At 65.9% G+C, this 57671-nt stretch carries 49 protein-coding genes, 1 pseudogene and 1 riboswitch (1 of these 51 running past the window's edge); of the genes and pseudogenes, 27 read left to right on the forward strand and 23 right to left on the reverse strand.

Translation table 11 applies throughout. From position 1 onward, the window contains the following. Positions 1-335, reverse strand: a pseudogene (locus BST12_RS31995) (DUF4185 domain-containing protein); the annotation flags it as partial. Positions 336-1085: 750 nt separating this feature from the next. Between BST12_RS31995 and BST12_RS13515 the strand changes: the two are divergent. After that, positions 1086-1424, forward strand: coding sequence for a Tox-REase-5 domain-containing protein (locus BST12_RS13515; protein WP_083113639.1), 339 nt, complete (start codon positions 1086-1088; stop codon positions 1422-1424). After that, positions 1421-2380, forward strand: a complete 960-nt coding sequence (locus BST12_RS30860; RefSeq protein WP_139801661.1) for an Imm52 family immunity protein — start codon at positions 1421-1423, stop codon at positions 2378-2380. Before BST12_RS13515 ends, BST12_RS30860 begins: the two co-directional genes overlap by 4 nt. Before the next feature lie 395 nt (positions 2381-2775). On the opposite strand, the gene BST12_RS34245 is transcribed toward BST12_RS30860, so the two are convergent. Beyond that, complete coding sequence (locus BST12_RS34245; RefSeq protein ID WP_264062682.1) at positions 2776-2907, reverse strand: hypothetical protein; 132 nt, start codon at positions 2905-2907, stop codon at positions 2776-2778. Positions 2908-3294: 387 nt separating this feature from the next. On the opposite strand from BST12_RS34245, the gene BST12_RS13520 reads away from it, so the two are divergent. Together BST12_RS13520 and BST12_RS13525 are read left to right on the forward strand one after the other, a co-directional pair. Beyond that, positions 3295-4188 (forward strand): SDR family NAD(P)-dependent oxidoreductase, encoded by an 894-nt coding sequence (locus BST12_RS13520; protein ID WP_083113640.1) that lies wholly within the window; start codon positions 3295-3297, stop codon positions 4186-4188. Then, positions 4185-5747: an AMP-binding protein gene (locus tag BST12_RS13525; RefSeq protein WP_083113641.1), complete on the forward strand. Its 1563-nt coding sequence runs from the start codon at positions 4185-4187 to the stop codon at positions 5745-5747. Before BST12_RS13520 ends, BST12_RS13525 begins: the two co-directional genes overlap by 4 nt. Here BST12_RS13525 and BST12_RS13530 read toward each other — a convergent pair. Continuing rightward, positions 5744-10594 carry a cation-translocating P-type ATPase gene (locus BST12_RS13530; protein ID WP_083113705.1) on the reverse strand — a complete coding sequence of 1617 codons (4851 nt, stop codon included), beginning with the start codon at positions 10592-10594 and terminating at the stop codon, positions 5744-5746. The genes BST12_RS13525 and BST12_RS13530 overlap by 4 nt on opposite strands. 211 nt (positions 10595-10805) lie before the next feature. On the opposite strand from BST12_RS13530, the gene BST12_RS13535 reads away from it, so the two are divergent. Next, complete coding sequence (locus tag BST12_RS13535; RefSeq protein ID WP_083113706.1) at positions 10806-11540, forward strand: DUF899 domain-containing protein; 735 nt, start codon at positions 10806-10808, stop codon at positions 11538-11540. 57 nt (positions 11541-11597) lie between these two features. Here the strand turns inward: BST12_RS13535 and BST12_RS13540 are convergent, their stop codons facing one another. Beyond that, positions 11598-11822 (reverse strand): hypothetical protein, encoded by a 225-nt coding sequence (locus BST12_RS13540; protein WP_083113642.1) that lies wholly within the window; start codon positions 11820-11822, stop codon positions 11598-11600. A gap of 272 nt (positions 11823-12094) precedes the next feature. Between BST12_RS13540 and BST12_RS34250 the strand changes: the two genes are divergently transcribed. After that, complete coding sequence (locus BST12_RS34250; RefSeq protein ID WP_139801662.1) at positions 12095-12580, forward strand: PE family protein; 486 nt, start codon at positions 12095-12097, stop codon at positions 12578-12580. Here the strand turns inward: BST12_RS34250 and BST12_RS13550 are convergent. Next, a complete protein-coding gene (locus BST12_RS13550; protein ID WP_083113643.1) occupies positions 12577-12939 on the reverse strand; it encodes a nuclear transport factor 2 family protein in 363 nt (120 codons plus the stop codon). The genes BST12_RS34250 and BST12_RS13550 overlap by 4 nt on opposite strands. 47 nt (positions 12940-12986) lie before the next feature. On the opposite strand from BST12_RS13550, the gene BST12_RS13555 reads away from it, so the two are divergent. Both BST12_RS13555 and BST12_RS13560 read left to right on the forward strand, forming a co-directional pair. Continuing rightward, positions 12987-13847 carry a rhomboid family intramembrane serine protease gene (locus tag BST12_RS13555; RefSeq protein WP_083113644.1) on the forward strand — a complete coding sequence of 287 codons (861 nt, stop codon included), beginning with the start codon at positions 12987-12989 and terminating at the stop codon, positions 13845-13847. Then, positions 13802-14305, forward strand: coding sequence for an SRPBCC family protein (locus BST12_RS13560; protein ID WP_372511057.1), 504 nt, complete (start codon positions 13802-13804; stop codon positions 14303-14305). Before BST12_RS13555 ends, BST12_RS13560 begins: the two co-directional genes overlap by 46 nt. Here BST12_RS13560 and BST12_RS13565 read toward each other — a convergent pair. The 4 genes from BST12_RS13565 to BST12_RS13580 form a co-directional block, all read right to left on the reverse strand. Further along, a complete protein-coding gene (locus tag BST12_RS13565) occupies positions 14287-15072 on the reverse strand; it encodes an SDR family NAD(P)-dependent oxidoreductase (protein ID WP_083113646.1) in 786 nt (261 codons plus the stop codon). The two genes, BST12_RS13560 and BST12_RS13565, sit on opposite strands and share 19 nt — an antisense overlap. A gap of 1 nt (position 15073) precedes the next feature. Further along, on the reverse strand, positions 15074-16669 hold the full coding sequence (locus BST12_RS13570) for an AMP-binding protein (protein WP_083113647.1): 1596 nt from the start codon (positions 16667-16669) through the stop codon (positions 15074-15076). Between the two features lie 107 nt (positions 16670-16776). Beyond that, positions 16777-17526, reverse strand: a complete 750-nt coding sequence (locus BST12_RS13575; protein ID WP_083113648.1) for a GntR family transcriptional regulator — start codon at positions 17524-17526, stop codon at positions 16777-16779. 11 nt (positions 17527-17537) lie between these two features. Next, positions 17538-19106 carry an SMP-30/gluconolactonase/LRE family protein gene (locus tag BST12_RS13580; RefSeq protein ID WP_083113649.1) on the reverse strand — a complete coding sequence of 523 codons (1569 nt, stop codon included), beginning with the start codon at positions 19104-19106 and terminating at the stop codon, positions 17538-17540. 142 nt (positions 19107-19248) lie between these two features. On the opposite strand from BST12_RS13580, the gene BST12_RS13585 reads away from it, so the two are divergent. The 8 genes from BST12_RS13585 to BST12_RS13620 all read left to right on the forward strand — a co-directional run bounded on the left by BST12_RS13585 (position 19249) and on the right by BST12_RS13620 (position 29137). Continuing rightward, positions 19249-20106, forward strand: a complete 858-nt coding sequence (locus BST12_RS13585; protein WP_083113650.1) for an SDR family NAD(P)-dependent oxidoreductase — start codon at positions 19249-19251, stop codon at positions 20104-20106. Positions 20107-20109: 3 nt separating this feature from the next. Next, positions 20110-21471 (forward strand): aromatic ring-hydroxylating oxygenase subunit alpha, encoded by a 1362-nt coding sequence (locus tag BST12_RS13590; protein ID WP_083113651.1) that lies wholly within the window; start codon positions 20110-20112, stop codon positions 21469-21471. Beyond that, positions 21468-22640, forward strand: coding sequence for an LLM class flavin-dependent oxidoreductase (locus tag BST12_RS13595; RefSeq protein WP_083113652.1), 1173 nt, complete (start codon positions 21468-21470; stop codon positions 22638-22640). The genes BST12_RS13590 and BST12_RS13595 overlap by 4 nt, the downstream gene beginning before the upstream one ends. Beyond that, positions 22637-24493, forward strand: a complete 1857-nt coding sequence (locus BST12_RS13600) for a flavin-containing monooxygenase (RefSeq protein WP_083113653.1) — start codon at positions 22637-22639, stop codon at positions 24491-24493. The genes BST12_RS13595 and BST12_RS13600 overlap by 4 nt, the downstream gene beginning before the upstream one ends. After that, entirely contained in the window at positions 24493-25428 is a 936-nt protein-coding gene (locus BST12_RS13605; RefSeq protein ID WP_083113654.1) for an SDR family NAD(P)-dependent oxidoreductase, read from the forward strand. The genes BST12_RS13600 and BST12_RS13605 overlap by 1 nt, the downstream gene beginning before the upstream one ends. Beyond that, positions 25421-26602 carry a CaiB/BaiF CoA transferase family protein gene (locus BST12_RS13610; protein ID WP_083113655.1) on the forward strand — a complete coding sequence of 394 codons (1182 nt, stop codon included), beginning with the start codon at positions 25421-25423 and terminating at the stop codon, positions 26600-26602. The genes BST12_RS13605 and BST12_RS13610 overlap by 8 nt, the downstream gene beginning before the upstream one ends. Positions 26603-26655: 53 nt before the next feature. After that, complete coding sequence (locus BST12_RS13615) at positions 26656-26907, forward strand: hypothetical protein (protein WP_139801664.1); 252 nt, start codon at positions 26656-26658, stop codon at positions 26905-26907. Between the two features lie 223 nt (positions 26908-27130). Beyond that, a complete protein-coding gene (locus tag BST12_RS13620) occupies positions 27131-29137 on the forward strand; it encodes an acyltransferase family protein (RefSeq protein WP_083113707.1) in 2007 nt (668 codons plus the stop codon). Here BST12_RS13620 and BST12_RS13625 read toward each other — a convergent pair whose 3' ends face one another. Further along, positions 29138-29806 (reverse strand): O-methyltransferase, encoded by a 669-nt coding sequence (locus BST12_RS13625; RefSeq protein ID WP_083113657.1) that lies wholly within the window; start codon positions 29804-29806, stop codon positions 29138-29140. 61 nt (positions 29807-29867) lie between these two features. Continuing rightward, positions 29868-30041: riboswitch (M-box (ykoK) riboswitch) on the forward strand. 297 nt (positions 30042-30338) lie between these two features. Between BST12_RS13625 and BST12_RS13630 the strand changes: the two genes are divergently transcribed. The 3 genes from BST12_RS13630 to BST12_RS34255 all read left to right on the forward strand — a co-directional run bounded on the left by BST12_RS13630 (position 30339) and on the right by BST12_RS34255 (position 33593). Next, a complete protein-coding gene (locus tag BST12_RS13630) occupies positions 30339-30554 on the forward strand; it encodes a hypothetical protein (protein ID WP_083113658.1) in 216 nt (71 codons plus the stop codon). 104 nt (positions 30555-30658) lie between these two features. Beyond that, positions 30659-32314, forward strand: coding sequence for an NRAMP family divalent metal transporter (locus tag BST12_RS13635; RefSeq protein WP_083113659.1), 1656 nt, complete (start codon positions 30659-30661; stop codon positions 32312-32314). 160 nt (positions 32315-32474) lie between these two features. Next, a complete protein-coding gene (locus BST12_RS34255; RefSeq protein WP_083113660.1) occupies positions 32475-33593 on the forward strand; it encodes a PE family protein in 1119 nt (372 codons plus the stop codon). 4 nt (positions 33594-33597) lie between these two features. Here BST12_RS34255 and car read toward each other — a convergent pair whose 3' ends face one another. Together car and BST12_RS13650 are read right to left on the reverse strand one after the other, a co-directional pair. Continuing rightward, positions 33598-37080: a carboxylic acid reductase gene (gene car, locus BST12_RS13645; RefSeq protein WP_083113661.1), complete on the reverse strand. Its 3483-nt coding sequence runs from the start codon at positions 37078-37080 to the stop codon at positions 33598-33600. 109 nt (positions 37081-37189) lie between these two features. Beyond that, on the reverse strand, positions 37190-37945 hold the full coding sequence (locus BST12_RS13650; RefSeq protein ID WP_083113662.1) for a L,D-transpeptidase: 756 nt from the start codon (positions 37943-37945) through the stop codon (positions 37190-37192). A 208-nt stretch (positions 37946-38153) separates the two neighbouring features. Between BST12_RS13650 and BST12_RS13655 the strand changes: the two genes are divergently transcribed. Continuing rightward, on the forward strand, positions 38154-39095 hold the full coding sequence (locus tag BST12_RS13655; RefSeq protein ID WP_083113663.1) for a LysR family transcriptional regulator: 942 nt from the start codon (positions 38154-38156) through the stop codon (positions 39093-39095). Here the strand turns inward: BST12_RS13655 and oxc are convergent. Further along, positions 39092-40798 (reverse strand): oxalyl-CoA decarboxylase, encoded by a 1707-nt coding sequence (gene oxc, locus BST12_RS13660; protein ID WP_083113664.1) that lies wholly within the window; start codon positions 40796-40798, stop codon positions 39092-39094. The genes BST12_RS13655 and oxc overlap by 4 nt on opposite strands. Positions 40799-41009: 211 nt before the next feature. Here oxc and BST12_RS13665 point away from each other — a divergent pair, with 211 nt between their 5' ends. After that, a complete protein-coding gene (locus tag BST12_RS13665; RefSeq protein WP_083113665.1) occupies positions 41010-42602 on the forward strand; it encodes a FadD7 family fatty acid--CoA ligase in 1593 nt (530 codons plus the stop codon). Between the two features lie 3 nt (positions 42603-42605). Here the strand turns inward: BST12_RS13665 and BST12_RS13670 are convergent, their stop codons facing one another. The 3 genes from BST12_RS13670 to BST12_RS13680 form a co-directional block, all read right to left on the reverse strand. Next, positions 42606-43070 carry a DUF2231 domain-containing protein gene (locus tag BST12_RS13670; protein WP_083113666.1) on the reverse strand — a complete coding sequence of 155 codons (465 nt, stop codon included), beginning with the start codon at positions 43068-43070 and terminating at the stop codon, positions 42606-42608. 6 nt (positions 43071-43076) lie between these two features. After that, positions 43077-45230: an elongation factor G-like protein EF-G2 gene (locus BST12_RS13675; RefSeq protein ID WP_083113667.1), complete on the reverse strand. Its 2154-nt coding sequence runs from the start codon at positions 45228-45230 to the stop codon at positions 43077-43079. Positions 45231-45319: 89 nt separating this feature from the next. Beyond that, entirely contained in the window at positions 45320-45736 is a 417-nt protein-coding gene (locus BST12_RS13680) for a TIGR03668 family PPOX class F420-dependent oxidoreductase (protein ID WP_083113668.1), read from the reverse strand. Positions 45737-45753: 17 nt separating this feature from the next. Between BST12_RS13680 and BST12_RS13685 the strand changes: the two genes are divergently transcribed. From BST12_RS13685 to BST12_RS13705, 5 genes are all read left to right on the forward strand, one after another. After that, a complete protein-coding gene (locus tag BST12_RS13685; protein ID WP_083113669.1) occupies positions 45754-46209 on the forward strand; it encodes a nuclear transport factor 2 family protein in 456 nt (151 codons plus the stop codon). A 95-nt stretch (positions 46210-46304) separates the two neighbouring features. After that, positions 46305-47369, forward strand: coding sequence for a S1C family serine protease (locus tag BST12_RS13690; RefSeq protein ID WP_083113670.1), 1065 nt, complete (start codon positions 46305-46307; stop codon positions 47367-47369). Between the two features lie 120 nt (positions 47370-47489). Further along, on the forward strand, positions 47490-49286 hold the full coding sequence (gene treS / locus BST12_RS13695) for a maltose alpha-D-glucosyltransferase (RefSeq protein ID WP_083113708.1): 1797 nt from the start codon (positions 47490-47492) through the stop codon (positions 49284-49286). Next, positions 49283-50629, forward strand: coding sequence for a maltokinase N-terminal cap-like domain-containing protein (locus tag BST12_RS13700; RefSeq protein WP_083113671.1), 1347 nt, complete (start codon positions 49283-49285; stop codon positions 50627-50629). The genes treS and BST12_RS13700 overlap by 4 nt, the downstream gene beginning before the upstream one ends. Positions 50630-50666: 37 nt before the next feature. Further along, positions 50667-51347: a YoaK family protein gene (locus BST12_RS13705; protein WP_083113672.1), complete on the forward strand. Its 681-nt coding sequence runs from the start codon at positions 50667-50669 to the stop codon at positions 51345-51347. Between the two features lie 82 nt (positions 51348-51429). Here the strand turns inward: BST12_RS13705 and ag85C are convergent, their stop codons facing one another. The 5 genes from ag85C to BST12_RS13730 all read right to left on the reverse strand — a co-directional run bounded on the left by ag85C (position 51430) and on the right by BST12_RS13730 (position 55319). Next, a complete protein-coding gene (gene ag85C / locus BST12_RS13710; RefSeq protein WP_083113673.1) occupies positions 51430-52494 on the reverse strand; it encodes a diacylglycerol acyltransferase/mycolyltransferase Ag85C in 1065 nt (354 codons plus the stop codon). 175 nt (positions 52495-52669) lie between these two features. Next, positions 52670-53497 (reverse strand): ABC transporter permease, encoded by an 828-nt coding sequence (locus BST12_RS13715; protein ID WP_083113674.1) that lies wholly within the window; start codon positions 53495-53497, stop codon positions 52670-52672. After that, complete coding sequence (locus BST12_RS13720) at positions 53487-54305, reverse strand: ATP-binding cassette domain-containing protein (protein ID WP_083113675.1); 819 nt, start codon at positions 54303-54305, stop codon at positions 53487-53489. The genes BST12_RS13715 and BST12_RS13720 overlap by 11 nt, the downstream gene beginning before the upstream one ends. Further along, entirely contained in the window at positions 54302-54763 is a 462-nt protein-coding gene (locus BST12_RS13725) for a MarR family winged helix-turn-helix transcriptional regulator (protein WP_083113676.1), read from the reverse strand. The genes BST12_RS13720 and BST12_RS13725 overlap by 4 nt, the downstream gene beginning before the upstream one ends. A 58-nt stretch (positions 54764-54821) precedes the next feature. Then, positions 54822-55319, reverse strand: coding sequence for a metallophosphoesterase family protein (locus tag BST12_RS13730; RefSeq protein ID WP_083113677.1), 498 nt, complete (start codon positions 55317-55319; stop codon positions 54822-54824). Positions 55320-55415: 96 nt separating this feature from the next. On the opposite strand from BST12_RS13730, the gene BST12_RS13735 reads away from it, so the two are divergent. After that, entirely contained in the window at positions 55416-55871 is a 456-nt protein-coding gene (locus BST12_RS13735) for a MaoC family dehydratase (RefSeq protein ID WP_083113678.1), read from the forward strand. A gap of 90 nt (positions 55872-55961) precedes the next feature. On the opposite strand, the gene BST12_RS13740 is transcribed toward BST12_RS13735, so the two are convergent. Together BST12_RS13740 and BST12_RS13745 are read right to left on the reverse strand one after the other, a co-directional pair. Further along, on the reverse strand, positions 55962-57257 hold the full coding sequence (locus BST12_RS13740; RefSeq protein WP_083113679.1) for an acyl-CoA dehydrogenase family protein: 1296 nt from the start codon (positions 57255-57257) through the stop codon (positions 55962-55964). 82 nt (positions 57258-57339) lie between these two features. Further along, a protein-coding gene (locus tag BST12_RS13745) for a GAF and ANTAR domain-containing protein (RefSeq protein WP_083113680.1) crosses the window boundary here: on the reverse strand, positions 57340-57671 show its 3' portion. Its footprint extends 370 nt past the window's final position; only the last 332 of its 702 coding nucleotides appear in the window; its start codon lies beyond the right edge, outside the window — the gene reads right to left on this strand; the stop codon is at positions 57340-57342.

The following is a 57671-nucleotide window of genomic DNA, read 5'->3' on the forward strand; positions in this document are numbered from 1 at the left end:
GGCGGGGTGGGCGGCCCGGGATTGGCCCCCGGTATTGCGGCTTGTTGTTGCAGCGGCGCGGAATAGCGCTGGCCCGGAGCGAGTCGCTGCAGCGGGCCCAATCGGGGCAGCGGGGCGCCGTCATTCGCGCCCCGCGGGCGGGGTCCGCGGTTAAGCGGGCGCAGCGTGGTGCCACCGGGGTTGGTCACGATCGCCCCGGCCGGCGGCGGCGCGTTGGCCGCATCTCCACTGCACGGCACCGCATTTGCCGGTGGCGCAAGGCTTATCGGGATGAGAAGTCCCAGTGCGGCCGCCGACGCCAGCGATACCGACACGATCCGAGGAATCGCCGACATGTCACACCTCTCCGGGGGCCAGGGCGCCATATTTGACGTCCGGTGCTGGCTGATGTGACGATAGTGATCACTGAGACATTTGTGATCAGTGATTCTTCGATAGGTATGCGTCCGTGACCGTGTCGCAACGCATCCGTTCCGCGCCGGGCGGTCGGAGGAACTGGTTTGCCGAAGGCCGTATGGCGGGCCGGGGCATTAAGTATGTGGCCTGGCATGAGCATTTCTTCGGCAGTCGATACCGTTCTCGGACGCGGCGTTGTATTGGTTCAGCGAATGCGGCCACTTCTCGCACTGGGACCAGCCGGCCGAGACCGTCCGCTTGATCCTCGCCGCCACCAGCCCGTCGGTGTGCTCGGTGTCGGCTAGGGGCTGCGGTGAATCGCCTGCATAGCCAGTGATTCAATGCCAACCGCCAGTTGGGATTCGAGCCACCTGGATGAGACAAGAGGCGCCCTCTGAGTCGGGCCGGCTCGGCGGTGCGCTGCTCCACCGAGCCGCCACTAGACTTCCCGAGAATGGAGCCAGGTCAACTGCGCATCGACGTCCATCGGCTGAAAGCCACGGCCGGTCAGTGGCAGGGCGCTTAACGCCAGAAAGGCCGCCCTCGAGGCGAAATTGGGCATCGCGGAGACCGCGCCTGCGCGGCTATCGCGGCTGGTGCCCGACTGGGCACAGCCATGGCAACCGCCAGCACACCCACCCACACCGCTCCCGCATGCTCCCGGTGCCTGGCAACCCGTTACCGAATCGATGTCTGACCGCGCAGCCCAGTACCAAATGCAGATCACCGGACATCCCGTCACCGAGGGCTACATCGTCAGCGGTGTGAAATTCGATACTTATGCGAACGGCGTGCTCATTGACGCAAAAGGTTACTATTCACAATTTATCGAAAACGGTCAATGGCGATCATGGTTCAACGGGGAATCTAGTATAATCGATCAGGCTGTGAATCAAGTACGCGTTGCGCACGGCACTCCGATACGATGGGTCTTCGCGGAGCCGGAGACTGCCGCGCTGGTGAAACGGACTTTTGCGGGAATTGATGAATTGTCGACTATCGAGATAGTAGTGGTGCCCCCGAAATGAAGGACGGGTTGATGTCGAAATCTTTTGTCGGCGCGTATTGGGGTCCCCGCGCAGAGTCTGTGGATGAGTCTGCTGATCGGCTGTCGCGACTGGTATCGGCGCTGGCCATGCTCGAACCAACATTGAGAGATTGGCGCAATAAGGGTGGCTCGAAACGACAGGCTCTGGCCCAACCTTTAGTCACCGCCCACCACGCCGACTTAGTACAGCGTCTCCTAGCAGGGCAGCACCGCACCAACCTGGGCCAAGAAATCATAGACGACGTGGGTTACTCGGTGCATTGGTGGAATGGCGTGGACAATAGCCGAGACGGCGCAACCCTGTCGCTTCATATCGCGTCGACGACGCTGTCTAACAGTCTTGTGATCAAATTGCCTGGGCAGGATGCAGCGCCTGGTTTGTACAAACGGATGACTGCGCAGACCCTTCTGGAAAGAATTGTACAGATTCTTTGTCCTGATAGAGCAGTCTTTTCGAGTGATAGCCTTCTCGATAAGCAAAGCGAGCCGGACCGTCATCTAGAGGACGGCGGATTCATACTCGGCAAATTGGTCGGGCATCCGGCGGGGTGGGCAAATTTCCTCGGCGATTCCGATTCGACGAAATTCGACCCGACCCTCTTGCCAAGCGCCGCAACAGTGGAACGTCTCGGTCATGGAACGCTGGTCACACTCCGCACCGACCCGGCCAACCCGTCGCTTTCCGATGTTCTTCAGGTGCGCAGGGCAATGGGTTACCCGGTGTCTACCCAGCAGGCAGAACCGTCTGACGACATGGGCGCTGCCACGGCTGGCCCACCAATAACCGCTGTCGCGCCGGAACGCCTCGTGGAACCTGCCGAAGAGAGGCAAACCGATCCTCGACGTGGGAACCAAACACACAGTGTTCCCCACCCGGCACGCGGCACGGATAGTCAGAGCCGCGATACTCGGCGCGGTACACCACACAACAAGTGATGCTTCGCCAACATGTAATCACTTATCAGACAATGTGATTCCGCTAGCCAGCCCAGTCTCGAAAGTCCGCGAGTCCCTTCGGATACGTGTGGTGTGAGCTGTATTGACCGGCGTTGGGCGGGGGGCGTTCCGGCGGCGCACTCTGGCCCGCGCGTCCGCGAGCGGCAGTAGGCTGGCTGAGTCTCATTATCGACTTCCGCACTCGCGCTTGTGGAAGTGACGGCTTTCCCTGCCGCTGGTTTTTCTTAATTTTGGTGTACGGTCAGTGGTCGACGCGTCTCGCCCCGCCTCCGGTATCGCCCGATATCCTTATCCCCGCGCCCCGGTGACGCCAAGGCCCCTGCCGGCCGGTCTGGGATCGCTGCGGGCCGCCATACCCACCCGACGCATATGTATCACCGCTGCTCCTCGTTCTTGCGGTCGGCCTCAAGCGCGTTGACCCGGCGGTGAAGTCGCCGGATCGCGATCACCCCGAACATCGTGGTCGCCAGCAGGCAGTACACCAGTCCTTCGGTTATCGCGCTCATGACCCATCTCCATTCCAGCCAGATGCGCCCAGGTAGGTGCCCTCGGCTGATCCGAACGGCTGCACAGGTTCAAACGGCGACCCCGGTGGCAGCTGCGTCACGCACGGCGGCCGATACACGACAGGCACAGCGTGGGTCCTTCTTTGCAGACTTGCAGGTTGCGTGGTGGAACCTCGTCCGTCGCGCCAGTTTGCACCGGAAGTCAGCCACGACCAAAGGCTGGCGGACGAAGCGATAGTAATAATCGCCCCGAGCCACTCTTAAACCCGCCGTACGCGTCCGTTCCGCGCCAAACTAGTGCCAACTGCTGACGGGTCAGCCCTCGACTGCAAGAGTGGGAAGCACAGACCACACTCAAGTCGATAGGCAATCGAGGGACGTAATTCAATGAATCTGGCAGCAGAGGCGTTCAATCAGCTCACTGACAGATTGGCCAATCCGGCGCGGATATCCGATCCCGACAGGTTGCGCCGTGCCGTTTCCGGCAAGACCGTGCTGGTGACCGGCGCTTCGTACGGAATCGGCGAGGCGACCGCGCGCACACTGGCCGCGGCCGGGGCAACGGTACTGGTGGTGGCCCGATCGGCGGAACGGCTCGACGACCTGGCCGCCTCCATCAACGCCGGGGGTGGCCACGCGGTCGCCTACCCGGCCGATCTGACCGACGAAGCCGGCGTCAGTGTGCTGACCAAACAGATCACCGAGAATCACGGCGCGCTGGACATCGTGGTGAGCAATGCGGGCAAGTCGCTGCGGCGCTCGCTGCACCATCAGTACGACCGGCCGCATGACTTTCAGCGCACCATCGACATCAACTACCTGGGGCCGATCTGGCTGCTGCTGGGCTTGCTTCCGGCGATGCGCGAAAGCGGAGGCGGGCACATCGTGAACGTGTCGAGTGTGGGCGTGCGAGTCGTTCCCGGCCCACAGTGGGGCGCCTACCAGGCATCCAAGGGCGCCTTTGATCGCTGGCTGCGCAGCGTGGCGCCGGAGTTGCACGGCGACGGCGTGGCGGTGACGACGGTTTACTTCGCCCTGGTGCGCACCCGGATGATCGCCCCCACGCCGATGCTGGGCAGGCTGCCGGGCCTGCACCCCGACGAGGCCGCCGGCACCATCGTCAAGGCGATCCTCGAGCGGCCCCGCACCATCGAGCCGCCCTGGATGTGGCCGGCTGAGCTAGCCTCAGTGCTGCTCGCCGGGCCGGCCGATCGCGCAGCAAGACTGTGGCACCGCCGGTTCTTCGCCGAGTCCGAGAACGCGCAAAGGGATCCTCGATGACGAACAGTTTGATCGCCACCGCGGCGCGCGCGGTGCTGTCCTCGGGGCTGCTGGGTCCGCCCGGCCCGGTCGCTGCACTGCGGCTCGTCCGCGAGATCTCGAGGGGTGGGACGAACCTCTACACCCTGCTCGCCATCGCGGCGGCGCGTTGGCCGGACCGCACCGCGATCATCGACGACGACGGTGCGCTCAGCTACGCCGAATTGCGGTCGATGACCGAATCGCTGGCCGACGAACTCGTCGGCTCGGGTATGGGGACCGGCCACGCGGTGGGCGTCATGTGCCGAAACGGGCGCAACTTCGTCGCCGCGGTATTCGCGACCAGCCTGGTCGGCGCCGACGTCGTCATGGTCAACACCGAATTTCGCACCGACGCGCTGGCCGGTGCGCTGGGCGCGCATCAAATCCGGATCATGTTCTGCGACAACGAATTCGCCGAACAGATACGCGAAACCGGGGAGAACATAACGGTTATCGACCCGCAGACAGTGCAGTCCCAGCAAGTCGAATCGCGGCCCAGGGTGGCACCGGCGGGTCGCATCGTGCTGCTCACCTCCGGCACCACCGGGATACCCAAGGGGGTGCCGCGCACGCCTCGGGTGAGTTCGGGCCTCGGCGTCAGTGTGACGATTCTGGACCGCACCCGGCTTCAGGTCGGATCGCGAGTCGCCTTGGCGGTACCCATGTTTCACGGGCTGGGCTTCGGCATACTGATGCTGGCCATCGGTCTGGGCGGGACGGTGTTGACCCGCCGGCGGTTCGACGCCGAGGCCACTCTCGCTCAGGCATCATTGCATCGCGCCGACGCGCTGAGCGCGGTGCCCATCATGCTGGCCCGCATTCTGGACCTGCCGCAGCGGGTGCGGGCGCGAAACCCGTTGCCGTCGTTGCGGGTAGTGATCTCCAGCGGCGACCGGCTCGATCCCAGCTTGGCGCGCCGGTTCATGGATGCCTATGGGGATGTGCTCTACAACCTTTACGGCTCCACCGAAGTCGGCATCGGCGCGCTGGCGACGCCGCTCGAACTGCGGCGGTTCCCGGAAACGGTGGGTAAACCCGTCGCGGGCTGCCCGGTGCGGATCTACAACAAGAACGGCCGGCCCGTCGGGCCGCGGGTCACCGGACGCATCTTCGTCGGCGGCGAACTGACCTCGGACGGCTACACCGGGGGCGGCGGCAAAACCGTCATCGATCGCATGACCAGCACCGGGGACATGGGTTATCTCGACGAAGCCGGGCGGCTGTACATCGTTGGGCGAGAAGACGACATGATCGTTTCCGGCGGCGAGAACGTCTATCCGCGCGCGCTGGAAAACGCTCTCTCCCGTCATCCGGGCATCGCCGAGAATGCGGTCGTCGGCGTTCCCGACGAGCAGTTCGGGCGCAGACTGGCCGCCTACGTCGTCCCGCGGGCCGGCGGCGATGTCGATGAGCCGACGCTGCGAGAGTACTTGAAGGGCAAGGTTTCTCGCTTCGAGCAACCCCGCGACATCAACATCGTCGAGAGCATTCCCCGCAATCCGGCCGGCAAGGTGGTCCGCAGGGAGTTGTCGGGCTAGCTGGGCTCCTGCTCGGGTGTCTGGTCATCCGGTATCACGGACTCGACCGTCTTGGCCAGCCACTTGGGGGCAAGCACGGACACGGCGGTGGCGCCCGCGGTGGCGCTGACCACGCCTGTCCAGGCCACCGGCCCCAGCGGTGTGCAGCCGAAAAACTGACTCAGCACCGGGGTTTGGATGATCCCCACCAGCACACCCGCACTGCCCAGCGCCGTCGCCACCACGAGTGGGCTGTGGCTGCGTGTCAACAGCGTCTGGGCCAGCTGGGTGGTCACCAGCGCCGTCAATCCCATTGTGGACGTGCGCCTTTCGGTGCCGGGCGTCCAGCGCCCGATGGCCCAGGCGGCCGTTGCGCCCGCGGCGGTGACCACGCCGCGGTTGACGATCTGGCGCATCAGCGGCTCGTCGAGGGAAGGCTTGGGCGCGGTCAGCACCTCGCGCAAGCGCATCCGTCGTGCCGCGGCCACCTCCTCGTCGCTCAGGTCCGCGTCCTCCTCCGGATCGTCATATTGCGACGTGACGGCGACGGCAAGGGCGGGGAACATGTCGGTGAGCAGGTTCACCAGTAGCAGCTGGCGGGTTCCGACCGGCGCCCGCCCGGCGCCGAATGCGGTCCCGATGATGGTGAACAGCACTTCGCCGACGTTGCCGCCGACCAGGATCGTCACCGCATCCCGAACACCGGCCCACATGCTGCGGCCCTCGACCAGCGCGTCGAGCAACACGCTGAGGTCGTCGTCGGTCAACACGATGTCGGCGGCCCCGCGTGCGGCCGAGGAACCGCGGCCGCTGACGCCGATGCCTACGTCGGCCATCCGGATGGCCGCGGCGTCGTTGGCACCGTCACCGACCATCGCGGTCACCCGCCCGCAGCGCTGCAGCGCCGCCACGATCTGGACCTTCTGTTCCGGGCTGACCCGGGCGAAGACCTGTACGTCGGCGGCGACCTTGGCGCAGGCGTCTTCGTCGAGGCCGGCGAGTTCGGCACCGGTCACCACCCGCACGTCCGATTGCAGGCCCAGTTGGCGGGCGATGGCCCGCGCGGTGACGGGGTGGTCGCCGGTGATCAGCACCACGTGGCGCTCGGCGTCCACCAGCTCTTCGATCAGCGGGCGCGACGACGCTCGCGCGGTGTCCGCCAAGCCGACATAGCCGAGCAATTCCAGGTCATAGGCGGCGGCGTCGACGGCGTCGGCGTCGGTCTCCTCGTCGTCGGCGGTCCCGTTCTGCCAGGGGCACTGCGCCACCGCGAGCACCCGCAGGCCCTGCGCGGCCAGGTCGTGCACCAAGGACTCGGCATGCTCCTGATCGGCTTCGGGGTCGGCGAAGCGGCAGCGCGGCAATACCGTCTCGGGGGCACCTTTGAGCATCAACATCGGGCTGGCGTCCTGGGCCGCAATGCCGATCGAGGCGGCGTAGCCGCGACTCGACTCGAACGGCACCTCGGCCAGAATCGTCCACTCCGAATTGCCTTGGCTGTCAAGGGAACTCGCCGCGGTGAGGATTGCCTCGTCGGTGGCGTGCGCGTGCCCTTCGCCGTTGTGGGGTTGGGTGGAGGCGCGGGATGCGGCCCGTAGCACATCGATGGAGCCCGGGTCGGTGATCTTCGGCAGCGAATCCTGCGGCACGGCCGTGCTGGGCAGGGCGCACACGACGCGCAGCTTGTTCTCGGTCAGCGTGCCGGTCTTGTCGAAGCAGATGGTGTCGACGCGGCCCAGCGCCTCGATGGTGCGTGGCGAGCGCACCAGCACGCCGTGTGCGGTCAACCGCTGCGCGGCGGCAAGCTGGGACAGGGTGGCCACCAGTGGCAGACCCTCGGGCACCGCGGCCACCGCGATCGCGACGCCGTCGGCAACGGCCTGGCGTAGCGGCGCCCGCCGCAACAGCGCCAAACCGGTCACCGCCGCGCCGCCGGCCAGCGTCAGCGGCAGGACCTTACTGGTGAGTTCGCGCAACCGGGCCTGCACGCCGGCCGAGGTTTCCACGTCGGCGACCGCCGAGATGGCGCGGTGCGCCGCGGTTCCGGCGCCGGTTGCCACCACGATCGCCCGGGCCCGGCCCGCGACGATCGTGCTGCCCTCGAACAGCATGCTGGCCCGGTCCGGGTCGGCGACGGCAACAGGGTCCACCTGCTTGTCCACCGGCAGCGACTCACCGGTGAGGAAGGACTCGTCGACCTCGAGGTCCTCGGCCACCAGCAGCCTGGCGTCCGCCGGAACCACCTCCGGGGCCGCCAGGTCGATGACGTCGCCGGGCCGCAGCTTCTTGGCCGACACCGTGGCGGTGCGGGTGGCGTGCTGGGCGGCCTCGAGCCGGCGTCGCGTGGTGGCGACGGCCGGGACCACCACGCGGCGCACCAGCTGGTCCTGCTCGGCGAACAGTTCGGCGGCCGCCGCCTCGGCGCGCAGCCGCTGCACCCCGCCGGTAACCGCATTGACGGCCATGACGCCCGCGACCAGCAGCGCGTCCACATTGCTGCCGACGATCGCCGACGCAGCCGCCCCCACCGCCAGGATGGGGGTCAGCGGGTCGGAGAGCTCGTGGCGGGTCGCCACCGCCAGTCGCCCCAGCGCTTGCGCCGGGCCGCGCAGCGGCGCGGCCACCGGCTCGTAGGACAGGTCGCTGAGCCGGCGCCGCCACGTCGGGGTTCCGGACTCCACAGCGAGCGGCCGCGCCCCGCCGGCCAGCCGCGAGTACACGATCTCGGGGTCCAGCGCATGCCAGGCGGTGAGCGGCTGCGGCGTGGGATCGGGCAGCCGCAGCACCTTGCTGGCCGACCACGTTCCCGACACCAACGCCGTTGCCGCGGCCGCGTTGACGGGATTGAGCCAGCGGCGGAAGCTGGCCGGATTCGTCGATCGGTCCTGTTCGCCGGTGACCAGCAGCAGCCCGGCCAGCGTGGTGCCGCCCTGGGCCAGGTGCACGGCCGACTCGCTGGTCGAGCGGGCCGCGGGAATCGCCGACAGGATCCGCACCGCCGCCGCGAGGTCGGTGCCGGTAATGATGTCGGCGGTCCACGGGGTGGCCGCGCGAGGATCGTCGAGGGCCACACCGACGTCGGCGATGGCCAGCGCGGCCAGGGTGTCGGTCGATGCGAAATCCCGGTGCAGTGCGGTGATCAGCAACACCGGTCCGCGGTCCACGCGCAGCTCGCGGACCAGTTTGAGCAGCGGGGTGCCGGGCGGATGGGTCGAGCCCACGCTGGCCGACAGGTCCTCGGTGCCGGCCACATGGCGCAACACCACCCGGGCGCCGGTTCGGTTAGCGGTCTGCAGCAGCGGGATCGCGTACGGGTCGACTTCCCAGCCGACGTCGACGCTGCCCACGGCTTGGCCGTCGCAAACCAGGTTGGCATGTTCGAGTCCCTGTGCGGGCGCCGCAGACGGGCCTTGCGACCGAACCCAGCGCAGCCGCGCACCGGTGGCCGGCAGTTCGTCGGGATCCGGCTCGGGCGCCTCTTCGCCGTGCAGCAATGCGTCGGCCACCTCATAGACCCGGTCGTCGTCCCAGCCGGGTTCGTCGCCCAGCGCATGCAGGACGGCGCGGTGATCACCGCGCAGCGCAGCGCCGTCGATGACAACCACCTTGACCCGATCCAGCCGGCGCAGCGCACCCGGGTCGAGGACCAGCAGCCCGGCGTTCGCGAGTCCGCGGCCCAGCGTGGCGGCGAATGCCTGCCGGCCCAGGTGTGCGGCTTTCGGGACGCCGGCCAGGATCGCCTCGGCGGCGTCCGCGGCACCGCCGCCGGCGAACAGTGCCCCGGCCGCGGCGATCACCGAGCCGTTGGCGGCTTGGTTCACGTAATCCTCCACCGGGCCGGCCATGGAGCCCTTGGCGGTGTCGATCGCGGAGTCGATGGCGCCGTCGACGACGACGTGGGAAGCCTCGCCAGCCGCCGCGGCGGCCCAGTTGTGCCGCGGCGCCTGCGTTTCGGCCCCCGCCGACGAGAGGACCGGCACCACCGGCGCCTGCGGTCGGTCGGGTGAAGCGAGGTCGGGCTCTCGAGACCGCCACCGCTGTCGATGGGCCGCCGCCTCAGACAGCTGCAGACTGCGTTGCGTGAGATCCAGCAGCGGGGTGCCCACCGACTGGCTCAGTCCATACGCCAGGGCAGTCGACCCACTGAGCGCGATGTCCGTGCCCACTCGGCCCAGCCTGGATTCCAGCACCGACACCACCCGCGGCTGGTAGTTCAGCAGCGCCGCCGCGGCTCGCGCGCTGCGCGGGGCCACCGGCAGCCGGGTGAACCAGCCGGTGACGGCGGCACCGACCGCCACCACGTCCATGGCCGCGGCGGTCAACGGCACCAGAATGGCCAGCGGGTTGCCCGGGTCGGCGAACGGTGCGGCACTGGGCGCCGACGTCGAATCGGTCACGGATATGTCGGCGGCCACGCAGGCGACCGTGTCCCGCACCTCGTCCAGCACAGCGTCGTCGTCGGCGTCGGCGTCGAGTTCGACGACCAGCCGGCCCAACGAGCCCTCGACGTGGGCCTTGGCCACCCCGGAAATCCTGCGCACGGGTTCCTCGATCACCGCGGCATGCTCGTGCCAGCGGGGAAAGGGCAGCAACGGGTCGAGGTCGAAATGCACCCGGCGTCCGCTCTGCCAACGCACTGGCGGCTCGACGCGCTCGGCGGAGCCGTTCGACGCGTTGCCCGTTCCCAGCATCCGGCCGGTCGACTGGGCCGCTGACTGGACCACCGGGCCTACCAGTTCCACCACCGGGCTGGCCAGCGTCTGGACCGCGCCCGCAGCACCAGCCGCGGTCTGCACACTGGCTCGCAACGCGAGCGCGGCGCCGCCGGTGATACCACCGACGAGATCGCCGACACCCGGAATCTTCAATCCGTCACCTCGCGTCACCTCTCAATTGGGTCCCCAGCGCCCAATACTCCCGGCGTCTGAGGGGCCTGTCCACATGGACCTCACAGAACCGGGCTAACAGCTTGCCATTGCGGGGTGAACAAAATCGCTTGGCAGCGACGAATTTCGATGGCGCGCCGTGTCTGTATTGGTGCGGACGTCAAGCTACTCGACCTCAGAAGGTGACATGCCCATGGATATACCCCCGATCGTGTCGGCGCCCGAATGGGCGGCCGCACACCAGGAGCTGCTGGTGAAGGAGAAAGAGCTGACCCGGGCCCGCGACGCGCTGGCGGCCGCGCGCCGGCGCATGCCGTGGCTGGCCGTGGACAAGGCGTACGAGTTCATTGGGCCGAACGGCCCGGTGGATCTGGCGGGTCTGTTCGACGGGCGGCGCCAGCTGATCGTCTACCGCGCCTTCTACGCACCCGAGGTGCACGGCTGGCCCGATCACGCCTGCCGCGGTTGCTCCATGGTCGCCGACAACGTCGGTCACCTGGCACATCTGCATGCCCGCGACACCACGCTGGTATTCGCCTCCCGCGCGCCTCAGCCGGACATCGAACGCCTGAAGGCCCGGATGGGCTGGCAGATGCCGTGGTACACGATTACCGATTCTTGGGACGCCGACTTCGGAGTGGACGAATGGCACGGGACCAACGCATTCATCCGTGACGGCGACCGGGTATTCCGCAGCTACTTCATCAACAACCGTGGCGACGAGGCGCTGGGCACCACCTGGAGCTTCTTGGACATGACGGCGCTCGGGCGCCAGGAGCTGTGGGAAGACTCCCCGCCGGGCTACCCGCAGACCGCCCCGTACGAGTGGTGGGACTGGCACGACGAATATGGCCGGCACGAAGCGGCGCGCTGGTTTGGCGAGCCCGACCCGGACGATCCCAACGATCCGCGTCCGCCGCGGGCGTGAATCAGCGGCAGCCCGGGTGACGGGCTACCTGCCGCGATATTCGGGCTGTGAATCGCCTTACAGAATTCGGTGGTTTGCCTTACCGACGTGGTACCCGGTCGGGAACGACTTCTCGATGACCTGCAGTTGGTGGTCGACTCTGGACTCGAGTTCGAGGACCACGCAGCTGTCGCCGACGGCCTTCGATTCGAGAACTATGTAACGCTGACCGCCATCTGTGATCGGGTCGCCTGAGTGCAATGTTTCGACGGGCACCAATTCGGGCGTTCCGTGTGACTCCACGCGATTCACAGTAAGGCAATTCCACGGACCTGGGAACACCCCGGGCTGCTACAAAACGTGTCGTATTGGCGGTGGTGGCCGGCGGGCCTCTGTAACCGCGTGCGGCGCTGTCGATTTCAATATCTCGGGCGTGGGAATGAGGTATTTGCGGGCTGGTCAAAATTCGTGCACGGACCACCTCTGCGGCCTAGTTACGATTTATTTCTGCCGATCTTTTCCAATGGCGACCGTGAGAATCCGATTGGTCATCGGGCCTGGCGAAAGGTGTCCAAATGTCGTTCGTGAACGCATACCCGGAGCTGGTCGCGGCCGCGGCAGCCGATCTCGCGGTCATCCGTTCCACGATCGCCTCGGCCAATTCGGCCGCGGCCATCCCGACTACCGGAGTGCTGGCGCCGGGGGCGGATGCGGTCTCGGCAGGTATCGCGGCGCTACTCGGCATGCATGCCCAGGCCTATCAGACGCTGAGCGCGCAGGCGGTGGCCTTTCACGACGAGATCGTTCAAACGCTGCACGCCGGGGCCAATTCCTATGCCGCCGCCGAGGCCACGAATGCGTCCCCGCTACAGGTTGTCCAGGCCGCGCGGCCTGACCTGCTGGCCGGCGCCGCGGTCTCGCCGGGGCGGGTGTCGACGGCCCCTCGGCCGGCCCTGTCACCGGCGGCCCCTCGGCCGACCCTGTCACCGGCACCTGCGCGGCCCGCGGCACCGGCACCTGTGCGGCCCGCGGCACCGGCGCGGCCCGCTGCCGCGCGCTAGCCGCGCTGCTTGAAGAACACGCTGACGCGTGAGATCAGCGCGTCGTCGCTCTGTTCGAAGATCAGGCATTCGGGCCAGGTTTTGCGGACGCCGTCGATCTCGAACGCCTCGGTCAACTCCACGTATGAGACACGGTCATCGACGTGCGAGATGCGGGTGACCTCCAACCGGTGGCCCGTCAGGTTGGTCAGAACTTTGCGCAGGTAAGCGAGGTAGTGGTCCTTGCCCTCGATCAGGTCGCAGAACGGGCCCTCCCGGGTCAGGCCGTCGTCGGCGATGGTGTCGGCCAGGCCGTCCCAGTCATGAGCGGCCAGGCAGGTCAGATAACGCTCAACTACCCCGGTCGTGCCCTGGCTCACAGAAGCACAGTAGGTCAGCGCCGGCGGTCACAGGCAACAATGGTGCGATGACTGGGTCGAGCACGCCGGAGTCGCCAGCCTGTTACCGCCATTCCGGGCGGCGGACCTATGTCCGCTGCACCCGATGCGATCGGTATATCTGCGGGGAGTGCATGCGGGTCAGTCCCGTCGGCCACCAGTGCCCCGAGTGTGTGCGCGCCGGCGCCCAAACGGTTCGGCAGCCCCGCTCGCAGTTCGGTGCACCGCAGCGCTCCGGCAATCCGCTGGTCACCTATGTGCTGATCGCGGCGAACGTGGCGATGTTCGCGCTGCAGGTGACCGCGGGCGATCTGGAACGCCAACTCGCGTTGTGGCCACCGGCCGTCGCCGAGGGTGAGCTGTACCGGCTGGTGACCGCGGCGTTCCTGCACTACGGCGCCATGCATCTGCTGTTCAACATGTGGGCGTTGTATGTGGTGGGCCCGCCGCTGGAAATGTTGTTGGGGCACTTGCGGTTCGGCGCGCTGTATGCGCTCAGCGCGTTGGGCGGCTCGGTGCTGGTGTACCTGGTCTCGCCCCTCAACACGGCGACAGCGGGGGCGTCCGGGGCGGTGTTCGGACTTTTCGCCGCCACCTTCGTGGTGGCCAAGCGGCTCAATCTTGACGTCCGCTGGGTGGTCGCGGTCATCGTGGTCAACTTGGCGTTCACCTTCGTCGCACCGCTGCTCAGCTCCCAATCGATCAGCTGGCAGGCACACGTCGGTGGGCTGATCACGGGCGCGCTGGTTACCGCGGGCTATGTCTACGCGCCTCGAGAGCGCCGCAACACGATCCAGGCGGCGGTAACGGTCGTGGTGTTGACGGCCTTCGTCGTACTGATCTCCTGGCGCACCACCGATCTGCTCGAGATGTTCGGTGGCGTCAGGTGAGCTGGTGGATCGCACACGCCGAGCGGACCCTCAGCGAAGATGTGCCCGCGCCGCCGGATGCCGTCCGCGACTTCTATGTCGACCTGGACAACATCAAACTGGTGCACCCGCTGATCGTCTCCGTGGAAGTGCTGTCGCGCACCGAGACCGAGACCGGCTGTCTGCAGAGCTACCGGGTGGTCGATCGAATCCCATTGGGACCGTTCACTATCCAGACGGCCTATCGGGCGCGAATCCAGGTTGAGCCGGCCGGTGAGGTGCAGACCGAGGCAGAGCAATCGCCGGGGGTGCGTCTTCGCGGAACCGTGACCTTCGCGCCGATCGACGGCGGCACCCGCGTCACCGAACAAATTCGCATCGCCGCGCCCCGGCCGCTGGCGGGGTTCACCGTCCGCGCGGCGGTCAAAGCGCACATCGCCATGCTGGCCGGTATCCGGCGTCACTTCGAATCGGGCTGAGCCGTCCATGTTGCGGCCAGCGCGGCCTCGGAGAGGTATTTGGTCGAACTCCAGCCGCCGTCCACGACGATGGTCTGACCATTGATGAACTCGCCTGCGGGAGAACACAAGAACGCCACGGTATTGGCGACATCGTCGACCGTGCCCAGCCGTTGATGCGGTGTCATCTCTATGTTCATGCGGCGAAACCGCTCGTCTCGCAGGCGATCCTCGGTCATCGGTGTCTGAACGACGCCGGGAGCCACTGCGTTGCAGCGTATCCCGCGCGACCCGTATTGGCAGGCGATGTGGGTGGTAAGCGCCGTGAGCCCGCCTTTGGCCGCTGAGTAGGCGCCGCCGCGCAGGCCGCCCACGACGGCGAAGGTCGAGGTGATGTTGATAATGGCCGAGCCCGGCGGCATGTGCGGCAGCACTTCGCGCGCCAGCCGAAACGGCGCGCGCAGCATCAGATTCAGAAAGTAGTCCAGGGATTGGTCGTCGGTTTCGTGTAACGGTTTGGGACTGCCCACACCGGCGACGTTGACCAGAAAGTCGATATGACCCCAGCGATCCACCGCGGCGGCCACGATCTGTTCGGGGGCGTCGTCGTCGGTGAGATCGACCGCGTGGGTGGCCACCCGATCGGAGTCGTTGATCGTGCGCGCGAGTGCGGCCAGCTTGCCCTCGTCGCGTCCAGTCGCCAGCACCGCAATGCCCGTCTCGGCAAGTTTTGTGGCGCAACCGAAGCCGATGCCGCCGGTGGCTCCGGTGACGATCGCTACCTGCATGTCATCGTTCCGCCTTCATCAGCTCCGCCTTGATCTGGTGCTTGAGGACCTTGCCCGCGTCGTTCTTCGGGAGTTCATCCCAGATAACCACCTGTTCGGGCACTTTGAAGCGCGCAACGCCCGCGGCTTCGAGGAAGCCGCGCAGGCTGGTGAGGTCCGGTCCGGTGTCGCCGGCGGGGACGACGACGGCGCATGCCCGTTCCCCGGTGCGATCGTCGGGCAGTCCGACGACGGCGATCTCGGCGATCGCGGGATGACCGGCCAGCAGGTCTTCGATCTCCTTGGGCGAGATGTTCTCGCCGTTGCGGATGATGATGTCCTTGGCGCGGCCGGTGACCACGAGGTACTCGTCGTCGATCCAGTGGCCGAGATCCCCGGTGCGGAAGTAGCCGTCGGCATCGAAGCAGTCGGCCTCGTCTTCGGGGTGTTGATAGCCGACCAGCATCTGCGGTCCGCGCACCCGGATTTCGCCGGCGACGAGTCTGACCTCGGCTATGCCGGGGCGGCCGTCTGTTTCGGCCGCGTGGCGGCGCGATTCCGGCGAGCCGACGGTGGTCACCGGTACTTCGGTCGATCCGTATACCCGGGTGACCGTGGCGGGCTCGAAATATGTTGCGGCCCTGCGGATCAAGTCTGGCGACACGGACGCCCCGCCACACACGAACAGCTTCAGCTCGGGCAGCCTGGTCCCGTTGTGCTGCGCGGCGGCAAGCAGCTGCTCGAGAAACGGCGTCGCGCCCGCGATGTGTGTGCACCGTTCGGCACTCATCAGCCGCACCGCGTCCTGGGCGTTCCAGCGATCCATCAATACCGCCGTGGTGCCGAGCAGCAACGGGCACTCGAACGCGTAGATGGAACCGCCGATGTGCGCGATCGGTGAGGCGACCAGAAATGTGTCGCCCTGTTCGACGCGCCAGTGCTCGCCGATTTGGCGGATCAGCGCATGCATCGAATTGTGGGTGTGCAGTACGCCTTTGGGGCGACCGGTGGTGCCCGAGGTGTAGAGGATCATGCGCACCGCGTCGGGGTTGAGGGTGGGAAGTTCGGCGTTGCCGGGGTGCGCCAGCAATGACTGGAATGGCATCTGGTCGCCAGCGGGATCCCCGCGCACCACAACGACTTTCGGTGGCGACTCCAGCTGGGCGGTAACCCGATCCAGCATCGCGGGGTAGTCGTGCTGCCCGAAGAGTCCCGGCACGAAGATCGTCCGGGAGTCGGAGTCTTCGAGAATGAAACGCAGCTCGCGGTCGCGCAGGGAGGGCAGGATCGGGTTGGCCACCATGCCGGCCAGCGTCGTGGCCAGGTAGATCACCGCGGCTTCGTGCCAATTGGGCAGCATGAACGACACCACGCTGGTCGGCGGGATGCGGGCGTGCAGGGCCTGCGCCAGCGTCGTCGCCTGTTGGTGCAGGGTCCGGCAGTCCAGCCGGTGCCGCGCGTCGATCAGCGCGACCCGCTGCGGTGTTTCCAGCGCGGCCTCGCGCAGCGCATCGGCCAGCGTGTCACCGACCCACCAGCCGTGCGCATAGGCGTCGGCGGCGCGCTCGGCGTCCCAGCGAACCCGACGTCCGTTGATCGACTTGGTACCTAAGCCCATCCCGCTACTGGCCTTCGACCGATCGCCGAGCCTGCGTTTTTGCAGCGAAAGTTCGAGAAGGGGCCTGCAAAACTGCAGGCTCGGTGTTCGTCAGCGCGGGCAACACCTCAGCCACGTATCCGTCGCATCGTCATCGAATGCCGGAACCGGGAAGCCGGGTGGGTATTGACCGTGACCTGGGCGACCTGCCCGTCCGACGTGGTGTAGGTGCGTTGCACCTGCAGTGCGGGAGTTCCCGTTTCGACATCGAGGCCCTTAGCCAATACCGGTGAAATGAGTACCGCGGTGATTTCTTGTTGCACCTCAACGATACTCAGCCCGAAAAGGTCTTCGATCAGCGGAAAGATGGGCCCCTCGTGGCGCTGCAGCAGCCGGCCGACGGCCGCGAAGGCGCGGTTGATGTAGTACTCCGTGCGGCACAGCGCGGGCCCGCCGGGCTCGGTGTCGTCGGCTTGCCGAAATCCGCGCACGGTCAGCCACTGTTCACCGATGGCCAGGCCGGTTCGGGCCGCCGCCTCATCGTCGATGGCGACCATGGCGACGGATTCGATCGCGAATCGGGTGCCGGTCGCGAACGCCAGCAGATCGTTGATCGACATCACGTGCTGAACGTAGGAGTCCGACGACGTCCGGGGAACCACCAGGGTTCCGGTTCGGGGTTTGGACGACACCAGGTTGTCGTCGCGCAGGCGCCGCAGCGCTTCCCGAATTGTGTAGCGGCTGACGGCAAACCGTTCACATAGCTCGTGTTCGGTCGGCAGTTGCGATCCCACCGGATATACCCCGTCCACGATCTCCTTGCGCAGCGTGCGCGCGACCTGCAGATAGCGGTGATCGATCACTTTCTGTTCGGACATGTTGGGGCCCTTCAGGTATCCCGGCGCAATGCCAGCACGCTGCCGTCGCCGTCGGCCGAGACGTACAACGTGCCGTCGGCCCCGGCGGCGATGCCGGCAAACGGCCCCTGCGGCCCCGAGAACGGCGGCATACCGCGCAGCGGCTTGGGGATGACGCCGGGCGGTGCGCCCACCGGCAGGTCGGCGGCGATGGTGCGCCGGACACCGGTCTGCAAATCGACCGCGACGAGTTCCTTGGCGCCGGCGTCGACGACGTAGATGGTGTCGTCGAGCACGAGAATGCCTTGCGGGCGCTGCAAGTCGTCGATCAACGGGCCGGTGTCCAGCTTGCGCACCCGCCCGGCTTCGGAAACCAGGCAGGTTCCGTCATCGGTCAGTGCCACGCCGACGGGATCGTCGAGGCCCGAAGCCAGGACCTCGACAACGCCGTGCCGGATGGACAGCACCCGTCCGGTACCGAGTTCGGCCGTCACTATGGTGCCGTCCGGTGCCACCGCAACTCCGTAAAGCTGGTCGAAACCTTCTGCAACCACTTCGCTTTCGTGAAGTCCCGGCCGGTAGCGCGCCACCTGCCCATTGGAGGTGGTCACCACGAACTCGCCGGCACCGGTTGCCGCGAGCCCGCGCAGAAACCCCGGATACCCTGGCGAGAACAACATTCCGGCGGTCTGTAGCAGGCCGCCTCCCAGGGCATAGAAGTACGTTCCGTCGGCGATATACAGGTTTCCGTCGCCGCCCACCGCCAGGTCCAGCGGCCAGTTCAACCCGCCCGCAAGAACAGTGCGCGATTGTCCATCGCTGAGGATTTCGGTGATCTCGCCGGTGAAATTGGAGACGAACAGCCGGTCGCCGACAAACGTCAGGTTGTCCAGACCGGGATTCAGGCTTGCCAGGATGGTGCGCTCGCCAGTGCGGGGATCGATGCGCAGCACCTGGCCGCTGTGCACCTGTGTGGAGACGATGAAACCCGCGGAGTCGAACTTCACCGCATCCGGGACACCCAGGTCACCCGCGACGCGTTCCGGAAGGCCCCCCTCGGGGTCGATGCGCCAGATCTCGTTGGCGCCCATAACCGGGAAGTACAACAAGCCGTCCGGGCCGACCTCCATGGCGTTGGGCGACGGAACGTTTTCCAGCAACACCCGTGGCGCACCACCACCGCGGTCGAGCTCCAGCAGGCGCCCGCCCTCCCGGCATTCACCGATGAACAACCTGCCCTGGTGCACCGTGATGCCATTGGCCGACGGGACGTCGTCACGAATCACCCGGGTGACACCCGCGCGGTCGCGCACGCTCACCCGTCCGTCCATGACCTCGGTCGCGTACAGATTTCCGTCCGGATCGAAGGCGACGTCGTCGGGTGCGACGATCTCGCCACCCTTGGCACTGATCGTCTCCAGCCGGCCCGACTCGACGTCGAGTGCGCTGATCTGGCTGCCCGTGACCTGTGCGATGTAGATCCGGCCGTCCGGTCCGGTGCGTAAGCCGTTCGCGCCGAACAACCGGCTGGGTCCAACCGGGCGCGTCAGGCTCCAGCCTTCGGCGACGTTCGGCGGCCGCACCGGCGAGTAACGGGCCATCACGGCTCGGACGATAGCAATCACCTGCTGGTCCAGACAATACTCAGCTGATGAAACCGCCCCGGCCTTGACGGGCCGGCCACCGTAGGAGAATCATGCTCTCTAATGAGTGCACGTCATTGCCTTGTCCGGACAAATTAGAATGACTCGCGATCTGTTGGCCCTGGACGGGCGCATCGTGGTGGTCGCCGGCGCGGCCGGCGGCGGCATTGGCACCACTGTGACGCGGATGCTTGCCCAGGCCGGAGCCACCGTGGTGGGGGTGAGCCGCGGTAAGGGCAATCTGGACGAGCATCTCGGCCCGCTGATAGCCGACGGCCTGTCGGTACTGCCCGTTGCGGCCGATGTGTCGACCGACGACGGCGTACGCACCACCTTGGACGCCGTCCGCTGTGCCGACGGCGAACTGCATGGTCTGGTCAACGTCGCCGGCGGGGCCGACCCGTCCACGTGGATGCCGTCGACCCGGGTGGCGCGAGACGACTGGCGTGACCTGTTCACCCGAAATCTGGAGAGCGTCTTCTTCATGAGCCAGGCCGTGGCCGCCGAACTGAGATGCCGCAACAGTCCCGGCTCGATCGTCTCCGTCTCCTCGATCAGCGGGATGAACACCGCGCCGTTCCACATCGCCTACGGCACGGCCAAGGCCGCGATCGTCGCCATGACCCGCACGATGGCAGTTGAACTGGCGCAAGCCGACATTCGGGTCAACGCGGTTGCGCCCGGGGTGATCGAGACACCGGCGTCGCGCACCTACACCGACGAAGACCCCGAACGCGACCGGCGTGCCATCGCAATGGCACGGCGCGGCCGTCCCGAAGAAGTGGCCGGCGCCATCCTGTTCCTGCTCTCGGACCTGTCGAGCTATGTCACCGGACAGACGCTGTTGGTCGACGGCGGCCTGAACCTCAAGTGGGGGCATCTGGGTGCGGACAACACCTCGTTGTTCCTCAAGGACGAGGACTTCCGGGCGGCCATCAAGCAGTGGGAAGGAGGATGAAATATGGAAGCAGCTGACGAGCTGACCGCTCCGGTCACCATCGGAGTCGAGGCCTACCTCTCCGAGGATTACGCCCGCGCCGAACGAGACAAGCTGTGGCGCAAGGTGTGGCAGCAGGTGGGGCGCGTCGAAGATCTGCCCAAGGTAGGCAGCTACCTCACCTACGACATTCTCGACGACTCGATCGTGGTGGTGCGCACCGCCGACGACGCGTTCACGGCCCACCACAATGTCTGCATGCATCGAGGCCGACGGCTGGTGGATGTTCCGGACGGGGCCAAAAGCGCTTGCGGACACAAGAAGTCGTTCGTGTGCGGGTTTCACGGCTGGACCTACGACCAGTACGGCGCCTGCATTCACATTCCCGAACAGCCCGACTGGCAAGGCGCGCTGACGCCGGAGAACACCCATCTGGCACCGGTGCAGGTGGATACCTGGGGCGGCTGGATATGGATCAACATGGATCCCGCCGCCGAACCGTTGCGCGACTACCTCGAGCCCGCCGCCACCATGCTGGACCCCTTCCGGCTACAGGACATGCGGTGCAAATGGCGAAAGTGGCTGCATTTCCAGTGCAATTGGAAGGTCGCGATGGAGGCCTTCAACGAGACCTACCACGTCGCGACCACGCATCCGCAGTTCAACCAGTTCGGCAACTTTCGGGGCTGGGCGCACGCGCACGGGAAACACAGCAACATCGGCTACGACGCGCCCAAGGACCTCGCAGAGACCAAGTCCAAGATCCGGTTGGGCACCGGCGCCGACCCTCGGGTCTCGACCGCCGAAATGCAGCTCTACACGCTGGAGGAAACCAACGCAACCACCACCGGGACCCTGGTGGAAGCGGCGCGCCGACTGGTCGACGAACTTCCCGAAGACGCGCCCGCCGACAAGGTGCTCGAACACTGGCTGACGTCGGCGCGCCGCGACGACGCCGCCCGCGGCGTCGTGTGGCCCACGATCGATCCCGAACATCTGGCCAACAGCGGTACCGCGTGGCAGATCTTCCCCAACTTCCAGATCGGTCAGGGCCTGACCACCGCGCTGTGCTACAGCGCCCGCCCGCACGGCTACGACCCCGACCGGTGCATCTTCGAAGCCGCCTGCTACGAGCTGTACCCGAAAGGTGAAGAGCCGCAAACCGAATGGGAGTACGCGCCGCCCGACGACCCAAACTGGCGCAGCGTGCTGCCGCAGGACTTCTCCAACATGGCCGCCGTTCAGCAGGGCATGAAGTCACTCGGCTTTCCGGGTCCCAAACCCAACCCCTACATGGAACGCAGCACCGCCAACCTGCACCGCAACCTCGCCAAGTACATGGGGACCGGGGCGCCCCGCCAACTAGCAACGGAGTTAGAACGATGAAGGTCAACCTTGGGTTCGGAGCACACAATTCCCACGACTGGGACCGCGTGCTGGCCGGGGATTTCAGCCAGCCGCCCGCCACCCCCGACTGGGAGTGCGTGCAGGCCACGCTCGCGATCGCCGATCTGGCCGAACCGCTCGGATTCGACGGCATCTGGATGCCCGAGCACTGCGGTACCCCGTATGGCATGACGCCCAATCCGATTCAGGCGCTGAGCTATTTCGCCGGCCGGACCGAGCGCGTCAGCCTGGGTACCTTCGTGGTCGTCGCGCCGTGGTGGCATCCCGTCCGGCTAGCGCACCAGATCGCCTACCTCGACATCCTGTCGAATGGCCGCTACACGACGATCGGCATCGGGCGTGGCGTATCGAAGGGCGAATTCGACGCCGTCGGCGTACCGCGCGAGGAAAGCCGGCAGCGGTTCAACGAAACCCTGGACATCCTGCAGCTGGCGTTGTCCGGAGAACGGTTCGCCTACGAGGGCGAGATCTTCACGGTTCCCGAGATGTCGCTTCGCCCGGAACCCCAGAGCAAGGACCTGTTTTCGCGCATCTACAGCTCCTCGTCGACCGCCGAGTCACTGGAGATCCTGGCGCGCCGCGGCTTGGTGCCACTCTTCGTGGGCAACAAGCCGATCGAGGACGCCGGACGAGAAGTGCAGAAGGTGAACACCTTCCGCAAGGAGGAACGCCTGCCGCCCTGTCAGCCGAAGAACGTCATGTTCATGTACTGCACCACCGGTGACCCCGGTAGGTCCGAGGAGTGGATCTGGACCGCCAACCGGGACGTGACGGTGCACTACGGATTTGCCGACGCGTCGAACTTCAAGGGCGTCAAGGGTTATGAAGCCTATGCCGCCCGCGAGGCCACCGCGACGGCGGTGCTGGCCTCATCGGTGACGGGCGACACCAAAGGACCGTCAAAGACGCCGGGCTATCACGCGTCCAACCTGCTGATCGGAACGCCGGAGGAGATCTTCAACCGGATCACGGCGGCCCAGGAAGCGTGCTCGTTCTGCGAGCTGACGATCGTCCCGCAGTTCGGCACCATGCCGTACGAGGACGCGATGGCGAGCACCCAGCTGTTCGCCAAGGAGGTGCTGCCCGCCGTCCAGAAAATGTCGGCACCACTGCACCCCGCGGCGTTGCCGGAAAACGCGCTGGCATGACGGGCAGTCCTGATTGTCCGCCGACGCAGACTCCGGACGACATAGACCTCGAAGCGCTGCGCGAAAAGTACCGGCAGGAGCGCGAAAAGCGGCTTCGGTCAGAGGGTTCCAAGCAGTACATCGAACTCGTCGACGACTTCGCGGGCTATTACGAGACCGACCCGCACTCACCGCCGCTGGTCCGCGACCCGATCTCCGACGACGTCGACGTCGTCGTGCTGGGCGGGGGCTTCGGCGGACTGTTGTGCGGCGCGCATCTCAAGAAGGCCGGCGTCGACGACGTCCGCATCATCGAGCTGGGCGGGGACTTCGGTGGCGTCTGGTACTGGAACCGCTATCCCGGCCTGCAGTGTGACAACGAATCATACTGCTACATACCGCTTCTCGAAGAACTCAACTTCATGCCCAGCAAGAAGTTCGCCGACGGCACCGAGATCTACGAGCACTGCCGGCGCATCGGAAAGCATTTCGGTCTCTACGATTCCGCGATCTTCTCCACCCAGGTGCGGGCGTTGCACTGGGACGAGGAGATCAACCGGTGGCGGATCAGCACCAATCGCGACGACGACATCCGGGCCCGGTTCGTGGTCATGGCGTCGGGCCCCTTCCACCGGCCGAAGCTGCCCGGCATTCCCGGGATCCAGAACTACAAAGGGCACAGCTTCCACTCGTCGCGCTGGGATTACGACTACACCGGAGGAGATAGCAGCGGCGGGCTGGACAAGCTCGCCGACAAACGCGTCGCCGTGGTGGGCACTGGGGCGACCGCCGTTCAGATCGTCCCGTTTCTAGGGCGGTATGCCAAGCAGCTGTACGTCTTTCAACGCACGCCGTCTTCGGTAGGCCCGCGCAACAACACCCCTACCGACCCGGACTGGGTGAAGTCGCTGCGGCCCGGCTGGCAGAAGGAGCGCCAACGCAACTTCCACGCCTGGACGTTCGAGGGAATGGCGCTGGGGCAGCCCGACTATGTATGCGACTTCTGGACCGAGCTCGGCCGCAACACCGCCGCCCGGGTGCTCAGCGTCCAAGACCCGGCGGCGATGACGCCGCAGCAGTTCATGGACATCCGTGAGGAGGAAGACTACAAGGTCATGGAGCGATTGCGGCGCCGCGTCGCCGACCTCGTCGACGACCCCGATACCGCCGAAGCGCTGAAGCCCTACTATCGATTCCTGTGCAAGAGACCCTGCACCAACGACGAGTACCTGCAGACCTTCAACCGGCCCAACGTGACGCTGGTGGATGTTTCCGCGACGAAGGGCGTGCAGTGCGCGACCGAAAAGGGCTTGGCGGCCAACGGAATTGAGTACGAGGTCGACTGCATCATCTATGCCAGCGGCTTTGAGATCACCACGGAACTCAGCCGCCGGTATTCCATCGAGGCGATAGCAGGCCGCGGCGGGCTGTCGCTCTTCGACCACTGGCACAACGGATACCGGACACTGCACGGGATGACCAGCCGCGGATTTCCCAACCAGTTCTTCACCGGGTTCACCCAGGTGGGCATCTCGGCGAACATCGCCGCCAACTACGAGCTGCAGGGCGAACACATCGCGTACATAATCGCAACAGCACTGGGGCGCGGTGCCACAACCGTGGAACCGAGCCAGGAGGCACAGGACCAGTGGTGCACAACCATCCGGGAGACAGCGATTGACAACAGCCAGTTCGATCTGGAGTGCACCCCGGGCTATTACAACAACGAGGGCGGCGGCCAGGGGGCGGCCGAAGGCGAAGGCATCCGGTCCCATCTCGGCGAACCGTACGGACCGGGCTTCTATGCTTTCGGCGACCTGCTGGCCGAGTGGCGCGACAAGGGCGACCTCGACGGGCTCGTGCTGGACTCGTGATGGCTGAACTGAGATTCGACAACCGGGTCGCCGTGGTGACCGGTGCCGGACGCGGCCTGGGTCGCGTGTATGCCCTGATGCTGGCCGCACGGGGCGCCAGGGTGGTGGTCAACGACACCGGGGGCAGCCTGACCGGCGCCGGTGCGGACGCGACACCGGCGCACCAGGTGGCGTCCGAAATCGCGGCGGCCGGCGGGCAGGCGATCGCCTCGGTCGAATCGGTGGCCACCGCTGCCGGCGGACAGGCGATCATCCAGGCGGCGCTGGATCGCTTCGGGCGCATAGACATCCTCATCCACAACGCGGGCAATGTGCGCCGCGCCTCGCTGAAGCAGATGAGCTATGAAGACTTCGACGCCGTCATCGATGTGCATCTGCGCGGCGCCTTTCACGTGGTGCGCCCCGCCTTTCCGCTCATGTGCGACGCGGGATACGGCCGCATCGTGTTGACCTCGTCCATCGGCGGTCTGTACGGCAACCACGGTGTGGCGAATTATGCTGCGGCCAAGGCCGGTCTGGTCGGCCTGGCCAACGTTGCCGCCCTGGAAGGGGCCGCCGAAGGCGTGCTCTGTAACGTCATCGTTCCCTCGGCCGTCACGAGAATGGCTGACGGCCTGGATATTTCGGCGTATCCGCCGATGGGTACCGACTTGGTGGCGCCGGTGGTGGGGCTGCTGGCGCACGAATCCTGCCCGGTCAACGGCGAGATGCTGATCGCCATCGCGGGCCGGGTCGCCCGTGCGGTGATCGCGGAAGCCCCTGGGGTGCAACGGCTATCGTGGTCGATCGAGGATGTCGCCGAGCAGCTCTACGCCATTCGCGATCTCGCTGCGCCACTCGTGTTTCCCGTCGTCCCGAACGGACATGCCGACCACATCCGCTACAGCTTTGAGTCGGCGGCCTGGGCAAGCCGGGAGAGCGCGCATCATGTCTAGTGGCGGGTCTGGCGCCGGGCCGCTGGCCGGGGTACGTGTCGTCGATCTGACGGCGATGGTGATGGGGCCTTACTGCACCCAGATCATGGCCGACATGGGTGCCGATGTGATCAAGGTAGAGCCCCCGCAAGGCGATGACACTCGCTACGTCTCGGTCGGGCCGGCCCCCGGAATGAGTGGTGTGTTCGTCAACGTCAACCGCGGAAAGCGCGGCGTCACCCTGGATTTGAAGTCCGATGCCGGTCGCGACGCCCTGCGCGCACTGATCGAACAGGCTGATGTGTTCATCCACTCGATGCGGGCCAAGGCGATTGCCCGGTTGCAACTGGGCTACGACGCGGTCGCCGCCATCAACCCGGCCATCGTCTACACCAACTGCTATGGGTACGGACGGCGGGGACCCAACCGCGACCTGCCCGCCTATGACGACACGATTCAGGCGGCCTGCGGCTTGCCGGCGGTGCAAGAGCAACTGACCGGCGAGGCCAGTTACGTCGGGACGATAGTGGCCGACAAGGTGGCCGGCCTGACCGCGCTATACGCCACGATGATGGCGCTGTACCACCGCGAACGCACCGGTGAAGGTCAGGAGGTGGAAATCGGCATGTTCGAAGCGGTGGCGTCGTTCATGCTGGTCGAACACGCCAACGGCGCCATGTTCGATCCACCCCTTGGTCCCGCGGTCTATCCGCGCACGGTGGCCCCCAACCGGCGCCCGTACCGCACCAGCGACGGCTACATCGCCGCGCTGATCTACAACGACAGACATTGGGCGGCGTTCATCGGCGCGGTGAAACCGCCGTGGGCCAGCGATCTGTACGTCAAGCTCGAGGACCGGGCGCGCCAGATCGACGAGGTATACGCGTTGCTCTCCGAGACGCTGGCGCAACGCAGCACCGCGGAATGGCTCGCCCTGTTTCGCGAGCTGCAGATCCCCGCCTCCGCATTGTCCAGTCCCGCGGCGTTATTCGACGATCAGCACCTCAACGAGGTCGGCTTCTTCGAGACCGTGGACACCCGCAATGGACCGGTGCGCTTCCCCGGCGTGCCGACCTGGTTTTCCCGGACACCGGGCCGAGTCCGGGGTCCCGCCCCGGAGCTGGGCGCGCACACCGCGGAAGTCCTGGAAGAACTCGGACTGAACACGGCCGCCGCTCATCGTCAGATCAAATAGCTCGGCTGCGCGATGCCGAAACGGCTGTTGGCGTAGCGCTTCGTGTGGAAACGGTGTACAAGACCTTCACGACCCGGGAGGAAGCCCGTACCGCGATGCAGCTGTTCGCCGCCGATCTGGCCGAAACCGGACAGCTTCGGGTCAGCGCCACCGTGGCGCGCGACGTGCTTTGGACCTACCACGCGCCAGAGCTATACCAGCTCCTGGTGCTCGGACGGGATTGGTCTGCGGCCCGGTACGGCGACTTCATCACCCACGCGCTCACCCACCCGCTCACCGGAGCCCTGCTCGAGCACCGGGAATGACACGCCGAAATCTGCAAACTTGTTGCGAGCCTTAGCGTGTCTGCGCGGGATCGCCCACCCTCGCCCCTAAGCTTGCTGGGATCACGAGGAGGGGCAGCGACGTATCGGCAGCAACTACGGCGCCGGGCGACAAGATGGTCGGGGCGCGCTAACAGCGAGCGCTGAGCCGGGCGGGAAGGACTCCGCACCGGCGCGTTCTGCTCGCCGCCGATGGGTGGCCCCGGTGCGCCGCGTCGGCCGGCTCGCGATCTGGGACAAGCCCGAGCGGCGCAACGGCATTCCGGCGCTGGACGGCCTTCGTGCGATCGCCGTCGCGCTCGTTCTCGTCGGCCACGGCGGCATCCCCGGCGTGAGCGGCGGCTTCATCGGCGTCGACGTCTTCTTCGTGCTCAGTGGATTCCTCATCACCTCGCTGTTGCTCGACGAGCTGGGACGCAGCGGCCGAATCGACCTGACCGGATTCTGGATTCGCCGCGCCCGGCGGCTGCTGCCGGCCCTGATGCTGATGGTCCTCACCGTGGCCGCGGCGCGCGAACTGCTGCCCTACCAATCGCTTACCGGTCTGCGAAGCGACGCGATTGCCGCCTTCGTATGGCTGGCCAACTGGCGGTTCGTGGCTCAGAAAACCGACTACTTCACCCAGGGCGCCCCACCCTCGCCGCTGCAGCACACCTGGTCGCTGGGGGTCGAGGAGCAGTACTACTTCGTCTGGCCGCTGCTGCTGATCGCGGTGACGCTGTTGCTGGCGGCCCGGGCCAAGCGCTACTTCGGCAAGATCACCGTCGGACATGTCCGGTTCGCCGCCTTCATCATCGCCACTCTGGGCGCGCTGGCGTCGGCGGCCGCCGCCATCGTGTTCACCTCCGACACAACCCGGGACCGAATCTATTTCGGCACCGACACCCGGGCCCAGGCGTTGCTGGTGGGCGCCGCGGCATCGGCTCTGCTGGTACGGGATTGGCCATCGCTGAATCGCGGGTGGTGTCTGATCCGTACCCGTTGGGGAAGGCGGATCGCGCGCCTGCTGCCGGTCGTGGGTCTGGCCGCGCTGGCGGCGATCACCCACTTCGCAACGGGCAACTCCACCGAATTCCGCCATGGACTGCTGATCGCGGTGGCCATTGCCGCGGTCCTCGTCGTCGCCCCGGTCGCGCTGGAACAGCGCGGGGTGGTGGCCCGAGTCTTGTCCTGGCGCCCGCTGGTGTGGCTGGGCACCATCTCCTACGGCGTCTACCTCTGGCACTGGCCGATATTTCTGGCGCTCAACGGCGAACGCACCGGATGGTCGGGGCTGGCATTGTTCGGTGCCCGGTGTGCGGCCACGGTGGTGGTCGCGTTCGTGTCGTGGTGGCTGATCGAACAACCCATCCGCCGCTGGAAGCCGGAACGGGTGCCGCTGTTGCCGCTGTCGGCGGCGACGGTGGCGACAGCCGCGGCGGCGACGATGCTGGTCGTCCCCGTCGCAACTGGACCAGAGTTGCGCGAGATGGGCCTGCCGCCCGGCGTTTCGGCGGTGGCCGCGGTGTCCCCGTCACCGCCGGGGCCGCAAGGGCCCGCGCCGGGGCCGCGCGATCCTAATCAGCCGTTCACCGTTTCGGTGTTCGGTGATTCGATCGGGTGGACGATGATGCACTACCTTCCACCGACTCCCGGATTCAGGTTCATCGACCACACCGTCATCGGCTGCAGTCTGGTACGCGGCACCCCGTATCGCTACATCGGCCAAACCCTGGAGCAGCGGGCGGAGTGCGACACCTGGCCGGGCCGCTGGTCGACCCAGATCGGACAGGACCGGCCCGACGTCGCGCTGCTGGTCATCGGCCGCTGGGAGACGGTGGACCGGGTCAACGAGGGCAAGTGGACCCACATCGGCGACCCGACCTTCGATTCATACCTCAACTTCGAGCTGCACCGGGCGCTGAACATCGTCGGCTCCACCGGGGTTCGGGTGCTGGTGGCCACCGTGCCCTACAGTCGCGGCGGCGAGAAGCCGGACGGTCGCCTGTATCCCGAGGATCAGCCCGATCGGGTCAACCAGTGGAATACCATGCTGCGCAACGCCATTGGCGAGCACCCCAACGTCGGAATCGTCGACCTGAACAAAAAGCTATGCCCGGACGGCGTTTACACCGCCAAGGTCGACGGCATCAAGGTGCGCAGCGACGGCGTCCACCTCACGCCCGAAGGCGTGAAGTGGCTACTGCCGTGGCTGGAAGAGTCGGTCAGGTAGTCAATTACCGGTCCAGCAGCTCAATTCCATGCTGTCGCTGCGCCGGGCGGGAAAGTTATAGCTCACATAGCCGTTGTCGGGATCGCGCACGTAGTCGAGGTAAGGCTGAGCGTCGGCGGATTCGGTGTTGTCGGCAATCACCAACGCGCCAGGGGACAATCGCGGCTGCAGCAGCTTGATCACCGGTAGATACAGTTCCTTCCAGCCGTCGAGCAGGGCGAAACCGATGGGTCCGTCCAGGTTCGCCAACGTGTTCAGCGCATCTCCTTCCAAGATGGTGACCACGTCGTCCAGACCGGTTTCACCGAACGTCTGCCGGGCGGCGGCAATCTTGGCGGTGCTCAGTTCGGTGGTCACCACTCGGCCCACGCCGTTGTCGCGCACGGCCGCGGCCAGATGTAACGCCGAAATGCCGAACGACATCCCGAACTCCACGACCGTAGTCGGGCGGGTGGACCGCACCAGCGCATACAGCAGTTGACCGGCTTCGGGAGTCACCGGGATGTAGAACTCGCTCATCGCGTCGGCGCGTTCCTGCGAGTTTGCCGACGTCAGCACCTGTTGCAGCTCGTCGTGTCGCTCGCGCAGCTGCGACATCTGGCTCTTGGTCTCCGCATACATCCGGTCGAGTGCGGTCGCGACTTTGGGATCCTGCAAGGTAGTGGCCATACCAAGAGTGTGACGTAACGCGTTTGACGAGCGCCATATGCCGGTGTAAACATGGAACCCGCAAACACCTCGGTAGGTGAGGCGTCTGCATGGACACAGGCCACTGACCCCGAACGTCGAGAGACGCCCCGGGTCAGGACAGCTCTTCCCGGCCTAAGGGTTGAGCCCAAGTGGCTTCCGGATGAAACACCGGATACGCCGTGCAGTGCCAAAGCTCCGACGAGAGGGGTGTTCGGCGGTTGACCGCCGTCCGTTCGTCCCCCCTTTCGTGCAGGTGACTGTGACGACACCCGCGTGTGTCCCGGCCGGAAGGAGGTGAGGGCGAGTTGAACGACATCCCAGGCGATAGTCCGTATCCAAAATCCAACCTGCCCCGATCCGGTTCCGGCATTCCTTCTGCTGCCTGAGTCTCCTCGAGCGTTTGTCGTTGCGCGCATGCATATGTCCTGCCTGCCTCGCGGCAATTGCCCGAGGGCACTGTAGTCGCGTTCTGAATTGCGTTAACCGGTCGGGCTTCTGACAGGAGCAGACCATGACCACAATGACCATGAATTTCGTTGCGCCACAAGGTGTGACCGGTGCGACCGCTGCGACGGGTGCGACCGGTGCGCCGAACGGCGGCGGCCGCACGCTGCTGCGCATCGGCCGGCGCCTGAGTGACGCGTTGCGTGCGTCGCTCAACGTGGACCCGCAGGACCGGGCCGACAAGTACGTAACGCTGATGCCGATCGCGGTACTCGCCGCCTGACACCGGCGGCAACGACCGGCGATGTACTCGCCGACAACCTCAGCGGCGGGCGCGGCCCCGCGCCCGCCGCTGTGCCCAAACTTGTTCGAGAGAGCGAGAATCCGATGACATTGATCTCCACCGAACTTCGCGACGCCCCCCACGCAGCAGGCCCGCAGCCGGTGCTGGATTCGGCGCACGCCGGCGACATCGTCGGTGCTTTCGGACGCATTCGCCGCGACGACACGGGTGCGACCGGCGGTCGCTGGCGTCGCCTGCGCACCTTGATGGTGATCATCGGTCCGGGCCTGATCGTGATGGTCGGCGACAACGACGCCGGCGGCGTCGCGACCTACGCGCAGGCTGGGCAGAACTACGGGATGACCCTGTTGTGGACGCTGACGTTGCTCATCCCGGTGTTATACGTGAACCAGGAAATGGTATTGCGGCTGGGTGCGGTCACCCGGGTTGGCCACGCGCGGCTGATCTTCGAGCGGTTCGGCAAGTTCTGGGGCGCGTTCAGCGTCGGTGATCTGCTGCTGCTCAACGCATTGACGATAGTTACCGAATTCATCGGCGTCTCAATGGCACTCGGGTTTCTGGGCTGCCCCAAGGTCATCGCGATCCCGGCCGCGGCGGTGCTGTTGTTCGCCGTGGTGGCCGGCGGGTCGTTTCGCCGGTGGGAGGGACTGATGTTCCTGCTCATCGCGGTGAACGTGGTGATCGTCCCGATGACCCTATTGGTGCATCCGACGTGGAAGGCGACCATCGGCGGGCTGATGCCGCAATTCCCGGGCGGCCTGAACTCCACCGTGCTGCTGCTGATCGTGGCGATCGTGGGCACCACCGTTGCGCCGTGGCAGCTGTTCTTCCAGCAGTCCAATGTGGTGGACAAGCGCATCACCACCCGCTGGATCCCTTATGCGCGAGTCGATCTGGTGATCGGGATAGTCGTCGTCATGGTCGGGGCGACGGCCCTGATGGCCGTCACCGCATTCGGACTGGCCGGCACTACCGACGCGGGCAACTTCACCGACGCGGGCGCCGTGGCGACGGGGCTGACCAATCATCTCGGCGGTGCGGTGGGAGATCTGTTCGCGATCCTGCTGCTGGACGCATCGTTGATCGGCGCGAACGCCATCGGGCTGGCCACCACCTATGCCGTCGGCGACGCCCTGGGCAGGCGGCATTCGCTGCACTGGAAGATCAGCGAGGCGCCGTTGTTCTACGGCGGTTACGCTGCGCTGCTGGCCATTTCGGCCGCCGTCGCGTTTAGCCCCGACCACATCCTGGGCTTGGTGACCCAAGGCGTCCAGGCGCTCGCCGGCGTGCTGCTGCCGTCGGCGACCGTCTTCCTGGTCCTGCTCTGCAACGACCGCGCGGTGATGGGGCCGTGGTCTAACACGTTGCGGCAGAACGTCGTTGCGTGGACCATCGTGTGGTCGCTGGTGCTGCTCTCGCTGGCGCTGACGGCCACGACCTTCTTCCCGAACCTGTCGACGGTCACCATTGAAATCGGGCTCGCCGCCGGCGCGGTGCTCGGCGCGGTCGGCGGTGCGGCAGTGGTGGTCGCCGGTCGGCGGTATGGCAACAGCGCCCCGCCTTTGACGCGCGTTGCTCGCGAACAGCACCGGGCGCACTGGCACACCCCGAATCTGACTGCCCTGGAGCGTCCGGTGATGTCGCCGGTGCGGCGGGCGGGGCTGTTCACCCTGCGCGGCTATCTCGCGCTGGCCGTCGTCCTGGTCGTCGTCAAACTCGTCGAGGCGGGCATGGCCTGAACCCCGTGCCCATGCCGCTGCGCATCCGCCGGATTTTCTTTGCCAAACAGTCATATTTGCGGTTGCGCAACGATAGGCTCTGAAACCGGGACAGCTGCCCGATCCGGCCAGGCAAACAGCACTGCGGCGGAGCCGGTCGGGTGGCTGCTGGAGGTGACAGATGTCGTACTTAATAGCGGCCCCAGAAATGGTGGCGGCAGCCGCGACGGATCTGGCGGGGGTCGGGTCGAATATCAGCGCTGCCAACCAGTCGATAGTTGCGATGACAACGGAGGTGCTGCCGGCCGGCGCCGACGAAGTGTCCTCGGCCATTGCGGCAATGTTCGGCGCGCACGGGCGGGTGTATCAGGCGCTGAGCGCGCAGGCTGCGGCGTTTCACGACGAAATCGTGCAGACGCTGACGGCCGGCGCGAACGCCTACGCCGGCGCCGAAGCGGCCAATGCCGCGCCGATGCAAGCCGCGCTGAATGCTGCGGCCGCGGCGCCGGCCGGACCCCTGAACCAGCTCGAGCAGATGCACATCGGGTTCAACACCGCCCTGGTGAAGAACGAACTCGCCTTGAATTCGGCGCTGGTGACCAATGAGGTGGCGTTCGAGCGCAGCATCTTCGGCACGGACAGTGCCCTCAACGGGGCCCTCAACCGCAGCTTCAACGCCGGTAACCTGCTGATCGGCACCGGCGAGCAGGCCCTCAACACGATCGTGGGAGTGCAAGTCCCCGCCAACTTCACCGCCGGCCTGCTGCTGGGCAGTTCGGCCCAGGTCTTCAACGGAGGCCAGATCGGCGGTCTGGTCGGGGCCTTCGACCAGAGCCTGATGGTTCCCACCGACCTGGCCGGCCTCTTCCTGGGCAACACGTCGCCGGCGGCGGCCGCTATGACCAATGCCGCGGCGGCAACCTCGCCGAACGGTTTCTTCCAGCAACTCGAATCGGCACAGATCGGGTTCAATACTCAACTCGTCAACAACGAGCTGAACTTCAACCACAACCTGCTCACCAACGAAGTCGCTTTGGAACACAGCGTCTTCGGCACCGACAGTGCGCTCAACGGCGTAATCAACCGCAGCTACAACGTCGGCAACCTGTTGATCGGCACCGGGGAGCAAGCAGTCAATACGATCGTGGGAGCCCCGGCCCCCGCCAACTTCACCGCGAGCCTGCTGACGGGAAGTTCAGCCCAATCCTTCAACGGCGGTGAGATCGGCGGCTTGGTGGGCGCCGTCGATCAAAGCCTGGCTGCCGGCGCCGATTTGGCCGGCCTCGTCACCGGCCAGTAGGCGCTCAAATCAGCCCGAGCAACCGCAGGTCAGCGACGTACTTGTCGATCAGCGCCGCGGTAAGGTGCGGAATGTCTTTGTCGGCGCCGATTTTGGCGTTCCGCACGGCGGCCCGGAACACCTCGGTGGGGGCGGGCGCACCGAGCAACGGCTGCTCTGGCTTGCGGTAGGCCTCGAGTAGCGGCAGCACCGAATGCTGACGCTGCTGGTCCGGCAACGCGCGCAGCGCGGTTTCGAACCGGCCGAGCCAATCGTCGTGATCGTCGATGCGGCGGATGTCGTGGCCGGACTCGATCAGCCAGTCCACGAACACATCCAGGGACACGCCGTCGTCGTGGGGGTTCATTACGTCGAAGGACCGGAAACTCGGACCTGGCCCGACGGCCGTTTGCGCACCCAGCGTGGTGACCGCCTCGGCCACGAAATCGGCGGGCAGGCCGTCGTAGTGGGCCCGCGCCCGGTTGCCCTGCGGGTCGGGCGTATAGAACGACCAGGGCGCGATCCCCGTCACCAATAGGCTGATCATCAAGCGGCTGAACATGTCTGGCACGTTCAGCTGTCCCGCGTAGCGGCTGTGCGCCAGGATCATGTCCGAACGAAACACCGCGACGGGTAGTCCGCAGAGGTCATGTGCCTCGCGCAGCAGCACCTCACCGGCCCACTTGCTGTTCGCGTAACCGTTTGCGTAGCCGTCGTCCACGTGGCGGATCGCGCTGATCGCCCGGATGTCGCCGTCCTCTTCGAACCTGTCCGGATTGATGGACATCGCCACCGCCACGGTCGACAAATAGGTGACCGGCTTGATGCGGTTGGTAATCGCAAGGCGGATCAGTTCGGCGGTGCCCACCACGTTCGGACCGAACAACTGGTCGTAGGGCAAGACGTGATTGACCAGCGCGGCCGGGTGCACGATCACGTCGACGACGTCGGTCAGTCTGTCCCAATCCTGTTGGTCCAGACCGAGATTCGGCTCGCCGATATCACCGGCGATGACCTCCAGGTGATCGGCGGCCAACTCCTGGAAACGCTTCAATAGCTGGGCATCGCCGCTGCGGAAGACATCTTCCAATCGCCGCCAGGCCGCCTCGGCGTCGGTGCCGCGAACCAGGCAGATGAGCCGTCCACCAGTTTCGGCCAGCCGCGCCAGCCATTCCAGACACAGAAAGCGCCCGAGATAGCCGTTGGCTCCGGTCAGCAGCACCGTCTGCGGGCTACCGGTTGCCCGCGGCAGCGCCGGGGCTTCGGTGAGTGTCTTGTTGTCGATGAACTTGTCCAGGCTCAGGTCTTCGGCGTGCACCTCGGTAGCGCCCCGGCCGTGCACGGCCGCGAAGGTCGGCCGCTGGCTACCGGAATGACGTTCGGACTCAACGTATTCGGCCAGCTGCTCCAGGTCGGTCGTCGGGCCGATGATCAGTCCCACCGGGACTTCCACATCGAAGAGGTCCTGCAACAGGTTGGAGAAGGTCAACGCCGAAAGGGAGTCGCCGCCGAGTTCGATGAATTGCGTGTCGGGTTCCGGCGGGCCACCGGCCAAACCCAACAGCGCCGCTGCGGCCTTCGCCAACGTCTCGATGACCGGGCGATCCGCGGCGCCGTCGCGCAGCGAGCGCAGTTCGGCCACCCGAGTGTCGGCAAGGTCGGCATAAAGTTGCTCGAGTCGTTCGCCGTAGTGTCCCTTCAACTTTGGCCGCAGCAGCTTGCCAACCCCGGACAGCAGCCCATTCTCGGAACTGAAGGGTTCGGTTTCGATCAGGAAATCGATCGGCAGCTCATAAGACTGCAACTGCGCGAGTTGTGCTGTCTGACGCAGGGATTCACTCAAGGCAGCCTTGAGGCCGGTGGGATTCTCGGCGAACCTGTCCAGCGCATCGACCGTCGGCACCACGACCGCCAGCAGATAGGGGCGTTCGCTGTTGCCGTATACGAAGATCTGCCGTACCAAAGCCGCGCTGGAGAAAACCGCTTCCAATTGCGCGACGGCGACGAACTCGCCCTGGGCTAACTTCAACACGTTGTTTCGCCGGTCGACGTAGACGAGCCGATCCGGCCCGATCTCGGCCATCACGTCGCCGGTGCGGTAGTAGCCGTCGGCGTCGAAAGCCTGGGCGGTGACGTCGGGACGCTTGTAGTAACCGGCCATCGACGTCAGCGACTTCACCAGCAGCTCACCGCGCGGATGAGGCTTGTCGGTATGGAAATAACCCAGCTCGGGAACATCGACAAGCTTGTAGTCGACTACCGGGGGCCGGCTCACCACGCCGTCTTTGGTCACCGCGCCGACCTCGGTCAGGCCGTAGCCGTCCATCACATGCACGTCCAGGCACGACTCGATGAAGCTTTTCATTTCGGCGGCCAACGGCGCGGTGCCGCAGAAGCTGGTCAGCACTCGCCCCCCGAGCACCCGGTCGCGCAACTCCGCTCGTGCCTCCGATTCGGCTTCGGCAACTTCGGCGCCTTGGGTGACCAGCCGGTCGACAGCGCTTTGGTAGCGCTGGTACAGCATCTCGGCCACCCGAGGAACCAGTCCCATCTCGGTGGGCCGCACCAGGTTCCAGTCCTCGAACAATGTGGACAGATCGCTTTCCGGCACAAAATAGCTGGTGCCGCCGGCCTGGAACGCCGATGACAGCGGGATGCGCCCGCCGAGATGATTGAGCGGCATGAAGTTGACGTTGACGACGGGCACGTCTTCGTCCGCCATGAACTGGGTGGTCCAGATCTTGGCCACCATCTGCTCGGAATACATTGCGCCCTTGGGCAATCCGGTGCTGCCGGACGTGTAGAGGATCATCGCCAGTCGCTCATCGGTTTCGCCGGTGTACATCGGCTCCGGCGCCAGCGCGCGACCACGTTCGATGACTTCGCCGAGCGTCTCGATGGTCACCGTCATGCCCGCGGCGGCCAGCGTTGCCCTGGCGCGCTGTAGGCCCTCTCGATGGTCATCGACTTCGGGCCGGTAGTCGAAGACGACGAGGCGGCGCAACCCTGTACTGCCCAGCGCGGCTGCCACGGCGACATCGAGATATCCGGCGCCAGTGGCAAGGATCTGCGGTTCGACCTCGGCAACGATGGGTTGCAACCGCGACGCGGTGGTGTTGTGCTGCAACGGCACCGTCACCAATCCGAGATATCCGCAAACCAGATCGAGGGTGAGGTAGTCGGCGCTGGCAAACCCGACAGTGGCAACGAAATCGCCGGGGTTGGCCGGATTGACCGGGTCGCTTCGCCAGGCGCTCGCGATCGCCTGCACGTTGACCCACAGGTCGCCGTAGCTGATGGTGTCAAAGCTGGGCGCCAGCTGCGCGATGGTGCGGCCGGTGGCGCGATCCGTCGTCAGTGATCGCGCGCGCCAGCCGAGTGCGGGGCGGTCGGCGTAGCCCTTCACCAACGTCTCGATGATCTGGTTGAGCCGAAGGCCCGGCTGGCGAATAGCCGCGCGGATCGCGGCATCTGGGTTGGCGAGTCGCTCGTCCTGATGCGCGGTCATGGTGCGCCTTTCGTTCGCGTCAGTCTCCAGCGCAAACCAGCCTGATGCCGCACCTCTTCCACATCAAGTGTGTGACCGTCGCCACAATTGCCGATAGCGCCGGCGAACGCTAGCCGACGACCTCGATCGGATCGCCGACGTTGACGGTATTGAAATACCACGCCGCGTTGTCCGGGCTCAGGTTGATGCACCCGTGACTGACATTGGCGTACCCCTGCGAGTTCACCGACCACGGTGCCGAGTGCACGTAGACACCGCTCCAGGTGACCCGAACCGCATAGGAGGCGGTGATCAGGTAGCCGTCGGAGGAGTTCAGCGGGATGCCGATGGTCCGCGAGTCCATCACGACCGTGCGTTCTTTCGACAGCGCGGTGAAATTCCCGATCGGCGTGGGACGACTGGGCTTGCCCATCGAAGCGGGCATGGTACGCAGCACCTCTCCGTTGCGGCTGACGGTGAAGGTGTGCGCGGAGATGCTGGCGACACCGAGCAGTTCGTCGCCGGTGTCGAAGCCCTCCGTCAGTTCCTGGACGCCTACTGAAACGTGGCTGTGCGCGGGCCAGTAGTGGTCTGGAACCCATTGCACGACGTTGCTGTTGACCCACTCGAAGTGTCCGGTCATGTCGGCCGGTGAGATGACCCGGATGGTCCGTTCTGCGGCATGGCGATTGGTCACCGGCGCGGTGAACGTCACGACCACCGGGTGTGCCACGCCCACCACCGCACCGTCGGCCGGCAAAATCGAGGCAACGCCGGGAGTGGGGGTTGGGACCGGAACCGCGCCGGTAGCGGGATTACCCGAGACCGCCACGGCCATTGCCGTGATCGCAACCATAACGAATAGATAACGAACCGCTCGACGCATGGCGTTGACCCTTCGAGATGGCGTGATCGACACAACCGCATTCTAGTGGCTGTCTACCCATTGCGGGTTGTAGCAAACAATTCTGGCCGACGGTTCCGCTTAGCTCGGAGGCCCGAAGTGCGGGCAATCCAAGTCGTTGCCGGTCCGGTGCCGACGCGTTAGCCTCAGCGAGATCGCTGCCCGACGAGAACGACCAGGAGGCGCGCGGATGCTCTTCCGCCAGCTGGAGTACTTCGTGGCCGTTGCGCAGGAGCGCCACTTCGCCCGGGCCGCCGAGAAGTGCTACGTGTCGCAACCCGCCTTGTCGTCGGCGATCGCCAAACTCGAGCGCGAACTCAACGTCACGCTGATCAACCGTGGGCACAGCTTCGAGGGTCTGACTCCCGAGGGGGAGCGGTTGGTGGTGTGGGCCAAGCGGATTCTTGCCGAGCACGACGCGTTCAAGGCAGAGGTGCACGCGGTGCAATCCGGCATCACCGGAACACTTCGGCTGGGCGCCGTGCCGACGGCGTCCACGACGGCGTCACTGGTGCTGTCCGGGTTCTGCTCGGCGCACCCGCTGGCGAAGGTGCAGATCACTTCCCGGCTGGCCAGCACCGAGCTCTACCGGCGGCTGCGCGAGTTCGAGCTCGATGCCGTGATCGTGCATGCCACGCCCGTATACAGCGAAGTGGACCTGGTGCCGCTCTACGAAGAGCACTACGTGCTGCTGGCGCCGGCGGACATGTTGCCGCCCGGTGCATCGTCGCTGGGATGGACGGATGCCGCGCAGCTGCCGCTGGCATTGCTCACGCCGGACATGCAGGATCGCCAGGTCATCGATGCGGCCTTCGCCGACCACGACATCACGGTGCGCCCGCGGGTCGAAACCGATTCCGTCGCTTCGCTATTCGCTCAGGTCGCCACCGGAAACTCGGCGTGCATCGTTCCGCACACCTGGCTGTGGACGATGCCGATGACGGGGCCGGTCGGCCGCGAGGTGCGTGCCGTCGAACTGGTCGAGCCGGCCCTCAAAGCCCAAATCGCCCTTGCCACAAACGCTGCCGGGCCCGGATCTCCGGTGGCTCGCGCGCTGAGCGCATCCGCGCAATCGCTGAAGTTGAACGAATTCTTCGACGCGCAGCTGCAAAGCATCACCCAGCGGCGTTAACCCTTGGCTGCGCTGGTGGGGTTGAGGCTCGCCAGGTGTCCGCTTTCCACCCCGGCGGCCGGGTCGAGTTCACAGTCGATGATCGCCGGACCATTGGACGCCAGCGCCTCGGTGAGCGCCGATTCCAGCTCGGCCGGGGTGCTCACGTGATATCCCTTGCCGCCGAAGGCCTCTGCGAGCAGCTCATGGCGCGCCTGAGCATTGAGCACGGTGGGCGCCGGGTCTTTCCCGGAGGTGCCGGCACCAGCCGGGATCTCGTCTCCCCGGTACACGCCACCGTTGTTGAGGACGAGGACCGTGACCGGCAGCCCGTAGCGGCAGATGGTTTCGATTTCCATGCCGCTGAAGCCGAATGCGCTGTCGCCCTCGATCGCGACGACCGGTCGTCCGGTTTCGACGGCAGCTGCGATGGAGTAGCCCATCCCGATGCCCATCACGCCCCACGTTCCGGTGTCAAGGCGGTGGCGCGGCAGCTGCATGTCGATGACGTTGCGGGCCAGATCCAGCGCGTTAGCGCCTTCGTTGACGACATAGGTGTCCGGATTACGCTGCAGCACGGTGTTAATCGCCCGAAGGGCGTTGTAGAACCGCATCGGGTGCGGGTCCTCGGCCAGCCGCTCGCGCATCTTGGCGTCGTTGCGGACCCTGCGATCGGCGAGTTCGCGTGTCCACGCGGTGGGAGTGGCGATGTGATGGGTGCCCAGGCCGTCCAGCAGTGCTGCGAGCACCGAACCGATGTCCCCGGTCAATGGGGCCGCGATCGGTTGGTTGCTGTCGAATTCCGACGCCGCGATGTCGACCTGGATGAACTTGGCCTCGGATGACCATTGCGGCGAATCACCGTGGCCCAGTAGCCAATTCAGCCGGGCACCGACCAACAGGACCGCATCGGCCCGGGCGATCGCCAGCGACCGGGCCGCGGCCACCGACTGCGGATGCGAGTCCGGGAGCAGCCCCTTGGCCATCGACATCGGCAGGAACGGAATGCCGGTGGTCTCGATAAACTCCTGAATCACGTTGTCCGCCTGCGCATATGCGGCGCCCTTGCCGAGCACGATCAGCGGACGCTGGGCGTGGGCGAGGACATCCAGTGCGCGGTCCACCGCATCCGGTGCCGGCAGCTGGCGGGGAGCCGGGTCGACGAGGCGCCAGACGCTGTCCGCGGCCGCCTTGGCTTCCATCGCCTGGCCCAACACCTCGCCGGGGATGTCGAGATAGACACCGCCCGGGCGGCCCGAGACCGCGGTGCGAAACGCCCGGGCGATGCCGCGCCCGATGTCTTCCACGCGGCTAATCCGGTAGGCCGCCTTCACGAACGGCCGCGACGCGTTGAGCTGGTCCAGGTCCTGGTAATCGCCGCGCTGCAGGTCGACGATCGGGCGCTGGCTCGAGCCGGATATCTGGATCATCGGAAAGCAGTTGGCGGTGGCATTGGCCAGTGCGGGCAGGCCGTTGAGAAAACCCGGGCCCGACGTGGTCAGGCACACGCCGGGCCGCCCGGTGAGAAAGCCCGCCGCCGCGGCCGCATTGCCGGCCGAGGTCTCATGCCGGAAACCGATGTAGCGAATCCCCTCGGCCTGTGCGGTGCGCGCCAGATCGGTGATCGGGATACCGACGAGCCCGTAGATGGTTTCGACATCGTTGGCCTTGAGCGCGTCCACCACCAGGTGGAAGCCGTCCGTCAGTCCCGACGACGTGGTCATGTGGCGACTCCTCACGTGCTGGTCTGTGCTTGTTGCTCACCACTGTTATCCGGTGGCCATTCGGTGTCCAAGACCGGGTCGCTATACGACGATTCACGGTGTCTATCGACCGTGCTCAACGGCCCTGTTCTCGCGTCGATAGCCATTAGCTATCGAGCGGTAGCGGATCAGTATTGGACGAGCCGGGCCGGTTGACGGCATGGTGCTACCTATGACATCTGACTCGATCACCACCGGTGCTGCCGTCGCCGAACGGACCCCGACATCGTCGAGTCCGCGCATCGCCGATCTGGTGACCGTGGCCGCGACGCGCCTGCCGCAGGCCCCCGCGCTCATCGTCACCGCCGACCGGATCGCCATCACCTACCAGCGGTTGCTGGGCTTGGTCGATGAGCTGGCCGGACAGCTGACGCGGGCCGGCTTGATGCCCGGTGATCGGGTGGGGCTGCGCACGGCCAGCACCGCCGAATTTGTCGTCGGGCTGTTGGCGGCGTCGCGGGCGGACCTGATCGCGGTCCCGCTCGATCCGGCATTGCCGATCAGCGACCAACGTGCCCGCAGCGAGGCGGTGGGAGCCCGGGCGGTGCTCACCGACGGCACCGGTCCCGGAGACAAGGCAGAGCCGTCGGTCCACTGGTGGCCAATCGCAGTGAGCTTCGACAGCGACGGCGGTGCCCCGTCGGTCAGCCTGGACGCCGGCGCTGGACTGAAGGCGGAAGTGACCGCGCCCGAGGGCCTGCACCCAGACGACGCCATGATCATGTTCACCGGCGGCACCACCGGGCTGCCCAAGATGGTGCCGTGGACCCACGGCAACCTCGCCGCGTCCGTGCGGGCCATCGTCGCCGGGTACCGGTTGGGCCCGCGGGACGCCACGGTCGCCGTGATGCCGCTCTATCACGGGCACGGGCTGGTCGCTGCGTTGCTGTCCAGCCTGGCTTCGGGCGGCGAGGTGTTGCTGCCCGCTCGCGGCCGGTTCTCGGCGCATACCTTCTGGGACGACATCGAGGCGGTCGGTGCCACCTGGTACACCGCGGTCCCGACGATCCACCAGATCCTGCTGGAGCGGGCCGCTGCCGAATCGTCTGCGGGCAAGAAGGCCGCACTGCGTTTCATCCGCAGCTGCAGCGCACCGCTTACCCCCGAAACCGCGCAGGCGCTGCAAGCCGAGTTTTCCGCGCCGGTGTTGTGCGCCTTCGGCATGACCGAGTCCACTCACCAGGTGTGCAGCACCGGCCTCGACCAAGACGAAAACCCGGCCGAATCAACGGGTTTGGTTGGCCCTTCGACGGGACCCGAAATCCGGATCGCCGGTCCCGACGGCGCGCCGTTGCCGGACGGTGAGGTCGGCGAAGTGTGGCTGCGGGGCGACACCGTGGTGCGCGGTTACCTGGGTGACCCGAAGATCACCGCCGCGAACTTCACCGACGGTTGGTTGCGCACCGGTGATCTCGGGTCGGTGTCGTCGGCCGGCCTCAGCATCCGCGGCCGGATCAAGGAACTGATCAACCGTGGCGGCGAGAAGATCTCCCCAGAACGCGTCGAGGGGATCCTGGCTACCCATCCAAACGTCATGGAGGCGGCCGTTTTCGGGATTGCGCACCGGATCTACGGTGAGGCAGTCGCCGCCGCTCTGGTGTCCCGCGGCACCGCGCCGACCCCCGAGGAGCTCACCGAGTTCTGCCGGGAACGGTTGGCGCCCTACGAGATTCCGGACAGCTTTGAGATCACGGCCGAGTTGCCGCACACCCCGAAGGGCTCACTCGACCGCCGCGCGGTGGCTCAACAGTTCGGTGGCAAGTAGCGCTTACTGCGAGGCCCCCGAGCCCCAGGCGGCCCGGGCACCCGTCTCCCCGACGCGGTAGGTCTGCACCAGCGTGACCGCCGAAGCCGCGATGACGAGGACGACGACCACCAGGTGCACAGCGGATTTCACGGCACGCCCGCGCACCTGCCGCAGCTGGACGGCGGCCAGCGCGGTCACGGTGACCACCAGCGCTGCCACGCAGTAGATTACGGTGTCGCCGAGTTCGGCATGCGTGTGGATGGCGGGCGAATTGCCGACCTTCCCGGCCAGCCATTCACCCGAGCTCGTTGTCAGCGGGGTCACGATCAGCGTCACCGCGCTCAGCACCAGAACCAGCCAGATGAGCCGGCTGCGCGCCGCGGGCCACACCGCGCACAGGATCGCCAGGATCGCGGTCAATGGTCCCAGCACTACGACGAAATGATTGAACAGGATGTGGGCCGGAAGGCCGTCGATCGTCGACATGGATTCTTACGCGGTGGTCTGGACCTTGGCCGCCGCCGACTCCGGCATCGGTTCATAGCGCGCGAACGAACGCGTGAAGGATGCGGCCCCGTGCGCCAGCGAGCGCAAATCGATTGCGTACCTGGTCAACTCGACCTGCGGCACCTCGGCCTTGACCACCGTGCGTTCGTTGCCTGCGGTATCGGTGCCCAGCACCCTGCCGCGGCGACCGGATAGGTCGCCCATGACCGCGCCGACGAAGTCGTCGGGCACCATTACCGAAATCTCGTCGATCGGTTCGAGCAGCACGACTTTCGTCGCCGCCGCGGCCTCCCGCAATGCCAGCGAACCCGCCATCTGAAACGCGAAGTCCGAGGAGTCGACGCTGTGCGCCTTTCCGTCGAGCAGCGTGACCCTGATGTCCACCACCGGGTACCCGGCGTGCACGCCCTTCTCCATCTGCGCGCGTACGCCCTTCTCCACGCTCGGAATGAACTGCCGCGGAACGGCTCCGCCGACGACCTTGTCGAGGAACTCGAACCCGCTGCCCTCCGGCAGCGGCTCCACCTCGATGTCGCACACCGCGTACTGGCCGTGTCCGCCGGACTGCTTGACGTGCCGGCCATGCCCTTTTGCCTTGCCGCGCAACGTCTCTCGCAACGGCACGCGCAACTCGACAGTGTCCACCGTGACGCCGTACCGGTTGGCAAGCGCGTCGAGCACCACGCCGGCATGGGCCTCGCCCATGCACCACAGCACGATCTGGTGGGTCTCCTGGTTCTGCTCGATCCGCAGCGTCGGGTCTTCGGCGGCCAACCGGCCCAAGCCAACCGACAGCTTGTCCTCGTCGGTCTTGGCGTGCGCCTGAATGGCGACCGGCAGCAGCGGCTCGGGCATGGTCCAGGGTCTGAGCACCAGCGGCTCGGACTTGTCGGACAACGTGTCGCCGGTTTCCGCGCGGCTGAGCTTGCCGATCGCGCAGATATCGCCGGCTACCACGGCCCCGGCCGGGCGTTGCTGCTTGCCGAGCGGGAACGACAGGACTCCGATGCGTTCGTCCTCGTCGTGGTCGGGGTGGGAGTGGGTGGCGCCATCGGTGCTGCCGTCGCCGAAAAACGACGAGAAGTGACCCGACACATGGACGGTCGCGTCAGGCTTGATGGTTCCGGAGAAAACGCGGACCAGGCTGACCCGGCCGACGTAGGGGTCCGACGTCGTCTTGACCACCTCGGCAAGCAAGGGGGCGCCGACGTCGCAGGCCAGCTCCTCATGCGTCGCGCCTTGCGGCGTAAAGACCTCGGGCAGAGGGTGTTCCATCGGTGAGGGAAATCCGCGGGTCGCGACCTCCAGCAGTTCCAGCGTTCCGACGCCGGTGCTGCTGCATACCGGAATCACCGGGAAGAACGAGGCGCGGGCGACGGCCTTCTCCAGGTCGTCGATCAGTACCGATTCGTCGATTGCCTCGCCGCCGAGGTAGCGCTCCATCAACGACTCGTCTTCGGACTCTTCGATGATCCCTTCGATCAGGCTGCCGCGGGCTTCCTCGATCCGGTCGGCGTCCGAGGAGTCAGGGGAGCTTTCGGTCCGCTCGCCGCTGGCGTAGGCGTAGCGGGTTTGTGACAGCAGTCCGATCAGCCCATCACCGGTGGGCAGGTAGAGCGGTAAAACCTTGTCGCCGAAGGCTTCCTGTGCGGCGGCCAATGCCTCCGCGTAGTTCGCGCGGGCGTGGTCGAGCTTGGTGATCACTACGGCTCGGGGCATGCCGACCTGGCTGCATTCCTGCCACAGCGACTTGGTCGGCTGGTCGACACCCTCGTTCGCCGCGATCACGAACAGCGCGCAATCGGCGGCGCGCAGTCCGGCCCGCAGCTCGCCCACGAAGTCGGCGTAGCCCGGGGTGTCGACGAGGTTGACCTTGATGCCGTCGTGCGCCAGGGAGGCCACCGCAACCCCGACCGAGCGCTGTTGGCGAATCTCGGCTTCGTCGAAATCGCATACAGTGGTGCCGTCCACCACCGAACCCGGTCTGGTCAACACCCCGGCGGCGACGAGCAGGGCCTCGACGAGGGTGGTCTTGCCGCCCCCGGACGGTCCCACCAGAACAACGTTGCGGATGGCCTCCGGCCCGTCGGCGGTGGGAGCGGCTCCGACCCCCTGGGAAGTACCTGCTCTGTCGGCCATGACGTTCCTCCAGTTCTCCGGCAATCATGCGGCGGGCTCCCCTGGTGCAACTTTTCCCCCAACCGCCGTCCAGCACAAGGGCCGGCTGATCAGCCGTGCCAGCCCGACCAGCGCCGCGCCGCGATGACGATTACCGGACCGTCCAACGAAACCGATTGGTACTGGGCATATTTGGCGCGCAACAGCCGATACCCGGTGTGCATCGGCGCGCCCTCGCGATGAATCGTCGCCAGGCCGTCGACCCGAACCCACCACAACTGCGTCCAGTCATCGGCGTAGTGATCGACGAGCATGCTGATGTTGGGATTGCTTTCGATGTTGGCCAGCCGGCGCAGTCGCTGCGTGGTCTTGGGTTTGGCGTCGACCGCCGTGTAGATGATGTCCTGATCGTCTTGGTCGACGGCGAACACGACCGGCACCAGGTGTGGGATGCCGTCGGGTGTGCTGGTGGCCAGCCGTGCCACCGGTGCCTGCGCGAACCTGACCGTTGGGTCGAATTCGGTCACGGCGCTACCTTTACCTCATGTCGGCGCAGACTCAGATCGCCAATCTTCTCTATCGCTATGCCGAATGTATCGACAATGGCGACCTGCAGGGTGCCGCCGGGCTGTTCGAGCATGCCCGTATCAAGATCGGTGCCGGCGACACCGTCGACGCATCCGCGCTGCTGGGCATCTGGCAGTCGCTGATCGTGCGCTATCCGGACGGAACGCCCCGCACCAAGCACGTGGTCACGAATCCGATCATCGAAGTCGACGCCGACACCGGTTCCGCGGAGTGCCGCAGCTACTACACCGTGCTGCAGCAAACCGACGGGTTTCCGCTACAAACGATCGTCACCGGCCGCTACCACGACCGATTCGAGCTGGTCGGCGGGCGGTGGCGCTATGCGTATCGCGACCTCACCCTGATCGACATGGTCGGTGACGTGAGTCACCATCTCACTCATCCCATCACGCCGTCCTGGGCACGCCCATAGCTATCTGGACTACGGTGAGGTAGATACAAGTTATGCCGCCCGGGCCCCAGGGCTGGGACAATTCCGACGCTTACCCCGAATGCAGGAGGTTACGGATGAGCAAATCGCGCCCCCGCTCACCCAGGTGGTCATGGTTAATCGCCGTCATAGCGGTGCTCGGGTTGGGCTGCGGATTTGACCTCGCCGCCCCGCCGGTGCCGGCTCAGGCCGCACCGTTCAAAGACTTCCCCATGGTCCCGCTCGACCCGGTAGCCGCGGTGGCGCAGGTCGGCCCGCAGGTGGTCAACATCAACACCAAACTCGGCTACAACAATGCGGTAGGTGCCGGCACCGGCATCGTCATCGATCCCAATGGCGTCGTGCTGACCAATAACCACGTCATCTCCGGCGCCACCGACATCACCGCGTTCAGCGTCGGCGACGGCCGAACCTACGGCGTGGACGTGGTGGGCTACGACCGCACGCAAGACATCGCGGTGCTGCAGCTACGCGGTGCGGGTGGTCTCCCGACGGCCGCAATCGGCGGCGGGGTCAATGTCGGCGAGCCGATCGTGGCGCTGGGCAACACCGGCGGGCAGGGCGGAACCCCGCGCGCGGTGGCCGGCAAGGTGGTCGCGCTGGGCCAAACCGTGCAGGCATCCGACGCCCTGACCGGCGCCGAGGAGTCGCTGAGCGGCCTGATCCAGGTGGACGCCGCAATCGCGCCGGGCGACTCGGGCGGGCCGGTGGTCAACAACGCCGGACAGGTGGTCGGCATCAACACGGCCGCTTCCGACAACTTCCAGATGTCACAAGGCGGGACGGGCTTCGCCATCCCGATCGGTCAGGCAATCAACATCGCCAACCAGATCCGGTCCGGCGGCGGGTCGCCCACCGTGCACATCGGGCCGACGGCCTTCCTCGGCCTGGGCGTCGTTGACAACGGCGGCAACGGCGCGAAGGTCGCACGTGTGGTCGGCAACGCTCCGGCCGCCTCGGTCGGGATCTCCAACGGCGACATCATCACGGCAATCGACGGCGCCGCGATCAACTCGGCCACGGCGATGTCGGATGCCCTCAACCCGCATCACCCGGGGGACACCATCTCGGTGACCTGGCAATCCAAGTCGGGTGCCGCGCGTACCGAAAACGTCACCCTGGCGGAGGGGCCACCGGCCTAACCGCAGTGCGGGCGATGCGATTGGCCAGCCAAATATCTTGGTGTCAGCCATGATTCGCAGTTTGTTTGCGGAAGTGATTCCTAGAGACATGCGTCGGGTACCCATGGCAGCGTGGAATTGATGAGCGATACGGGAGACGCCGCAAGGCAAGATCCAGCCCACCATCCCGCAGCGGGCAGCCACGTCGAAGGCGGTGTTGTCGAGCATCCGACAGCCAAAGACTTCGGCAACGCGGCCATCCTGCCCGCGGATCCGACCTGGTTCAAACACGCGGTGTTCTACGAGGTGCTGGTCCGCGCGTTCTTCGACGCCAGCGCCGACGGTTCGGGGGATCTGCGCGGACTCATCGAGCGCCTGGATTACCTGCAATGGCTCGGTATCGACTGCATCTGGCTGCCGCCGTTCTACGACTCGCCGCTGCGCGACGGCGGCTACGACATTCGTGACTTCTACAAGGTGCTGCCCGAATTCGGCACTGTCGACGACTTCGTCGCACTTGTCGACGCGGCGCACCGGCGCGGCATCCGGGTCATCACCGACCTGGTGATGAATCACACCTCCGAGTCCCACCCGTGGTTCCAGGAGTCGCGCCACGACCCCGACGGCCCCTACGGGGACTACTACGTGTGGAGCGACACCAGCCAGAAGTACACCGATGCCCGGATCATCTTCGTGGACACCGAAGAGTCCAACTGGACGTTCGATCCGGTCCGGCGACAGTTCTACTGGCACCGGTTCTTCTCCCATCAGCCCGACCTGAACTACGACAACCCGCTGGTGCAAGAGGCGATGATCGATGTCCTGCGCTTCTGGCTGGACCTCGGCATCGACGGGTTTCGCCTGGACGCGGTGCCCTACCTGTTCGAGCGGGAGGGCACCAACTGCGAGAACCTGCCCGAGACGCACGCCTTCCTCAAGCGGGTCCGCAAGGTGGTCGACGACGAGTATCCGGGCCGGGTGCTGCTGGCCGAGGCCAATCAGTGGCCCGCCGACGTGGTCGAGTACTTCGGCGACGCCAGTACCGGCGGCGACGAATGCCACATGGCCTTCCACTTCCCCCTGATGCCGCGCATCTTCATGGCGGTGCGGCGCGAGTCGCGGTTCCCGATCTCGGAGATCCTGGCGCAGACGCCGCCGATCCCCGACATGGCTCAGTGGGGCATCTTCCTGCGCAACCACGACGAGTTGACGCTGGAAATGGTCACCGACGAAGAACGTGACTATATGTATTCCGAGTACGCCAAGGACCCGCGGATGAAGGCCAATGTCGGCATCCGCCGCAGATTGGCGCCGCTGCTGGAAAACGACTTCAACCAGATCCGGTTGTTCAACGCGCTGTTACTGTCGCTGCCCGGCTCGCCGGTGCTCTATTACGGCGACGAGATCGGCATGGGCGATGTCATCTGGCTCGGTGACCGCGACGGTGTGCGGACACCGATGCAGTGGACGCCGGACCGCAACGCCGGATTCTCTGCGGCCAATCCAGGCCGGCTGTACCTGCCGGCCAGCCAGGATCCCGTCTACGGCTACCAGGCGGTCAATGTCGAGGCACAACGCGACACCTCGAACTCGCTGCTCAACTGGACCCGCACCATGCTCGCGGTGCGCCGCCGCCACGACGCCTTCGCCGTCGGGACATTCCAGGAGCTGGGCGGGTCGAACCCGTCGGTCTTGGCCTACGTGCGCGAAGCACGGGGGGAAGACGGGGGCGACGGTGACGTGGTGTTGTGCGTGAACAACCTGTCGCGCTTCCCGCAACCCATCGAGCTGAACCTGCAGCAGTGGAACAGCTACACGCCCGTCGAGCTGACCGGGCAGGTCGAGTTTCCGCGGATTGGGCACCTGCCCTATCTCCTGACACTTCCAGGACACGGGTTCTATTGGTTCCAGTTGTCCGCATCGGAGGAAATCGCATGAGCCTCTCAGCCAAGCTGCCGTGGTCGGATTGGCTTCCGCAGCAACGTTGGTATGCCGGACGCAATCGTGAACTGTCCACCGCCGAGCCGGCCGTGGTCGTGGCGTTGCGCGACGACCTGGAGCTGGTGCTGGTCGACGTCGGCTACACCGATGGCTTCTCGGAGCGCTACCAGGTGATCGTCGGGTGGGATTCCGAGCCCGTCTCCGAGTACAGCACGCTGGCCACCATCGGTGCCGCCGACGACCACACCGCCTTCGACGCGCTCTACGGGCCGTCGGCCCCGCAGTTTTTGCTGTCGCTGATCGATTCGTCGGCGACTCGCGGTTCCTCCGGCACGGAGGTCACCTTCATCAAGGAGCCCGGCGTCGAGCTACCGCTGGACGCATATCCGCGGGTGATGGACGCCGAGCAGAGCAACACCAGCGTCATCTTCGACCGACCGCCGGCGGCCATCTTCAAGGTGTTCCGCCGGGTCAGTCCCGGTATCAATCCCGATATCGAGCTGAACCGGGTGCTCGGTCGCGCGGGTAACCCGCACGTGGCCCGACTGCTGGGCACCTACGAGATCGATTTGGGCTCGGACGCGGCGTGGCCGCTGGGGATGGCCACCGCGTATGCCGCCAATGCGGCCGAAGGCTGGGCGATGGCCACGACCAGCGTTCGCGACCTGTTCGCCGAAGGTGATCTGTACGCCCACGAGGTGGGTGGTGACTTCGCCGGAGAGTCCTACCGACTGGGCGAAGCCGTCGCGTCGGTGCACGCCGCGCTGGCCGAGGCGCTGGGCACCGAACAGGCCGAGTTTCCGGTCGACCATGTGCTCGCGCGGCTGTCGTCGGCGATTGCCGCGGTGCCCGATCTGGAACAGTACGCAGCCACGATCGAGGAACGGTTCGCCAAGCTGGCCCACGAAACGATCACCGTGCAGCGGGTACACGGAGATCTGCATCTGGGACAGGTGTTGCGCACACCGGAAAGCTGGCTGCTGATCGATTTCGAAGGTGAGCCGGGCCAGCCCCTGGACGAGCGGCGGGCGCTCGATTCGCCGTTGCGCGACGTTGCGGGAGTGTTGCGCTCCTTCGAGTACGCCGCCTACGGGCCGCTGGTCGACCACGCGGCCGACAAGCAACGCGCCGCGCGCGCCCGCGAATGGGTGGAGCGCAATCGCACCGCGTTCTGTGACGGCTATGCGGCCGCCTCCGGAACCGACCCGCGCGATTCGATGTCGCTGCTGGCCGCATACGAACTGGACAAGGCGGTGTACGAGACGGGTTATGAGTCCCGGCACCGGCCCACCTGGTTGCCGATTCCGCTGCGCTCGATCGCCCGCCTGACCGCCGTTTGATTCGGCAACTGCGGCGGGACTCTGGAAGCATGCTCGTGTGCAAAAAGAGATCTACGACAGTGAGGCGCGGTTGTCCTGGGTACTGGCCGGGCTGGCCGGCGTGCTGGGGGCTACCGCATTCACCCACTCCGCTGGATACTTCGTAACCTTCATGACCGGCAACGCGCAGCGCGCGGTGCTGGGCGTCTTCCGCGACGACGTGTGGTTGTCCATCACCGCATCGCTGCTCATTCTGTGCTTTCTGGCCGGTGTGGTCGTGGCCTCGGTATGCCGGCGGCACTTCTGGGTGGCGCATCCGCACGGCCCGACCGTGTTGACCACGTTCTGCTTGGTCTTCGCCACTGCGCTGGACATCGTCGTCGGCGGCTGGGAGGAGAGTCTGCTCGACTTCGTGCCGATTCTGTTCGTGGTCTTCGGTATCGGCTCGCTGAACACATCGTTCGTCAAGGACGGCGAGGTTTCGGTCCCGTTGAGTTATGTCACCGGCACGCTGGTCAAGATGGGCCAGGGCATCGAGCGCCACATCGCCGGGGGCCGGATTGAGGACTGGCTGGGTTACTTTCTGCTGTATGCCAGTTTCACGCTGGGTGCCGTCGCCGGCGGCGCGATCAGCCTGGTGGTCAGCGGTTCCCAGATGCTGGCGGTGGCGGCGATCGTCTGCGCGGTGACGACGGGCTACACGTATCTGCACGCCGATCGCCGCGGTTTGCTGAGGTAGCGCTTATTCAAAAACATCTAGGAAAAACATCGGCAGCAGCGCTGGCCGTTGCGCTGCTGCCGATGCGGCTTCGGGTTGTGACTCAGGTTGCGGGAGTCCCGGGAACCACCGGCACCAGCGAAGCTCCCGGTGCGGCCGGTGCTGCCGGAGCCGGCGGGTTGACCGCGCTGAGCACCCGCAGCATGTCGGGCTTCATGGCGGTCAACTGCTGGTTCCAGTAGGCCCATGAGTGGGTGCCGTTGTTCGGGAAGTTGAACACCCCGTTGCGTCCACCCGCTGCCGCGTAGTTGTTCTGGAAGCTTTGGTTGGTGCGCAGTGTCAGGCCTTCCAGGAACTTCGCCGGCATGTTGTCGCCGCCGAGGTCGCTAGGTGTGCCGTTACCGCAGTAGACCCAGATTCGGGTGTTGTTGGCCACCAGGCGGGGAATCTGCACCATCGGGTCGTTGCGCTTCCAGGCCGGGTCGGTGGACGGGCCCCACATGCTGTTGGCGTTGTAGCCGCCCGAGTCGTTCATCGCGAGGCCGATCAGCGTCGGCCACCAGCCCTCGGACGGGTTGAGGAAGCCGGACAGCGACGCCGCGTACGGGAACTGCTGCGGGTAGTAGGCGGCCATGACCAACGCGGAGCCACCCGACATCGAAAGTCCAACGGCCGCATTGCCCGTCGGCGAGACGCCCTTGTTGGCCTGCAGCCAGGCGGGCATCTCCCGGGTCAGGAAGCTTTCCCACTTGTAGGTGTAGCCCTGGCCATTGCCCTGCGACGGCTGGTACCAGTCGCTGTAGAAACTGGACTGACCGCCCACGGGCATGATCACCGACAGACCGGACTGGTAGTACTCCTCGAAGGCCGGGGTGTTGATGTCCCAACCGCTGAAGTCGTCCTGGGCCCGCAACCCGTCGAGCAGGTAGACCGCGTGCGGTCCGCCGCCCTGGAATTGCACCTTGATGTTGCGGCCCATCGAAGGAGACGGCACCTGAAGGTATTCCACGGGCAGACCCGGGCGGGAGAACGCCCCCGCGGTAGCTGAGCCGCCAACGGCGCAGACCAGCCCAGTCAACAGGGCAGCGCCTACCGCCGCGATAGCCAGCCGGCGCGGCGCCGTGGCTGCCGCGCAACGCAACCTCCGCATCTCTTTCCAGAACGACATAGCTTTGCCCATCCCAAACCCATCCCAACTTTGATCTGCCGCACTACGGTCGAATCCGTTCTGGGGGGAGTGAAACACAGCGCGAGGGCGCAATTCTTTTGTCACGGCCGCAAGCCGACGTCGCGGTTAGCTAACGATTGGGAGTCGAGCCGGATTCGTCACACGCCGATAACGACTAGAACACGAGACGGCGCAAAACCGTTGATGCCGTGGCGATTCCGAGCACCGGTGCTGCCGCTAACACCACCAGCGCAATCGGATGAAATGGAGCACCGATGAAAAGCGCCCGCAATATGTCGACTTCATAACTGAGCGGGTTGATCCTGCTGAGCAGGCGCAACCAGGTGGGCATCACCTCGACCGGATAAAGCGCATTGGAGGCGAAGAACAACGGCATCATGATGGCTTGTCCGATCCCCATCAGCCGGTCGCGGTTGCGCACCAGCCCGGCCAGCGTCATCGACAGGCAGGCAAAGAAGGCCGCGCCGAGCATGACGACGATCATCGCCGCCAAAATCCGCAACGGATTGACGGTCAGACCGACGCCCATCAAGTAGGCCAGCGCCAGCACGCCGACGACCTGGGCCACCGAGCGCACCCCGGCCGCAAACGACTTACCCGCGACCAGTGCCGCCGCTGGTGCCGGGGTGACCATGAGTTTGGCGAGAATGCCGGCGTCGCGGTCCCAGATGATCTGGATGCCGTAGAAGATCGAGATGAACAGCGCCGATTGCGCGATGATCCCGGGCGCCAGGAACGCCAGATACGACACCGATCCGGTGTCGATGACGTGCAAGTGGCTGAACGTGGTGCCGAAGATCAACAGCCACAGCGCTGGCTGCACCATCCGCATGACGAGTTCGGTCCGGTCGTGCCGCAGCTTCTGCAGCTCGACGATCGCGAACGCCCCGATGCGGGTTGCTGCCGCGGTGATGCGCTGCGATCCGCGTGGGGCGCGGACCAGGTTGACTTCCACTGGCCTGATGGTCCGGTCAACCGACATTGCGGGCAACCCTTCTGGTGGAACGGATTTCGCGGATGTCGGTCGGCTCTTCGGTGGTCAGGCCCGACGCCGCGTAGTGGCGGAACACATCCTCGAGGGTGGCGGCCGGCGATACCTTGGAGATTCGGGCCTTCAGCTCGTCCGGGCTGCCTACCGCCTGCAAGGCGCCTTTATGCATCAGGGCAACCCGATCACACAGCGCGTCGGCTTCTTCCATGTAGTGGGTGGTCAGCAGCACGGTCATGCCGAACTCCGCCTGCATCTTCTGCACTTGGGTCCAAACGCCGTCGCGGGCGATGGGATCGAGCCCCACGGTCGGTTCGTCGAGCACCAGCAGCGACGGACGATTCACCAGGGCCTGGGCCACCTCCAGCCGGCGAACCATGCCACCGGAATAGGTCGTCGCCAGCTTGTCGGCCACCTCGAGCAACTCCATGGCGGCCAGTGCCTGATCGACGCGCTCTTTACGTTCGGCGCGCGCCACGCCGTACAACCGCGCGAACCACTCCACGTTCTGCCGGCCGGTCAACGCCGTCTCGATCGAAAGTTGCTGCGGCACATAGCCGATATTGCTTCTGATGTCCACGCTCTGGCGACGTGCGTCCAGCCCGAAGATGCGCAATTCCCCCTGCTGGATCGGCGTCAACGTGGTCAACACCCGGACCACCGTCGTCTTGCCGGCGCCGTTGGGGCCGAGCAGCCCCATCGTCTCGCCGGGCTGCACCTGTAGCGTCACGTCGTCGACAGCCGTGAACTCGCCGTAGCGGTAGGTCAGGTTCCGGCAGTCGATGGCCGTCGGCACGTTCACGATCGGCGCTCCTGCAATAGTCGAGTCATCGTGTCAAGGACCTCCAATCCCCTTGTGAGAGCCTCGATTTGATCGCTGTCAAGCTGGGTTAGCAGCTCTGACATCAGCGCTCGCCGCGCGGCCCGAGACGCGTCGGCGATCTGTTGGGCGGGTTCGGCCAGCCGCAGCCGGCCGACCCGGCGGTCCGTCTCACCGGCGGTCCGGACCAGCAACCCGTTGGATACCAGCCGGGAAACCAGGGTGGAGGCGGTGTTGGCCACCAGTCCGAGTTCCGCGGCGGCGGCGCTGACGGAGATTCCCGGCTCTCGGCCGACCAGCCACAGCAGCTCGGCCTGCGACTCGCTGAGCTGCACGGACTCGAATCCCCGGCCCGCCGACCGGCGGAGTTGCCGACGGAATCTGCCGACGACGCGGAACACCTCGGTGACCACGTCAGTGCGGGACTTGATTGTCTCCATAGATACCTCTGTATACGAGCTAAATGTGTGTACCCGCTATGTGCGGGCTATACGCGAGCTACTTTGTGAGGCGATGGAGGGTCACCTTGGTGAGCGCGCTGTCGTCGACGATCGCGGTCATATAGCTGCAGAAAGGCTGTTTGCGGCGATCGGTGGGTGAACCCGGGTTGAGTAGCCGCAGGCCAGTTTCGGTGGTCGTGTCCCAGGGGATGTGGCTGTGGCCGAATACCAGCACGTCAGTGTCCGGGTAAAGGCGCGACATGCGTTTGTCCCGGCCCGTGGTTGGACCCGTCTCATGGACCACGGTGAAGCGCAGGTGCTCAAGTGTCACATCGGCGCGTTCGGGCAGTCGGTCACGCAGCTGCGGGCCGTCGTTGTTTCCCCAGCACGCCACCAGCCTGTGCGCTTTGGCTTCGAGTTCGTCGAGCAGGTGCGCTGACACCCAGTCGCCGGCGTGGATGACAACGTCGGCCTCGCTGACCTCGTCCCATACTTGGGCGGGCAGGTCGCGGGCGCGTTTGGGGACGTGGGTGTCGGCGATCAGCAGCAGCCGCATAAGTTCTATGCATACCCTCGATCGGGCACAGAGGTGAGTGCAAGAGCCGCGTAGCGGGTCGCAGCAGCTCACCTCCGACTAGCAGAGGAGAGACTTATGCGCACCTTCGAGTCAGTTGCCGACCTCGCGGCCGCCGCGGGCGAGACCATCGGGCAGAGCGACTGGGTGACCATCACGCAGGAGGACGTCAATCTGTTCGCCGATGCGACGGGCGATCACCAATGGATTCACGTCGACCCGGAACGAGCGGCCAAGGGTCCGTTCGGCACCACCATCGCCCACGGCTTCATGACATTGTCGCTGTTGCCGCGGCTGCAGCATGACATGTACACCGTCAAGGGCATCAAGCTGGCAATCAACTACGGGCTCAACAAGGTTCGCTTTCCCGCTCCGGTTCCGGTGGGATCCCGGGTGCGCGCGCAGAGTTCGTTGGTGAGCGTCGAAGACGTCGGCAACGGTGCGGTGCAGGCGATCGTGGCGACCACCGTCGAGGTGGAAGGGTCGGCCAAGCCGGCTTGTGTGGCGGAAAGCGTCGTTCGCTACATCACGTGAGGGGTCGGGTTCGCGGCCGCGAGATATAAACCAGGGCTGTACTTTTCGGCGTGTCGTGTGCCTGGTTTACGTGTCGCGGAGCTACAGCGATCAGAATTCGGCAATCGCGTGCTCGAGGCGTTCGGCTAGCCGCGCCTCGGCGTCGGCCCGTCGGGTCGGTATGTGCTGAGACGGGAAAGGCGTAGTCACCGGCTGGTATTCACGCAATGTCCGACGAGCGACCGTCATCTTGTGCAGTTCGGTGGCACCGTCGGCGATGCCCAGTGATTCGGCGGCGACCATCATCTTGACGAACGGCATCTCGTCGGAGACGCCGAGGGCGCCATGCAGGTGCATGGCCCGCTGCACCACATCGTGAAGCACTTGCGGCATAGCGACTTTCACCGCGGCAATGTCGCGGCGCACCTTCTGGTAGTCGTGATGCTTGTCGATCAGCCACGCGGTGCGCAGCACCAGCAACCGGAACTGCTCGATCTGGATCCAGCTGTCGGCGACCTTCTCCTGCGTCATTTGAAAGTCGGACAACCGCCCGTGCCTGGTCTGCCGCGACACCGCGCGCTCACACATCATGTCAAATGCTCTGCGCGCCAGGGCGATCGTGCGCATCGCATGGTGTATCCGGCCGCCGCCGAGGCGCGTTTGCGCGATCATGAACGCCTGGCCCTCGCCGCCGAGCACATGATCGGCCGGCACCCGGACGTCGTTGTAGCGCACATAGCCGTGGCTGGCGTGCTTGGATGACTCGGCGCCCACCCCGACATTGCGCACGATCTCGATCCCCGGTGTCTCTCCCGGGACGATGAACAGTGACATTTTCTCGTAGGTGTGCACGTCGGGGTTGGTGACCGCCATGACGATGAAGAACGACGCGTTCTTGGCGTTGGTGGAAAACCACTTCTCCCCGTTGATGATCCAGTCATCCCCGTCGCGCGTCGCGGCCGTCACGAACAAACCGGGGTCCGAACCGCCCTGCGGTTCGGTCATCGAATAGCACGAGGTGATTTCGCCGTCGAGCAGCGGCTGCAGATAGCGGGCCTTCTGCTCGGCGGTGCCGAACAGCGCCAAGATCTCGGCGTTGCCCGAGTCGGGCGCCTGACAGCCGAAAACAGAGGGCGCCCACCGCGACCGTCCCAGGATCTCGTTGAGCAGGGCCAGCTTGACCTGCCCGAAGCCCTGCCCACCGAGATCGGGACGCAGGTGTGCGGCCCACAGTCCCTGGTCCTTCACCTGTTGCTGCAACGGCCGCAGGATCGCCATCATCTCGGCGTTCTTCTTGTCGTACGGATCAAGGGCGACCAAATCGAGCGGTTCGAGTTCGTCGACCATGAATTTCTCGACCCAGTCCAGCTTCGCCTGATATTCCGGATCAGTTTCGAAGTCCCACACTTCTCGGCAACCGTTCCCCGGCGCACCGTTGCACCGGCATCGTGAATCCCTGTGGATGGAGTCACACCATCGTAGTTGCGATTCAGTTCTCGTTGCCGCGGGTGTCTATCACCCGTTGCGCGACGTCGACGAGCTTGTTCTGGCTCTCCTGCGACAGCGCCCGCATCATGTCGAAGGCGCGGACCTCGTCGACGCCGTAGCGCTCCATGATGATGCCCTTGGCCTGACCGATGCGGTCCCTACTGGCCAGCGCCGACTCCATTTGTTCGCCGTGGCGTCCGGCCATGATCGCCGCGGCGGCATGCGCTGCCAGCACAGCGCCAACGGTTTCGGCGTCGGTGTCCCACACGTTGGGCTGCAAACCGAACAGGTTGAGCGCACCTGCCGTACGGTCAGCGGTGTACAGCTTGAACG

This window comes from Mycobacterium angelicum (assembly GCF_002086155.1).
GTDB lineage: Bacteria > Actinomycetota > Actinomycetes > Mycobacteriales > Mycobacteriaceae > Mycobacterium > Mycobacterium angelicum.

Excerpts from the sequence above, each read along its gene's own strand:
- BST12_RS13515 (WP_083113639.1), top strand. The coding sequence starts at position 1,086 with ATGTCTGACCGCGCAGCCCAGTACCAAATGCAGATCACCGGACATCCC.
- BST12_RS30860 (WP_139801661.1), top strand. The coding sequence starts at position 1,421 with ATGAAGGACGGGTTGATGTCGAAATCTTTTGTCGGCGCGTATTGGGGT.
- BST12_RS34245 (WP_264062682.1), bottom strand. The coding sequence starts at position 2,907 with ATGAGCGCGATAACCGAAGGACTGGTGTACTGCCTGCTGGCGACCACG.
- BST12_RS13520 (WP_083113640.1), top strand. The coding sequence starts at position 3,295 with ATGAATCTGGCAGCAGAGGCGTTCAATCAGCTCACTGACAGATTGGCC.
- BST12_RS13525 (WP_083113641.1), top strand. The coding sequence starts at position 4,185 with ATGACGAACAGTTTGATCGCCACCGCGGCGCGCGCGGTGCTGTCCTCG.
- BST12_RS13535 (WP_083113706.1), top strand. The coding sequence starts at position 10,806 with ATGGATATACCCCCGATCGTGTCGGCGCCCGAATGGGCGGCCGCACAC.
- BST12_RS34250 (WP_139801662.1), top strand. The coding sequence starts at position 12,095 with ATGTCGTTCGTGAACGCATACCCGGAGCTGGTCGCGGCCGCGGCAGCC.
- BST12_RS13555 (WP_083113644.1), top strand. The coding sequence starts at position 12,987 with ATGACTGGGTCGAGCACGCCGGAGTCGCCAGCCTGTTACCGCCATTCC.
- BST12_RS13565 (WP_083113646.1), bottom strand. The coding sequence starts at position 15,072 with ATGCAGGTAGCGATCGTCACCGGAGCCACCGGCGGCATCGGCTTCGGT.
- BST12_RS13570 (WP_083113647.1), bottom strand. The coding sequence starts at position 16,669 with ATGGGCTTAGGTACCAAGTCGATCAACGGACGTCGGGTTCGCTGGGAC.
- BST12_RS13575 (WP_083113648.1), bottom strand. The coding sequence starts at position 17,526 with ATGTCCGAACAGAAAGTGATCGATCACCGCTATCTGCAGGTCGCGCGC.
- BST12_RS13580 (WP_083113649.1), bottom strand. The coding sequence starts at position 19,106 with ATGGCCCGTTACTCGCCGGTGCGGCCGCCGAACGTCGCCGAAGGCTGG.
- BST12_RS13585 (WP_083113650.1), top strand. The coding sequence starts at position 19,249 with ATGACTCGCGATCTGTTGGCCCTGGACGGGCGCATCGTGGTGGTCGCC.
- BST12_RS13590 (WP_083113651.1), top strand. The coding sequence starts at position 20,110 with ATGGAAGCAGCTGACGAGCTGACCGCTCCGGTCACCATCGGAGTCGAG.
- BST12_RS13595 (WP_083113652.1), top strand. The coding sequence starts at position 21,468 with ATGAAGGTCAACCTTGGGTTCGGAGCACACAATTCCCACGACTGGGAC.
- BST12_RS13600 (WP_083113653.1), top strand. The coding sequence starts at position 22,637 with ATGACGGGCAGTCCTGATTGTCCGCCGACGCAGACTCCGGACGACATA.
- BST12_RS13605 (WP_083113654.1), top strand. The coding sequence starts at position 24,493 with ATGGCTGAACTGAGATTCGACAACCGGGTCGCCGTGGTGACCGGTGCC.
- BST12_RS13610 (WP_083113655.1), top strand. The coding sequence starts at position 25,421 with ATGTCTAGTGGCGGGTCTGGCGCCGGGCCGCTGGCCGGGGTACGTGTC.
- BST12_RS13625 (WP_083113657.1), bottom strand. The coding sequence starts at position 29,806 with ATGGCCACTACCTTGCAGGATCCCAAAGTCGCGACCGCACTCGACCGG.
- BST12_RS13630 (WP_083113658.1), top strand. The coding sequence starts at position 30,339 with ATGACCACAATGACCATGAATTTCGTTGCGCCACAAGGTGTGACCGGT.
- BST12_RS13635 (WP_083113659.1), top strand. The coding sequence starts at position 30,659 with ATGACATTGATCTCCACCGAACTTCGCGACGCCCCCCACGCAGCAGGC.
- BST12_RS34255 (WP_083113660.1), top strand. The coding sequence starts at position 32,475 with ATGTCGTACTTAATAGCGGCCCCAGAAATGGTGGCGGCAGCCGCGACG.
- car (WP_083113661.1), bottom strand. The coding sequence starts at position 37,080 with ATGACCGCGCATCAGGACGAGCGACTCGCCAACCCAGATGCCGCGATC.
- BST12_RS13650 (WP_083113662.1), bottom strand. The coding sequence starts at position 37,945 with ATGCGTCGAGCGGTTCGTTATCTATTCGTTATGGTTGCGATCACGGCA.
- BST12_RS13655 (WP_083113663.1), top strand. The coding sequence starts at position 38,154 with ATGCTCTTCCGCCAGCTGGAGTACTTCGTGGCCGTTGCGCAGGAGCGC.
- oxc (WP_083113664.1), bottom strand. The coding sequence starts at position 40,798 with ATGACCACGTCGTCGGGACTGACGGACGGCTTCCACCTGGTGGTGGAC.
- BST12_RS13665 (WP_083113665.1), top strand. The coding sequence starts at position 41,010 with ATGACATCTGACTCGATCACCACCGGTGCTGCCGTCGCCGAACGGACC.
- BST12_RS13670 (WP_083113666.1), bottom strand. The coding sequence starts at position 43,070 with ATGTCGACGATCGACGGCCTTCCGGCCCACATCCTGTTCAATCATTTC.
- BST12_RS13675 (WP_083113667.1), bottom strand. The coding sequence starts at position 45,230 with ATGGCCGACAGAGCAGGTACTTCCCAGGGGGTCGGAGCCGCTCCCACC.
- BST12_RS13685 (WP_083113669.1), top strand. The coding sequence starts at position 45,754 with ATGTCGGCGCAGACTCAGATCGCCAATCTTCTCTATCGCTATGCCGAA.
- BST12_RS13690 (WP_083113670.1), top strand. The coding sequence starts at position 46,305 with ATGAGCAAATCGCGCCCCCGCTCACCCAGGTGGTCATGGTTAATCGCC.
- treS (WP_083113708.1), top strand. The coding sequence starts at position 47,490 with ATGAGCGATACGGGAGACGCCGCAAGGCAAGATCCAGCCCACCATCCC.
- BST12_RS13700 (WP_083113671.1), top strand. The coding sequence starts at position 49,283 with ATGAGCCTCTCAGCCAAGCTGCCGTGGTCGGATTGGCTTCCGCAGCAA.
- ag85C (WP_083113673.1), bottom strand. The coding sequence starts at position 52,494 with ATGTCGTTCTGGAAAGAGATGCGGAGGTTGCGTTGCGCGGCAGCCACG.
- BST12_RS13715 (WP_083113674.1), bottom strand. The coding sequence starts at position 53,497 with ATGTCGGTTGACCGGACCATCAGGCCAGTGGAAGTCAACCTGGTCCGC.
- BST12_RS13725 (WP_083113676.1), bottom strand. The coding sequence starts at position 54,763 with ATGGAGACAATCAAGTCCCGCACTGACGTGGTCACCGAGGTGTTCCGC.
- BST12_RS13730 (WP_083113677.1), bottom strand. The coding sequence starts at position 55,319 with ATGCGGCTGCTGCTGATCGCCGACACCCACGTCCCCAAACGCGCCCGC.
- BST12_RS13735 (WP_083113678.1), top strand. The coding sequence starts at position 55,416 with ATGCGCACCTTCGAGTCAGTTGCCGACCTCGCGGCCGCCGCGGGCGAG.